Raw genomic sequence first — 56,797 nt, 5'->3', positions numbered from 1 at the left:
GGACCTGTTTGGACAGCGGCGGCCGGTCGTAGGGCCGGTGCGGTTCGTCGCCGATGAGGGTCAACGGTCCGCGGAAACCGCGCTTCCGCAGGGCCTCCGCGGCGCGGAGGCCGGCCAGCGAGGCCCCCACGATCACAATGCGGCCCTCGGCCCGGAACGCCCTGACCAGGTCCGTGACCAGCGACGCGGCGCTCACCTCGCCGGCCCCTCCCCTTCGGGGGCGGAGTTCTCCACCAGGATCGCCTGCACCGGGCACGCCGCCGCCGCCCGGAGCACACGGAGGCGCTGCGTGTCATCGGGGTTGGGGTCGTAGGACAGCGCCTCTTCACCCAGCAGTTCGAGTACCTCCGGCGCCAGCGGAACACACTGCGCGTACCCCTGGCACCGATTCAGGTCGACGACGATGCGCATGATGGAACTCTCATCCGAGCGGTGTCCCGATATGGCCCCCGACAACGCCGCGGGTGGGGAGGAGCTCGGCCGCCCGCGACGCCGACGTGAACGCCGGGTAGACGATCACGCCCGAATATCAATGCCGGATGGGCACCTCCACCGGGATCCGAACACCCGATGCCGGGGTCCGTCGCTCCGCCGGCCGGCGACCACCCGCCGTCTACAGTCTCCCACACACACCGCGGCGCGCCGCCGCGTTTCCGGCCACAGCGACCGCCCACCACTGATGACCTCTGGTCTACGGGCCGGATTCCTTCCGGGGTGGGTAGGCCGCACTCGTGGGCGAGGATGACCAGCCGTGCGCCGATCTCGGGTGTCCAGCGCCGCCGACAGCCGGCTCGAGGACTCGCTTCCGGGGAGACCGAGCCGGCACTTGACGCAACCAGTTGGTTGCAATACCGTTTATCGCAATCCAATGGTTGCTATAAAGGAGTGCGCAATGGGATTCCCCGATCAGATCGTCCGCACCATCGAACTCGCACACCCACCCGCGTCGGTCTGGGCCGCGATCACCACCGCCGAGGGGCTCCGTTCCTGGTTCGGCGACACAGCGACGATCGACCTGCGCCCCGGCGGCGCGGCGCGGATGACGTGGGAGGCCGGACATACCGCGAATATGCGGGTGGAGCGGGTGGAGGAGCCGAGCATCTTCGGCTTCACCTGGCAGATCTACGGATTGCCCGAAGACGACCCGCGACGCACCTATGTCGAGTTCACCCTCGAACCCGTCGGCGCGGGGACCCGACTCACGGTCGTGGAGACCGGTTTCGCGCAACTGCCCGAGGACGAGCACCGAGTCGCCTTCGGGGGCAATACCGACGGCTGGGCCGGCGAACTCGCCGAACTCGTCCAGTACCTCGATGCAGCCTGACCGGGAAACCGTCGCCGAACGGGTCTTCGTCGCGCTCGCCGATCCGAGCAGGCGCTCGGTCCTGGGCGCCCTCGCCGCGGGCGGCCCGGCCACCGCGACCGATCTCGCCGACCGACTGCCCATCACGCGACAGGCGATCGCCAAACACCTTGCGCTGCTCTCGGACGCGGGCCTGGTGATCGCGGAACCCGGGGAGCGACGGCGCGTCCGATACCGTCTCGATTCCGCACCCATGCGAGTGGCGCAGCAATTCCTGGCCGCGATGGCGCGGGACTGGGACGGCCCACTCGACGCATTACGCAGACACCTGGACAACGGGGACCGATGAGGCCGTGGTGACCGAGCCGGTCCGGCGGTAGCACGCGTCCGCCGTGGTGATTCTCTCGATTCGCCACGGGCCGGACCCGCGTTCCGCGAGGACGCGGGTCCGGGCGCGCACGTCGGGGATCCGGCGAATTCGCCTACGCCCGTTCCCGGCGCTCGGTGGCGACGAAGACCAGGAGCAGCGCGGCGGCGGCCGGTGTCGCCAGAGAGGCCACGACTGCGGGCCAGTGGCCGTGGGCCCACGCGAGCCCGCCGGCCGCGCCGAAGGCGGATTCACACGGCACCGCGCGACCGTGGTGAAAAGTCCGAAGGTGACGCTCGATGACCGCGGCCCCGACCGGAACATATATCCTCGAGTCACCCGACCAGCGTGCACACGAACGCTTTTCGCCGAGACGAACAGCGGGCACACGGCGGGTTTCTGCGTGTCTTCGACGGCGATGACCCGAAGACATATTCACCGATCTCGAGAGGTAGCTCTATGAATTGGGTCCGTGCGCGAACAGGTCTCGCGCGGGCGCTGACAGGTGTGGCCACGTCATGCTGCCTGATCCTTGCGGGGCAGACGTCGGCGGTCGCCGAGGAGGTGCCGGAACCACCGGCCCCCTCCGGTCTACAGCGCGGTATCGACGATGCCCTCCCCGCGCCCCCACTGCCGGCCGCACCCCCACCGCCCATCGGCGATCTGCCGCCGCAACTGGCAGCACTGTGGCACGCGGTGCAGTCCCCGCCGACGGGCGACCCGATCTTCGATACGTGGCCGGCCGGACTGGACCGGATGGCCAACGGTGCGGTGATCGAACAGCGTGACATCACCGCGATCGCCGCGCCACGGATCGCCGCGCCGATCGGTCGTGCCGTACTGCTGAAATTCCGCTCGGCGTCGGCGGCGGGGGCACCCTCCTTCGGCACGGCCACGCTGGTGGTTCCGGCGGCGGCGTGGCCGGGACCCGGCGGCCGTCCGGTCCTGGTGGACAACAAGCCGATCAACTCCCTCGGCCTGCGATGTACGCCCGGCTACGCTATGGCGCACGGACAGGACGGCACCAGCAGCAGTGCCATCGATGCCTTGACGCCGACGACCGCCTCGGCGGTGAACCGTGGGTACGCGGTGCTGATTCCCGATCACGAGGGCCCGTTCATGGCCTATGCGGAACCGAACGTCGCCGCGCACGTCATCCTCGACAGCATCCGCGCCGTGCGCTCGCTGCCCGGCTCCGAGTTCACCGCCGGCCGTTTCGCACTGACCGGATACTCGGGGGGCGCGATCGCCTCGTACGCGGCGGCCATGCTGCTCGGCGACTACGCGCCCGAACTGGCCGATGTGGTGGTGGGCGCGTCGATGGGCGGACTGGTCACCGACAACAGGGTCGTCGCCAACAGCTTCGACGGTAAGTTCGCCTCCGGGGTGCTGCTGGCGGTCGTACTCGCCTACGCCCGCGAACACCCCGAAATCCTCGGCAACATGAACCATCTCGCCCAGTGGGTGGCCACCTCGCCGCTCAACAACGTGTGCGGCGAGGCGCTCGGCCCGCTGGGTGTGGTGGGGATACCGCTCGAAATCGCCGCGAATATTCCGCACCCGCTCGACAGCGCCGTCGCCGACGAGATCTTCGCGCGCACCGATCTCAGTGATCGGACCTCGGCGGTGCCACTGTACATCTACCATGCCGCCCACGATCTCTGGATTCCGCTCGCGGGGGCACAGCAGCTGTATCGCACCCAGTGCGCCCGCGGTGTCGCCGCGGTCTTCCGCAGCGAACCGGGTGAGCACGTGAGTGGTCTGACCACCGGATTCCCCGGTGCCTTCGACTGGCTCGACGCGCGACTACGTGGCGAGCCCGCACCCGACGAGTGCTCCTAGGTAGGCGAACCACCGCGACGTCCGCGGCCCGCACACAGCCGGGTCACCGCTCCTGCGTCGTCGCGGGGGCGGGCCCGGCGCCTCGGCTGTGCGGACCGGTGCCGGCACCGGCGAAGAGTCGTGCACGACCGTGCCGGAGTGGAGCGGCGCCGATCTCGGTGTGCGGCCGCCGAGCGTGCCGGAGCCTGCGCGGCCGGCAACTCTCGCTCGAAACCCGGACGTGACGGCGGCCGCGGGCCGAGCGCGCACGCTCACGAGGTGCGCAGGTCGGTGGCGACTGGTTCGCCGGCCGGGCGTTCCCCCCCGATCCGATTCGAGTGTCCGGCGGGGGCGGTCACGCCGTGCTTCGCCTGCTCGGTCGCCGCGGACGCGTGCTGGCGAACCGTGCGGGGCGATAGTGGAGACTGCGCGTTATCTCGCCGGAGACTCGTTTCTCGGCCACCGGGACCCACAGGTCCTGATCATCGTTCCCGCCCTGACCGTGGTCCTCGTGACACAGATCCGGGATTTCCGGCTCATGGCAGCGGCGACGGTCCTCGCCTTCGCCTTCTACGCGTCCGCCCGGATCCCGTTCCGGACCGTCCGCTCCAATTGGTTCTTCGTCGGCTTCTTCGTATTGGTCTTCGCGAGTATCAACGGCATGATCGTCGGCGCCCGGAAATACGGTGACACATCGACCGAACTGTTCCAGATCCCGGTCATCGACCTCGGTATATCGACGGCATCCCTCTCGTACACGCTCAATATGGCGATGCGCTTTCTGGCGATCGCGATGACCGGTTTCCCGCTGGCCTTCGCCGTGCGGCCGGGAGACCTCTCGGTCGCTTTCGCCCGGTTGGGCGTACCCGCCCGTTTCGCCTACGCGATCGACCTGACGTTCCGCTTTCTCCCGACCACTTCCGCCAACCTGCGGGAGACAATCGCGGCGCAGCGGTTGCGCGGCTACGAACCCGCACCGACGCGCAATCCGGTCCGGCGGATCCGTCAGCTCCAGCCGTTGATCGTTCCGGTAACCGTGGGGGCGTTCGTCGACGCCGAGGACGTCGCCGACGCGCTCGAGCTCCGCGGTTTCGCCAACGGCCGGCGGACCTGGCTGCGCACCCTCCGGTTCGACACCGCCGACCGCACTGTGCTGGCACTATCCGTCGCCGTCGCGGCCGCCGCCACGGCGGCGAATATCAGCGGCGCCATGCCGGGGCTGTGGTTGTGGTGACGCCGGCCGCAACGGGTGCGGCGGAAACGACCGTACATACCGCCCCGTGGGTTCTCACCGGACGCGATCTCGCGTTCCGACACGGGGCCGTCGCGGTGGCTCATGGCGATATTGTGCAGGTGGGCCGGTTCGACGAGGTGCGCCGCGACCTGGGCGCCGGGTGCACTGTCGTCGAATGGCCCGGAGCGCTGATCCCGGGGCTCGTGAACGCCCACACCCACTTGCAGTACACCGATATGGCGGACCTGGGCACCCGGTCCTACCCCAGTTTCGAGGCCTGGTCGAAAGTTTTCGCCGCCGACTACGCGAACCGTCGTGCGTGGCGGCAGTCCGCCGAGCGGGGCCTGGACGCGGTACTGCGCGCCGGCACCACGGCGGTCAGCGATGTGGTCACCCATGTCGAAGCCCTCGATGTGCTCGCGACGGGCGGCCTGCACGGTATCGCCTTCTGGGAGGTGATCGGCATGCGCTACACCGACTGGGCCGATCGCGGCCGACAGCGCACGGTCGAGAGTCTCGACAGCGCGGTCGCGAGCGGCAACGGCGGTGTCGGACTCTCGCCGCACGCACCGTATTCGCTGGACGGCCGGGTACTCACCGAGGTGAGCGCGCTGTCGCGCGCCCGGCGACAGCGCGGCCACATCCATCTGGCCGAATCACGCGCCGAATACGAATACGTGGTCCGGGCCGCGGGGCCGCTGGCCGACTTCTGGCGCAATCGCGGATACGGCGACTTCTCGCTACTCCGGGAGGGCGGGGCCGGGACGAGTCCGGTTGCTTGGCCGATACCGCGGAGCTCTACCGGATCGCCCGACGCCAGGGCTACCACCAACGTGATCTCCATTGCCGGCTGTTCCACGCCGTGACCGCGGGTGGCGCAGAGGCCATGGGCCTGGCCGACCGGTTCGGCAGGCTGGAGCCGGGGCGGTCGGCCGATATGGCGGTGGTCGACGTCGACGCGTCACGCGCACACGACATCTGTGCCGCGATCGTCGAGGGCGGCGGGGGTATGACCGAGGCGACGATAGTGGCCGGCGAAATACGCTTCCGGCGGGCGCGGCAGCGATCCGCTCCGGCGACGGCCGGTGACCCCGGCGCGCCCGGTTCGCTGCACACGGCTGCTCATACCGATCGCGTCGGCTGACGCCGTACGCCGGTGCGACGTCCGATCGGCGCGGGCTCGAACCACGTCCCCACCGGGTTTCTCGGTCACGGGCCCCGCCACACGACCGGCGCGGTCGCTCGTCGCGGGAGAACGTGGCCGAGGCCGGTGCCCGGGGTGGGTCCTATGCGGGGACCCCGAGTCCCTCGGCGAGGAGCGGCCAGGACCGGTAGAACGCGTCACGCCAGTACCCCCAGGAATGCGTGCCCGACGGCGCGTAGTCGAAGGTGGCCGGGATCTCCAGTTGCGCGAGCCGGTCCTGGAGGTTGCGGGTGCACCAACCGGTGGCGGCCTCGATGACACCGCCGACCAAGAGCTGATTGGCCAGACCCTGGGGGCCCGGCAGCGCGTAGTCGCCGTCGACGGTGTCCCATTGCCCGGGCAGTCCGTTGCCGGTCGAGACGAACAACTTCGTACCGCGCAGTGCCTCGGCGTTCACCACCGGATCGTTGGCGACCCAGGCCGGATCGTCGTCTTCGCCGTACATATTGCGGACATCGCCGCCGCCGTAGAGTTCGACGACCAGTTTGGTGAACTGTCGCCCGACCGGGTCCGCGATCTGGGCGCATCCGCTGTACCCGGCGACGCTCCGGTAGAAGCCGGGGGCCGCCTCCGCCATCTGCAGAATCGCGGTGGCGGTCATCGAGTTCGCGGCGATGGCATTGACACCGTTGGTGCCCAGTGCTCCGTCGACCAGCGGCGGCAACTCCTCGAGGAAGAAGGTGCGCCATTTGTTGCGCCCGAGCACCGGATCGTCGCGCTTCCAGTCGGTGTAGTAGGCGAACGCGCCACCGACCGGCATCACGACATTGACATCCTTGGTGGCCAGGAAATCACCGACATCGGTATTGGCCCACCAGGTCGCCGCGTCGGTACCCCCGCCCGCCCCGTTGACGAGGTAGAGCACCGGCCGGGGTTGCGAGGCGTCGCGAGGACGCTGCACCCGGACGGTGATGTTCTCGTCCATCGCCGCGGAGTGGACCAGCATGGTCAGGCTGCGGCCGTCGATTCTGCTCGCGACGATTCGCGAGCCGTTCGGCGAGACCGGTTCGGCGAGGAGCTTCTTCGAGTCGACGACAGGGTCGCCACTGTCGGCGAAGCCGTTCCCGGCCCCGAACACCGTGACAGATGCGGCGAACAGCGCAGCGGTGACAGCGACCAGCAGTGCGGGCCTCATACGTCGGCGTATCACATCGAACCCCAGGTCTCGACTCACGACAGGCAGTGCGCCGGCCGGGAATCGAAATCTACCCGATGAGCCTGTGGGACAGGCATTCCCGGCCGGCTGTGTACGGACAGGAGCGCCCGATCCGGGGTACACGACCGGATGCCGGACTACCGGATCCGGGTGGCCCGGGCCCGCTCCCGGGCCAGCGCACGATCACGCTGTTCCTCGAACCTGGGAATCTGCACCGTTTCCAGATCGGCCAGATAGGCGGCGAGTCGTTCGCGTGCCTGTTCGCCGCGTGGACCGAACCCGCCGCGACCGAACAGGTTCCAGTGCCGCATGACGGGTTGGAGGACTTCTTCGAGATGCTGCCGCAGATCGTAGATGCCGTGTTTGGCCATCAGCACCCCGTTGCGGCGGAAGTCGGGCATTCCGGTGCCGGGCATACGGAAGTGGCGCACGATGAGATCGATTGCTGCCACGGCCTGATCCGGGACCAGATCGAGCGCGGCGCCGCACAGACCGCGGTAGAAGACCATATGCAGGTTCTCGTCGAGCGCGACGCGCTGCAGCATTCGATCGGCGACCGGATCATCACACACCGCGGCGGTATTGCGATGGCTGATCCGGGTGGCGAGTTCCTGAAAGGACACATAGGCGACCGAATACAGGAACCCGGCCCCGCCCGCCGCGTTCACGCCGTCCACCGGTGGCGCGAAGCCATTGGTCATATGGACCATGCGGGCGTTCTCCAGGGCGACGGGATCGACGCCGCGGGTGACGACGAGGTAATCCCGCAGCACGGCGCTGTGGCGTGCTTCCTCCGCGGTCCAGCGGCCGACCCAGCTGCCCCAGGCGCCGTCGCGGGAGAAGTTCTCACTGATCTCGCGGTGATAGGAGGGCAGGTTGTCCTCGGTGAGCAGGTTGGTGATCAACGCCGCCTTCGCCACCTCCGACAATCGTGAGTGTCCCGGTTCCCAGTCGGTGCCGCCGAGCATCGCGAAATTACGGCCGTCGTCCCAGGGCACGTAGTCGTGGGGATGCCATTCTTGGACCATGGACAGATGCCGGTTCAACGCCGTCTCGGCGACGGATTCGAGTTCGGTGAGGATTTCCAGTTGTGTCAGATCGCGCGCCAACGCCGCCTCCGCCTTTCTGGTTCGGAATTCCAGGAATCCGCGAAATCGACGCGGTGTGACCGGCCCGAATACGGCCGGCCGGATATCGCCAGGGGTCTACGAGGTGATGACCGCGGCGCCGTCGTCGGGTAGGACGAGCGCCAGATCGGTGTCGTAGCGCCGGTACAGCAACCTGCCGCGGCCCGTACCGGGGTCGGTGTAGAACAGGAACGGCAAGCCGTGCTCGCACAGCCTGGCCACGGCACCGGCCTCGGTCAGCGGCGGTGCCGGTCGTGGATCGACCGTGAACGGCCACGGCCCGCCCGGCGCCGGCAGCGGCGGATGGACGCTGCGGCAACGCGCCAATCGCAGGCCGCTCGGCCCCGCGCGGTAGACGAGGGCGTCCTCGCCGGTATCGGAATCGAGGAACAGGTGGGTGTCGTAGTCCATCGCGTCCATCACCGCCGCTGCCACCGACGGATGCCCGGTGACCACCTGAACCGGCTTCCGGCGGACCAGCTCCCCCCGGCCCCGGCGTATCGAGCGGGCGCCGGGTCGGATCCGGCCACGGTCGCGGCTGCCGGGTTCCTCGTAGCGCCGTGATCTGCCGTTCCAGCCGCACCACGGTCGACAGCGCGTCACCGCCCCGGCGCGTGAGCGTCTGGACACGGGCCGCGATCCCGCCGATACACAGATTCACCTGGATCACCATCGGACCGTGCGCCGCAGCGGTGATCCGGAGCCGGACGGCACCCCGCACATCCAGCCGTTCCAGCAACCGGCCGACCGCGCCGGCGAATCGTTCCCGCTCGATCGCCGGTACCCGGCCACCGGTGTACACCATCACATCGGGAAACCGAGTCGCCGACCACGCCCGCGAACCCCGCACCATCTCACCGTCCACAGCACTCCCTACGTCCGTCCACCCCGGCGATCATCAAATGTGTTCGCGGCGCGCGGACGTAGGGTCGAAAGTCCCCGCCTTCGATGACGAGTGCACTCGGGCGCCGATCGCGGGGCGGGCGCGATCCGGCGACCGATCGGTTCCGCCGGTGGCCCGGTCGGATTCCGGGTGGCACCGTCTCGGCCGCCGGAATCCCGACGAGTTCAGCCGAACACGCGGGCCCGTACCGCTGACGACCATTCGACGTACTCGACGTCGACCCCGTCGGGATGGCGAAGATAGGCGAAGCGGCCGGTCGCGCTCGTGAACGGCCCCCCGGTGAGGAGGGCCGCCGCGGCCGTCAGGCGGGCGATCGACCCGTCGAGGTCGTCGACTATCACCGGTCCGACCGTCGAACGATAGCGGTCGACGTGGTCGGGCGGGCAGGCGATGAGCAGGAAATCGCCGACCGCCGCGAGCTCGGCCTGCTCGAACCCGAAGCGCAGATCCGCCGGGGCGCCGACGATGCTCTCGTAGAGCGGCAGCGCGGTATCGAGGTCGGCGACGAACAGACGGGCGTAGGTTTTCAGGATCCGCATGGTCGAGACGCTACGGTGAAGCCACCGGCGACAGCAGTACGCACTCGAAGGTGAGCGGTGGTTCCCGATGTCCAGCGACGACGAAGCGCAGCGCGCTCGCGATATCGCGCTGCGGGTATTCGCCGCGGTGTCGACGAAATGGGGCCTCCGTGTCCTGGAGGAAATCGGGGCGGGCCACCACCGTTTCCGGGCGCTGCACCGCGCGGTCGACGGCATCAGCTACAAGATGCTGACCCGAACCCTCCGGGAACTCGAGAACCAGGGTCTGATAGCCCGCTACGACCACGGCACCGCGAATCCGCACGTCGACTACTCCCTCACCGCGGCCGGAACCCGGCTCGTGGCCACGATCCACACACTGTGCGATTGGTCGCGTACCCACCTCGACCGGCTGGCCGAGGCACCCGCGCATCGAGGGAAACCCTCCGCATGAGCCCGGCCGGCCGACGCCGCCCGGGCAGCACGCGACCGGGGGCCGCTCGGAGGGCTCGGCCACGCGGGTATCGACAGGGGGGCGGACGACCCGCCGCTCGGCACTCCGGCTGTTCGCTCCGCGGCGCCGGGCCGGCGGGAGCAGCGATACATGAGGCGTATCACAGCCTTCCGACGCCGACATCCCGGGCACGGCCTGAGATGATCGGAGGGAAACCGTATCAACCCGATTGCTTCTTCCGGACAGAACGATGATTTCCCCACCGACCAGATACCCGACCGCCACCACACGGCTGTGGAACCTGCGTCCGTGGCGCGACAGTCCACTCCTGCGCCCCGGAGACCGCCTCCTCGGCTGGCTCGTATTCGGGGCGCTGCTCATCCTCGGCGCGGCGCTCCCGATCGCGGTGGCGGTCGGGAGCGACGCCCATCGAGGACTGAGCGAAGCCGCTGCCGCAGCGGCGGCCGAACGGTCCCGCGTGCCCGCGACGCTTCTGGACACCGCGCCCACCCCCACCGAATACGACCTGTACCCCACCGTCCCGGCCACCTGGTTCGCCGCCGGCGCACAGCACACCGGCGACATATCCGCCCCGGCCGGTTACCGCCGCGGTGAGGTCGTCGAGATCTGGGTGGAGCGCAACGGCACACGCACCACGGCACCGCCGAACGATTCGTCGGTCCTGTTCGAGTCCGCCCTCGTCGGACTGTTCACCTGGAGTGCGCCGGTGCTGCTCTACTGCCTTCCGGCGGCGTTGATCGCCCATCGCATCCGCGTGCGTGGAATGGAGCAGTGGGAGAGCGACTGGGCTCGCCTCCACGCCGGATTCTGAGGGTCTCGGATCGGGCAGCTGTCGTCACAGTGCCGGATACCGGAACGCCCGACCGCGACAACTCACCGAGGTCGGGCGCACGCTGCGCGATGACCGGATAACAGTTCGGTTGCGCACGCCGGGCCGCGGATCCACGAGTCACGACCGCGAGCGGACGAAGGGGCATCATGGCTTTCGATTCACCGCGCGGGAAGTGCGACTGTTCCATTCCGTATGTCCGACCCACAACGAGGAGTCTCCGTGACAGAAGCGCGTGACACGCTGCCGGGTCCTTCTGCCGTGACGCACGCAGCGCTGGAGCCGGCCCGGTGAGGATCGGGATCCCCCGCGAGCTCAAGACGCACGAATACCGTGTCGCGATCACGCCCGCGGGCGCACACGAACTCGTTCGCCGTGGCCATACCGTCGTGATCGAGGCGGGTGCGGGCACCGGTTCCTCGTTCGCCGACGAGGATTTCACGGCCGTCGGCGCCGAGATCGCGAGCACCGCCGAGGAGGTATGGCGAACGGCCGATCTGCTCCTCAAAGTGAAAGAGCCCGTACCAGAGGAGTATTCGCTCCTGCACGCGGATCAGGTGCTTTTCACCTTCCTGCATCTCGCGGCCTCGAAATCCTGCACCGACGCGCTGCTGGCCTCGGGCACCACGGCGATCGCCTACGAGACCGTGACCGCGGGGACCGCCCTGCCGCTGCTGGCGCCGATGAGCGAGGTGGCCGGCCGGTTGTCGGCGCAGGCCGGGGCCTACCACCTGGTGAAACCGACCGGCGGCCGCGGTGTCCTGATGGGCGGGGTGCCGGGAGTCCGGCCCGCCGATGTCGTGGTGATCGGCGCCGGCGTCGCCGGAAGCAACGCGACCGCGGTGGCATTCGGTATGCGCGCGCAGGTGACCGTTCTCGATCTCTCCCTGGATCGGCTCCGGGATATCGACGCTCGCTACGGCGGGCACGTCGAGACGGTCGCCTCCAATGCCTACGCGATCGAGCAGGCGGTCCTGCGGGCCGATCTCGTCATCGGAGCGGTCCTGGTACCCGGCGCGAAGGCGCCCACGCTCGTGCCGAACAGTCTGGTGGCGCGCATGAAACCCGGATCGGTGCTGGTCGATGTCGCCATCGATCAGGGTGGCTGCTTCGAGGACTCCCGGCCCACCACCCACGCCGAGCCGACCTACCGGGTACACAACTCGCTGTTCTACTGCGTGGCGAATATGCCCGGCGCCGTCCCGAACACGTCGACGAACGCACTGACGAACGCGACCCTGCCCTACGTCGTCGCCCTGGCCGACAAGGGCTGGCAGCGCGCGGTGGCCGACGATGCCGGGCTCGCCTCGGGGCTGAGCACGGATCGTGGGCGCCTGTTCTCCGAAGAAGTGGCCGCCGCGCACGGTTACGAGTTCGTCGCGCTCTGAGTTCCGGTCCGGGCCGCGTCCGATGACTGTGCGAGACAACTGCGCCGAGCGCCGGCGGGTTTCCACTGCCCGGCCGTCACGTCTCCAACCGCACCGCGTAGCGCACCGCCGGCCGCCCGGCGCCACTGCCGACCGTGCCGACCGGTTGCGCCAGACCCGATCGTTCGAGCTGTTTCAATGTCCTTCGCGCCGAACGCTTTTCGATCCCCAGGGCGGCGGCGATATCCGCCGCGGTGACCTCGCCGCCGGGATGGGCGGCGACAGCGGCCTCGAGTTTGACCAGTGTCGCCCGGGACAGCCCGGCCCGGTGGGCGGCGACATGCAGGCTCACCGGTTCCTCGGCCCGGGCGGGATCGGACTCCGTCTCGGTGATCACGAAATCGCGCCCCGCACCCACCGAGACGATCGCGGTGAACGGTCCCGCGGTACGGCACCGTTCGACCGCCCGCCGGGCCAGCGCCTCCGCGTCGGCGGCGGACCGGCCGACACCGAGCCCGATCCGCACCCAGTGGTGCCGTTGCGCGAGTTGTTCGAGCAGCGGCATGACGGTCCAGTCGCAGGTGTGCTGGGCCAGTACCCCGCGGGTGCTGACCAGTGCGTAGCTCGCCGGGCCGACCGGGAACAGGCTGCCGGCCAGCGCGCGGATATCGGCGGCGAGGCGTTCGTCCGGTTCGGGGAGTTCGATCATGCCGAGGACGACCTGGGCATCGGAGGAGATCCGGCCCGCGAGTTCCATCGTCACCGTTTCGAGCGCGGTGCGTACCGAGGCGATCGCGGGAGCCAGGCGGATCGTGTACACGTCGTCGCGGATCAGGTCGTACACCGAGCGGACGCAGGTGATGGCGACCGCGCCCGGCCGGGTGCGGGCGTGGTCGCGGTGGAACTGCGCGAAGCGCCGCACATCGGTACCCCGGCGATACTCTGCGGTGGCGATATCGGTGGTGGCGATCCCGACGTGGGACAGGCTTTCGACCACCAGCGGGCGGGCCAGCGTATCGATGGAGATCCGCGCCGGGTCGTGCCCGGCCGACATCAGCTCCACCAGGGCGCCGTAGAGCGTCGCTCCCGTGTAGTCGATATAGGCGGCCGGTTCGGTGAGAACCCCCGCGGCGTGGGCGAGCGTGTAGGGGATGACGCCGGTGAACAGCAGGGCGTCCACGTCGGGGCCCGCCGATATGACCTCCACCGCCTGCGCCTCGTGGCGGTAGGTCAGCGGTACGACGCGATGATCGGTGAATTCCAGTGCGGCAACACGTTTGACCAGGGAGACCAGATCCGAGGGCCCGACCACACCGATCCGGTAGGCGTGCTCAGCATTCGACGACATTGACGGCGAGGCCCCCCATCGATGTTTCCTTGTACTTGGACTGCATGTCCGCTCCAGTTTCGCGCATTGTCTCGATGACAGTGTCCAGGCTGACCCGATGTGTGCCGTCACCGGCCAGGGCGATCCGCGCGGCATTGATGGCCTGGACGGCCGCGACCGCATTGCGCTCGATACACGGGATCTGGACGAACCCGCCGACCGGATCGCAGGTGAGTCCGAGATTGTGTTCCATCGCGATCTCGGCGGCGTTCTCGACCTGGGCGGGCGTACCGCCGAGCACCTCGCACAGGGCGCCGGCGGCCATCGAGCACGCCGACCCGACCTCTCCTTGACAGCCGACCTCGGCACCGGAGATCGAGGCATTGCCCTTGTACAGCGCCCCGATGGCGGCGGCGGTCAGCAGGAAGCGCCGGATGCCCGCCGCGTCGGCGCCCGGGACGAACCGGTGGTAGTAGTGCAGTACCGCGGGGACGATCCCAGCCGCGCCGTTGGTGGGAGCGGTGACGACGCACCCCCGGCGGCGTTCTCCTCGTTCACGGCCATGGCGTAGGCGTTCACCCAGTCCAGCCGGTGCAGGGGGTCGTCATCGGCTCCGGACGTGGCGAGCCGGCGGCCCAGGTCCGGAGCGCGCCGGCGCACGGCCATCGGCCCGGGTAGCCGCCCGTCGGTCCGCAGTCCCGCGGCCACACAATCGCGCATGGCCGACCAGATGCGGTCCAGGCCCGCGGCGATATCGGCGTCCGGCCGCAGCGCCTGTTCGTTGGCGAGCACGAGAGCGCTGACGGGCAGACCGGTTTCGTCCGCCCGGGCGAACAGTTCGGCACCGGACCGGAACGGGTGGGGTACGACGACCGCGTCCGGCGGCTCGGGCGGGTCCGCGGCGGCGGTGACGAATCCACCGCCGATCGAGAAGTAGGTGCGCTCGCACCGGGTGCCGTCGACCAGGTCGGCGGTGAACGTCATGGCATTGGGATGGCCCGGGTGCCGGATCGAACCATCGAGTACGAGATCCGCCTCGGTGAACGGGATCGTATGCCCCCCGGGCAGCTCGAGCAGACCGGTCGCGGCGACCGCGGCGTGCAGCCGGGCCGGTAGCTGTGGGTCGACGGATTCCGGATCGGCGCCGTGGAGGCCGGCGATCACCGCGGTATCCGAGCCGTGCCCGCGACCGGTCGCGCCGAGCGAACCACACAGCAGGACGCGGATCCGGTGGATCCGCGCGAGATCCGCGGTCGGCCCGAGTCCGGCGACGAACATGCCCGCGGCCCGCATGGGTCCCACGGTGTGCGAACTCGACGGACCGATACCGATCGAGAACAGGTCGAACACGCTCACGGTCACGGTCCGGCGGCTCCTTCCTATTGCGCTTTGTCTCACCGTCGCCCATTATTACGGTCCTGACCGAAATAGTCCATCCGAAGAAGGGCCGATTGATGTTCGCGGATGAGAAGGAGCTCGAGCGGGAGCTCGGCCGGCCGGGTGCGGGGCTGGTCGCCGAAGCCGCCACCTGGGAGGGCGACGTGATCGTCCTGGGTGCGGGCGGAAAAATAGGGACAGGTGTCGCCACCATGGCGCGTCGCGCCCTGGACGAGGCAGGGCGCAAGGACGTGCGGGTGCTGGCCGCGTCGCGCTGGACCGATGAGGGGTCCAGGGCGCGAATCAAAGCGACCGGAGTAGATACGGTCACGACCGATTTATCGGATCCGGCAGTGGTGGACGCGCTTCCGGACGCGAGCAACGTGGTCCTCCTGGTCGGCGCGAAATTCGGGACCGCCACCAACACCGACGAAGCCTGGATGACCAACACCGTGCTGCCCGCCTACGTCGCGCGCCGGTACGCACACTCCCGGATCACCGCGTTGTCGACCGGTAATGTCTATCCGCTGAGCTCCCCGATGACGGGGGGTCCGGTGGAGACCCACGACACCGGACCGGTCGGCGAGTACGCCATCACGTGCCGGGGCCGGGAACAGGTTTTCACCCACGGCGCCCGCACCCGGGGCACCCGGGTCGCGCTGGTCCGGCTCAACTACGCGTGCGAACCGCGCTACGGCGTGGTCTCCGATATCGCGCGCCGGGTGCACGCGGGCGAGCCGGTCGACCTGTCGATCGGTGCCGTGAACGTGGTGTGGCAGCGATACACCAACGAAGTCGTGCTGCGTACGCTCGGTCACGCCGACACGAGCCCCTTCCTGCTCAACCTGACCGGCCCCGAGACCGCATCGGTGCGCGGCATCGCCACCCGGCTCGGCGAAGAACTCGGCGTCACGCCGGTCTTCACCGGAGTGGAAGGAGAGACGAGCCTGCTCAGCAATGCCGCCAAATGCCACACCCTCTTCGGCTATCCCGACCGCACCCTGGGCGAACTGATCCGGATGCAGGCCGCCTGGATCGGGGCGGGTGGGCAGCTGTGGAACAAGCCCACCAAGTTCGAGCGACGCGACGGGAAGTTCTGATGCGCGGGCAGTTATCCGCGGCCGAGTACGCCCTGCTGCATCGGGGCACCGTCGTCCCGGCCCACCCGCTCGCCCTCGACAGCAGCCGTCACCTCGACGAACGTCGTCAGCGCGCGCTCACCCGCTACTACGTGGACGCGGGTGCCGGCGGGCTCGCGGTCGGCGTGCACACCACGCAGTTCGAGATCCGCCGTCCCGAGATCGGCCTGCTCCGACCGGTTCTCGAACTCGCGGCGGCCGAACTCGACGCACGGGTCGGCGACCGCCCGTTCCTGCGCATCGCCGGTGTCGCCGGGCCCACCGGCCAGGCCGTGGCCGAGGCGGAACTGGCCCGTGAACTCGGATACGGCGCGGTACTCGTCTCCCCCGGCGGCCTCGCCGACCGGGACCTCGATTATCTGCTCGACCGCTCCGCCGCCGTCGGCGAGATTCTGCCGGTGATCGGATTCTATCTCCAGGAAGCGGTCGGCGGCCGCTACCTGCCGCGGGAATACTGGCGGCGGCTGGCCGACCAGGAATCCACCGTCGCGGTGAAGGCGGCCCCGTTCGACCGCTACCGCACACTCGAGCTGGTTCAGGGCATCGTCGACTCCGGGCGCGGTGATCAGGTCGCCCTGTATACCGGAAACGACGACAATATCGTCGCCGACCTGCTGACTCCCTACGGCCTGCCCGGCCCGGACGGCCCGGTGTCCCGGCGTTTCGTCGGCGGTCTGCTCGGACACTGGGCGGTGTGGACCCGGGCCGCGGTCCGGCTACACGAACTGGTCGCGCAGGCGTGGGCGGGCGACGAGTCGGCGCGGACCCGGGCGCTGTCGCTGGCGGCGGCGGTCACCGACGCCAATGCCGCGGTATTCGATGTACGCAACAACTTCGCCGGGGTGATCGCGGGGGTACACGAAGTGCTCCGGCGCCAAGGGCTGCTCGCGGGCACCTGGTGCCTCGACCCCGGCGAAGGTCTCTCCGACGGCCAGGCCGCCGAACTCACCCGAATCTCCGACGCGTACGAATGATGTCGAGGACAGCGACGAATGGCAGCAGTCGGAGAAGGTGAAGACTCCGCTGCTGGAACTGTTCAAGGGCCGGTCCGGGCGCGACTTCCTGCAGGTGTTCGTGCTGACCACCGGTTTGTGGTTCACCAGCTATATGCTCACCACCGTCCTGCCCGGCCTGATGAAGAGCGAAGCCGAACTCAGCCCGAACGCCACCACGCTGGCGCTGGTCATCGCGAACGCGATCGTGGTGGCGGTGTACATGGGCAGCGGTCTGCTCTCGCAGAAGGTGGGCCGGCGGCCGATGCTCATCGCGGGCGGGTTGCTGTGCCTGTTCGTCGCGCCCGTGCCGTACACCTTCATCGCCTCCGGGAACGTGCACAGCTTCGGCACGGTCCTGCTGCTGCTGATCTCGGTGACGGTCCTGATCAGCGTGCCGTGGGGCTGTCTGACCACCTACCTGACCGAGCGGTTCACTCTCGGCGTCCGGGCCTCGGGATATGGACTCGGCTATTCGCTCGGGATGGTGATCCCCGCCTTCTACGCCTATATCCAGAGCGGACTGTCGGCCTTCATGCCGCTGCCGTACACGGCGGTGGCGCTGCTGTGTTTCGGTGGACTCCTGACCGTCGTGGGTGCCGTGCTCAGTCCGGAGACGCGGGACGTCGAGATGAAGTGAGGGAGATCGTATGCGCATCGGTTTCGCCGGAGTGGCCCATTCACATCCCTTCAGCGACGCGCGCAACGCGCGGACACTCGGGGTGGACGAACTGACCGTCTGGGATCCCGACGACCACTCCCGGCGCGCAGACTTCGCCCGGGAGTGGCAGGCGACCACATACGAGAGCCTGGCAGACCTGCTGGACCGGGAACCGGATGCCGTGATCGTGACACCGCGGCCATATCGGATCGCCCCGGTGGTGGCGGCGGTGCTCGACCGCGGTATCGCCTGCTTTCTCAACAAGGTCCCGGCGGCCGATATGGCCGGACTGGACGCGCTGGACGCCGCGGTCGGCGACCGGGCCGGGCGGTTCTTCACCAGTTCGGTGCTCAGATTCGCACCCGGTATCCGGGCGCTGGCCGCGGAACTCGCCGGCGCGGAACCGATCGCCGCGCATATCTCGGTGCGGCACGGCATCGATGCGTTCACCACCGCCGCCCGCCGCTGGCAGGACGACCCGGCCGACGGGGGCGGTACCGCCGTATCGATGGGATTGCACGCGTGGGAATTACTGGACTCGGTCCTGGGGCGGGAGGTGACGCCGCTGGGCGGGGTGACCGCCCGGATCCCGGACAGCGCCACGATCTCGGAGAACACCGTCGCGCTGCACGCCGTCGCGGCCGGCGGAGTCCCGGTGACCGTGGATATCGTCGGGGCGGGCACCGGGGAGTGCTACGAGGTGGTGGTGCACACCGAGGCCGGGATCCGGCGGGTATCGCTGGGGCAGGCGGACGATCTCGGCTATCTCGACTGTCTCCGGGCGGTGCTGGCCATGGCCGACGGCGCGCCACCGCCGGTGCCGTGGGCGCGCAGCCGGGCGGTGGTGCGGACCACGCTCACGGCGGCTCAGTTGGCGCGCACCGGCGACTGAACGGTCGTGAGCGCCCGGTGGACGCCCAGGACCCGCTCCCGCTCGTCGTCCGGGAGCGCCGGCGCGTAGGGATCGGTGAGCAATTCGCCGGGCAGCGATCCCTCGGCTCCGGCGATCCAGGCCATGCGCTGCACGTACCCGTCCATCGGCTCCCGGAATGTCGCGGCGGCGAGGGCATCGAGCCGCCGGGTGGCCGCCAGGAACGCGGGCAGATCGTTGCCGGTGAAGGTGTCGAGTACCGCGCGAGTGATACCCACCGCGGCCGCGGCGATCCCCACGAGTGCGGCCTCGGCACCCCAGGTGAGCGAGGCGCCGAACATCCGGTCTTCGCCGGTGACGGCGAGTTTGCCGTGCTCGCGGACCAGCGCGATCCGGTCCTGGCAGGCGATCGCGTCGGACAGCCGGGCGAGTTTCACCGCGGCCACCGCCGGATGGGTGACGACGGCGGCGAAGACATCATCGGGATACGGCGCGGTGTAGAGGTCGAAACCGATCAGCGGCAGCCCGCCCGCTTCCCACAGCCGGTCGAGGTGGCGCCGCACCGATCCGGCGTCGCCCGGTGCGGGGAACACCAGCACCGCTTCGGCACCGGCCGCCGCCGCCACTCGGACCTCCTCGGCGGTCACCGCACCGGCGACGGTCGCGGCGCCCGCCCGGCGGGCCGCGCCGATCAGTTCCATACGCACCCCGGCGGACAGATAGGGGCCGCGACCGGTGTGCGCGGCGATGGCCAGCCCGTCGGCTCCGGCATCGACGAGCGCGCGGAAATAACTTTCCGCGAATTCGGGTCGTGCCCGGCCCGCGGAATCGAACGGCGTGGCGGGTGCCGCGTACAGGCGACCACGTGCTCCGGCGGCCCAGTCGCGTGCTTGTCCGAACCACTCCATGCCGCCAACCCTATCCACACCGGACCGATCGTCCCCGAACAGGAGTGACCGATGACCGTTTCGATTGCCGATGCGATCCTGTTGCGTCGCGAGCTGCACCGCAACCCGGAGGTCGGGCTCGACCTGCCGTGGACCCAGGCGCGCATCCTGCGCGCGCTCGACGGACTCGATCTGGAGGTGTCCACCGGGACCGCCACCACCTCGGTCACGGCAGTCCTGCGTGGCGGCGCGGTCTCCGGCGGCCGGCGTCCGGTGGTCCTGATCCGGTCGGATATGGACGCGCTCCCGGTCACCGAGTCGACCGGCTTGGACTACGCCGCCGGCAACGGCGCCATGCATGCCTGCGGACACGATCTGCACATGGCCATGCTGGTGGGCGCCGCGCACCGGCTCATCGCCCGGCGCGACGAACTGGCCGGGGACGTGATCTTCGTCTTCCAGCCCGGCGAGGAGAACTGGGGTGGGGCGCTGGCGATGCTGGCCGAAGGCGTTCTGGACGCGGCGGGCCGTCCGGTCGACGCGGCACTGGGCCTCCATGTGTTCTCCTACGATCTGCCGCACGGAGTTTTCGGAATGCGCCGCGGTCCGATGATGTCGGGTTCGAACACGTTCACCGTCTCGTTCACCGGTAGCGGTGGGCACGGTTCGGCACCGCAGACCGCCCGCGATCCGATCGTCGCCGCCGCGGAGTTCGTTTCCGCGCTCCAGACGGCGATCACCCGCACCTTCGGGATGCTGACCCCCGTCGTGGCCACGGTCGGGCAGATCAGCGGTGGTCACAGCGGAAATGTCATTCCGGATATCGCGCGACTCAGCGGTACGGCCCGCGCGTTCACCGCGGCGGATTCGGCCCGGCTGCGGGCCCTGATCACCCGGGTGGCCGACGGCGTGGCCGCCACCCACGGAGTCGAGGCGGCCACCGAACTGACCGAGGTCGCAATTCCGACGGTCAGCGCGGCGGCCGAGGCCGATTTCGCGATCACCGCGGCCCGGCGGCTGTTCGGCGAGTCCGGGGTCGAGGTCATGGAGAATCCATGTACCGCCTCCGAGGATTTCTCGTGGTTCCTCGATCGGGTACCCGGCGCATTCGTCCTGCTCGGGGCGTGCCCGCCCGGCCGTGACCCCGCCACGGCACCGTCGAACCATTCACCGTTCGCAGTGTTCGACGATGCCGTGATCGAACGCGGGATCCGCTTGGAAACCGAATGGGCGATCGCCCGGCTGGACACGCTCGCCACCGGCTCGCCCGGCAGCGGCCGCGCATAACGTTCGGGGCGGGAGGCCGGTAAGCCCACCGCGGGGATCCGGCGGCGCGCATGCGCAGCGGCACAGCCCCGGTGTATCGACGCCGCCGCGCGGACAGGTCGGCGGCGAGCCCGGCGAATCGACGCTCCGCCGGGGCGGCGAGCCCGGTGAAGTAGAGCCACTCGGACTCTATTGGGCCGGTGTCACACGGATCTATGCTGCAGAAGTGGCCGTTGTCGGCGTCGTCAAGCGACTGCTGGTAGGGCCCGCGTTACGTACCGAGCGCGAGCGGGGTCAATTGCTGCCCAAATGGGTGGCCCTGCCGGTGTTCTGCTCGGATCCGATCTCATCGGTGGCCTACGCCACCGAGCAGATCCTGCTGATAGTCGGTCTCGGCGGCGTCGCCTACCTGGAACTGGCCGCACCCGTGTCGGTGGCGGTCGGGGTACTGCTGGCCGTGGTCGTACTCTCCTACCGGCAGACGTGCCATGCCTATCCCGGTGGCGGCGGGGCGTTCGTGGTCAGCATGGACAACCTCGGGGAGAAGGCCGCGCTGACCGCTGCCGCCGCCCTGCTGGTCGACTACGTGATGACCGTGACCGTGTCCGTGGTGGCCGGGGTTCTCGCCGTCACCTCACGTTTTCCGGCTCTGCAGCCGTATGCGGTCGAGCTCGCGGCCGGCGGTGTGCTCGTCCTGGCCGTGGCCAACCTCCGCGGGGTGAAGGAGAGCGGGAAGGTATTCGCCGTTCCCACCTATACATTCATCGCGCTGGTCTTCCTGCTTCTCGCCACCGCGGCCGCGCGGGACGTTCTCGGCGTCGGAATCCCGCTCGCGTCGGGGGCCGGTGAGCAGCTGATCGCGCGCGAACCGACCGGCGGATACCTGACCGTATTGTTGGCGTTGCGGGCATTCGCGTCGGGCTGCACCGCCCTGACCGGTGTCGAAGCGATCAGCAACGGCATCCCGTCCTTCCGCCCACCCCGGGCCCGCAATGCGGCCACCACCTTGACGATCATGGGTGCGCTGGCGATCGCCATGTTCACCGGACTCACCGTACTGGCTCTGAAAATGCACGCCCGGGCCTATCCCGACGGCTTCCCGTCGGTGATCAGCCAGCTCGGTGCCGGAATCTGGGGACCGAATTCGATCGCGTTCCTGGTCTTCCAGCTCTCGACCGCGGCAATACTCATCCTGGCCGCCAACACCGCATTCAACGGATTCCCGGTCCTGGCCTCGATCCTGGCCCGGAACCGGTACCTGCCGCGGCAGCTGTACCACCGCGGTGACCGGCTCGTCTATTCCAACGGCGTGCTGCTACTCGCGGGCTTCGCGGTCGTGTTGATCATCGGTTTCGACGCCAATATCGACAAACTGATCCAGCTCTACATCATCGGGGTGTTCACCTCGTTCACGCTGAGCCAGACCGGTATGGTCCGCCGCTGGCAACGCCTCCTCGCGCAAACCGCCGAACCGGCGACCCGCGCCCGCATGCGCCGGTCGCAACTGATCAACCTCACCGGCGCGGTGACCACCGGACTCGTCCTGATCATCGTGGTCCGCTACAAGTTCGCCGGCGGCGCCTACCTGGCGATCATCGCCATGGTGGTGCTGTACGCGATGATGAAGGCGATCAGCGTGCACTACCGCCGGGTCGGTGCGACGATGTCGGTGCCCGAGCACGCCGAACTCGTCCAGCCCAGCCGCAACCATGCGATCGTGCTGGTCTCCCACGTCAACCAACCGACCGTATTCGCCCTCGGCTACGCGAAGCTGACCCGTCCCGACCGGATCACCGCGCTGTCGGTCGCCATCGACGAGCCCGAGGCCCGTCGGCTCCGCGACACCTGGGAGCGGCACCACTTCGACATCCCGTTGACGATCGTCGAATCGCCCTATCGGGAGATCACTCGACCGATTCTCGGGTATATCCGCCGGCTACGCCGCGGTTACCCGCGCGATGTCGTGACCGTGGTGATCCCCGAGCACGTCGCCGGACACTGGTGGGAACAGCTACTGCACAACCAGAGCGCGTTGCGGCTCAAAACCCGGCTGCATTTCGAACCCGGGGTCGTCGTCGCCAGTGTGCCCTACCAGCTACGGCCGTCCCTCGGCCCGGGGCCGCCGACCGGCACCGAACCCGGACAGCACCGGATATCCGGGCAGCAACGCCGATGACGAGCCGCAGCCGTACCGGTATCGGTACCGGTCGGTTCGCGCACCCGGGTCCGCTGCCGACGCCCCTCCCAACGGTGCGGCCGAAGTCGATTCCGACTGCGGAACCCGGTCCCGGACCGGCCACGCGCTCCACGGCCCGGACGGCTGCTCAGTAGACGGCGACGAAGTCCGCGACGAGCCGGTTGAACTCCTCGGCGTGCTCGATCATCACCCAGTGCCCGCAGCGGTTGAGCAGTACCGCCCGGCTGTCGGGGATATGCGCCAGCAGCAAGAGCGTGTTCTCGTAGGACACCACCCGGTCGTCCTTGCCGTGGATCAGCAGTGCGGGGGGCGGCGATGCCGGCGAGTTCCGACCGGTCGACCCACACCGGGATCGGCATCCCCGCGGCGAGACCCGCCGCATAGTTGCGCAGATGCTCGGGGCGGGCGAGTGCCGCGTCGGAACGGGCCTGTACCAGTTCGGGGGTGGCGAAGCGCGCCTTGTCGAAGGTCATCACCTCCACCAGACGACGCATATTCGCCGGGGACGGATCCTGATAGGCCTGAACAAGCACCTTCAGGCCCTCGGATGGGCCGTCGCCCGCCCCGAACAAGATCGGCGCATTACCGATCGGCGGACCCATCGTGACCAGGTGGCCGACCCGCTCCGGATGGTGGATCGCCAGTCGCGGCGAGGTGTGCCCACCCATCGAATTGCCGACGAAGGCCGCCTTCTCGATGCCCACCGCGTCCAGGAACTGAACTGCCGCGCCGAGATGATCGAGCTTGCCGAGGCAGGCGACGCGTACTGCCCGGCGAGTAGCCACTCGCCGGGCAGTGCGCCGGAACGGGCCGGTCCTCGACCCGAGTGATGAATCGGGCGCGGGCCCGCTCACACTCGGCCGCGGGCCGGGTGATCTCTCATCGCCGTGCGGCCGCCACAGATGATCTCGGCCGGCGCACTCAGGAGATCTTGCGGCGGTAGGTGGTCATGGCGAAGAGATAGGCGACGACCAGGATGCCGACGCACCAGCCGAGGGCGATCCAGATATCGTTGCCGACCGGCTGCTCGGAGAACAGGGCGCGGATGGCGTCGATGATGGAGGTCACCGGCTGGTTCTCGGCGAAGGCGCGAAGCGGGCCCGGCATGGTGTCGGTGGGCACGAACGCGGAGCTGATGAACGGCAGGAAGATCAGCGGGTAGGAGAACGCGCTCGCGCCGTCCGGGGTCTTCGCGGACAGGCCCGGAATGACCGCGATCCAGGTCAGCGCCAGCGTGAACAGGACCAGGATCCCGGTCACCGACAACCACGAAAGCAGTCCGGCGCCGGAGCGGAAACCCATGAGCAGGGCGACGAGCACGACGACCACGACAGAGATCAGGTTGGCGACCAGCGAGGTCAGTACATGCGCCCACAGAACAGACGATCGTGCGATCGGCATCGACTGGAATCGCTCGAAGATGCCACTCTTCATATCGAGAAACAGCCGGAACGCGGTGTAGGAGATTCCCGATGCGATCGTGATGAGCAGGATGCCGGGAAGCAGATATTGGACATACGAATCCGATCCCGAGTCGATCGCGCCGCCGAAGACGTAGACGAACAGCAGCATGAACGCGATCGGCATGATCGTGGTCGTGATGATGGTGTCCACGCTACGCGTGATATGACGCAGGGATCGTCCCAATAGCAGAGTGGTGTCGGCGAAGAAATGCGTGGTCATCATATTTCCTTATGTGGTGCGAACCGCGCCGCGGTCATTGCCCGGAGTGCCCTTGTCGGCATCGTCTCCGACGAGAGCGAAGAAGATGTCCTCGAGGCTCGGCTGTTTCTCGATGTATTCGACTTCGGCAGGTGGGAGTAGCTGTTTGAGCTCGGCGAGAGTTCCGTCGACGATGATCCGGCCGCGGTGCAGAATCGCGATCCGGTCGGCGAGTTGTTCGGCCTCGTCCAGGTATTGCGTGGTGAGCAGCACCGTCGTGCCGTGCTCGGCGAGTTCCTTCACCGCGTCCCACACCTCGATGCGCGCCTGGGGGTCGAGCCCGGTCGTGGGCTCGTCGAGGAAGATCACCGGCGGGTTCCCGATGAGGCTCATGGCGATATCGAGGCGACGGCGCATACCACCGGAATATGTGGATACCTTCCGCGTGGCCGCGTCGGTCAGCGAGAAGCGCTCGAGCAGGTCGTCGGCGACGGTGGCCGCGTTCTTCAAGTGCCGCAATTTCGCGATCAGCACGAGATTCTCCCGGCCGCTGAGAATTTCGTCGACGGCGGCGAACTGACCGGTGAGGCTGATGGACTCCCGTACATCACCTGGTTGGATGGCGACATCGAAGCCGTTGACACCGGCCGTTCCCGCGTCGGCTCCGAGCAGGGTGGACAGGATCCGCACGATCGTGGTCTTGCCGGCCCCGTTCGAGCCGAGCAGCGCGAAGATGCTGCCCCGCTCGACGTCGAAGTCCACGCCGCGCAGCACCTCCGTCTTGCCGTAGGACTTCTCCAGGCCCCGCACACGGATCGCCGGAGCTTGCTGTGTCGTCATCGAAAGGTCCTACTTTCCTTCTGTGGCGGCGCGGTCGATGGCGGTGTTCAGCCGAGCCCGTTCCCGATTGAGCCAGGATTCCTCCTGGTAGTTCCGCGCGAAGGTCTCGATGAACCCCACCGGGTCGGCTCCGACGACCTCGCGGATCGGGATTTCATCGGCCGCGCTCTGCTCGAACAGATCGAGGAGGTCGTCGAACATGGCCACGCCGCCACCTCCCGCGCCGCCGTACATCACGTACCGCTCGAAAGCCTCGACCGCGGTGCGGTAATTCGCGGGCAGCTGCTTGGATCGCGTCTTGTACTGCCGCCACCGCTTCTTGTCGTCCAGGTCGCCGATCACTCTCGAGGCGAGATCCGATATGTCCATGGCTATTTGCCTTCCTTTACACGGAGCTGTTCGATACGTTCGGCGAGGAAGCTCCACGTCCTCCAGAACTCGTCGAGATAATCCCGTCCTGCGGCGTTCAGGGAATACACCTTGCGCGGGGGACCCTTCTCCGAGGGAACCTTTTCGACATCCACGAATCCGCGCTTTTCGATCCTGACGAGCAGGGCGTAGACGGTGCCTTCGGCGATATCGGAGAAACCCTGCTCCCGCAGCCATGCGGTGATCTCGTAGCCGTACGCGGGACGGCCGAGCAGAATCGCCAGCACGATGCCCTCCAGCGTTCCCTTGAGCATCTCCGTCTCCTGTTTGCCCATGAACACTCCTCCAGATACTCAGTGTCACTGACTACCACTAGATAGTATCACCGAGTAGTAGTGCCGCAAGCCCTCTCGACCGGCGCACGAGCAGCCGGTCGAACCGGCCGAGAGGCGGGCATGTCCGCGCCGGTCGGCGCAACCCGAGCGATCGACTCCGGCACACCAACAGGCTGATCATAAGTAGATGTATACGTACACGCCCGCAACCGAATATACGTATAGGTGCACGTATACACAAGCCCCAGGTTGCGAAGCACTCCCTTGCTCGTCCGCGGCAGATCGCGCGACGTCCCGGCTCCCGCGGCGCTGTCCGGCGCGGGGTGGCGACGCTGCCGCGCTTGTCGACACGGAGACCAGCAACGTCACCGTCGGCGCGGCCGCGGTGTCCGGTCCGCGGTCTCGATGATCGAGAACGGTCCGTCACCTGACCGCCGCGGCGATCTAGCTTTCTACTCGTGACCGGCACACGCACTTTCCCGCACCTGCTCGCCCCCGGGACGATCGGCCCGATGTCCCTACCCAACCGCGTGGTCATGCCGGCGATGGATATGAACCTCTGCGAGGACGGCGAGATAGAGCAGGGAGATATCGACCATTTCACCGCCCGGGCGGCCGGCGGGACCGGCTTGATCATCACCGGAGCCTGCGCGGTCGCCTACCCGATCGGGTGCGCGAGCACCAAGGAACCCGGTCTCTCCGAGGACCGGTTCGTCCCCGGGCTGAAAGCTCTGGCCGACGCCGTCCACGCCGCGGGCAGCAAGCTGTGCGTGCAGATGACCCACCACGGCAAGATCGCGCGGATCGACACCGTCCAGGGCCGGCCACTGCTGGTTCCGTCGGTGCCCACCGGCCCCGCCGACCTGTCCGCTCTGGCGGACAACACCCCCGAGGAGCTGCGGAAGCTGGGGGCCGTCACCGGCGGTAGGCAGGGCACGTATCACGAGGCGACGAAGGACGATATCGACTGGCTGGTGCGCTGCTTCGCCGCGGCCGCCGCGCGGGTGCGGGACGCCGGCGCGGACGCCGTCGAGATCCACGTCGCGCACGGTTATGTACTCGGCGGCTTCCTGAGCCGGGCGGACAACAGGCGCACCGACGAATACGGCGGATCCCTCGAGAACCGGGCGCGAGCGGCGGTGGAGGTAATCCGCGCGGTCGCGGCGGAGGTCGGCGATTCCCTCGCCGTCCTGGTACGCGTCGCGGGGCGCGAATTCGGCGAGGAAGGCGCGCTGACCACCGAGGAGGCCGTGGCGGCCGCGGTACTGTTCGAGGCGGCGGGTGCCGATGCCCTGCACATCACCGGGTGGGGTCGCAACCCGTTCGCCAACTTCACCGACGGTCCCCTGCCGGAGGAGATCGGCGCCTATACCGGGCCGGCGGCCGCGGTGAAGAAGGCCGTGCGGATCCCGGTGATCGCCGTCGGCCGGATGCTCCCGGAGGTCGGCGAGAAGGCGATCGCCGACGGCGCGGCGGACTTCGTGGCGATGGGCCGGCAGCTGCTCGCCGACCCGGATCTGGTGAACAAGCTGCGCGCGGGAAGCCCGCAGCGGATTCGCCCCTGCATCAATTGCTATGTGTGCGTGCAGGAGAACTTCTGGGACGACACTCCCCTCTGCGCGGTGAACCCCGCGCTGGGCGATGAATCGCTGCTTCCACTGGCGCGCGCCGACATCCGTAAGCATGTCGTCGTCGTCGGCGCGGGCCCGGGCGGACTCGAGGCCGCGCGCGTGGCCGCCGAACGTGGGCACCGGGTCACGGTGCTGGAGAAGTCGGATCGGCTCGGCGGCACCCTCTGGTTCTCCGCCCTCACCACCCCCGACAACCAGCGACTGCTGAAGTGGCTGACCGTTCAGGTCGAGCGCCCGGACATCGATATCCGCTTGAACTCCGAAGCCACCGAATCGTCGATCGCGGCGCTGCACCCGGACGCGGTGATCGTCGCCACCGGGGCGGTGCGCGGGCGTCCGGCGATTCCCGGTGGCGACCTACCGCACGTGCACACCGGCGATACCCTGCGCGCTGTGATGACCGGGTCCGGGGACGTCGCGCAGGTGCCGTGGCTGTTGCGGACCATCGCCGCACTGGGCAAACTCTCCGGCATCACCAGGAGCCCGGCCGCGATCCGCGCCGTGACCCGCAGATACCTCCCGATCGGCAAGAACGTCGTGGTGATCGGTGGATCCCTCGTCGGATTGGAACTCGCGGAGTTCCTCGCCGAACGCGGACGGAACGTGACATTGCTCGAGGAGGGCCGGCAACTCGGCGTGCCGATGGCGATGCCGCGGCGATGGACTGCCGTGCGCCACGCGGGTGAGGTGGGCGTACACCTGCATCGCGGTGCCACGGTGCTGCGGATCACCGAAACGCACGTCGAGTTCCGTCTCGGGGACCGGGTGACGACCGCACCGGCGGATATGGTGGTCGTCGCCTCCGACGTTTCGGCGCGCGCGCGGCTGGCCGAGGCACTGGTGGGGACGGTTCCCGAGATTCACGTGGTGGGGGACGCCGCGAAGGTCGATTACATTCAGGGTGCGATTCATACGGCGTGGAAAGTCGCGACGCGATTGTGAATTCCGGCGACCCGTTCGATCAGGGTGACCGCGCACCGCGGCCTTGATTCACCCCGTCCTTCGGAAAACTTCGTCATGCCTGTCGCCGGAACGAATGTATCGGCCGTTCCGCGCTCCGACGCGACAACGGCGACGGACTCGCCCTGATCGCAGCGGCTGGTCGAACTGCCCGGAGTCCACTGGCGCAGCGCGTGATTCCGTCGCCGATCACCTCCTTCGCCGCGCCGACGAGCCGCGGCGATCGCACGGCACCCGAGTCTTCGGCGGCACCGGCGCCGTCGGCCGGAAGCGTCGCCATCACCGCTGATCAACCGGTCCCCCGGCGACTCCCGCACAACGAGACCACACCCCTGCTGTGCTGTGCGTCACTCTAGCGTGTGCCGACGTGGCGGAGGCTCCCTCTGTTTCACGAAGGCTCTCTGGAGGAATTCCATGACGACATTCCCTGATCCTGTGGCCCCGGTCGATCCGGCCCCCACATCCGGACGCTTCGCCAGAAAGCGTTCCGCGGGAACGATCATCACCATTCTGGTACTGGTCGAGATCATCAGCGCATTCGAATCGTCGATGGTATTCGCCGCGATTCCGACACTCATCCGCGAATTCGACAGTGATGCCGGTACGGTCGGCTGGACGGTCACCGCGTTCCTTCTGGTCGCGGCGGCCGCGGCGGCCGTATGCGGCCGTATCGGTGATCTGTACGGGCGCGAGCGGGTTCTCGTGGTGATCCTCGCTGCCACTGTGGCCGGTTCCCTGATCAGCGCGCTCGGCGACAGTATCGGCACCATCATCCTCGGCCGCGCGGTCCAGGGTCTGGCCGGCGCCATTCTCCCCCTGTGTGTCGGGCTGGCCCGTGAACACCTGCCCAAGGCGAAGATTCCGGTCGCCGTGGCCGTGATCTCCGGAACCGCGATCGCCGCGGGCGCCGCTGCGGCCTATATAGCCGGCCTGATGATCGATTACGCCAGCTGGCATATGATCTTCGTCGTCGCGGCGGTGTACGCGGCATGCATGCTCGCACTGGTGTTGTTCGCACTGCCCTGGCGGCCGCCCACCGGGACGACGCAGAAGATCGACTATCTGGGCACCCTCGTCTTCGCACCGGCCATCGCGGCAATCCTGCTGGGTATGAACAAGATCAGCGCCTGGGGCTGGACCGACGGCAAGACCCTCGGCCTGATTCTCGGCGGGCTCGTCGCCCTGCTGCTGTGGGTGCGCTGGGAACTGCGGGTGGAGGATCCGATCGTCGATGTCCGGATGCTCACCGATCGCCATCTCGCGTTGACGATGCTCGCCACCGTGACGCTGGCGGCGGGCCCCTTCGGTATCGGCAACATGATCAACGCGCTGATCCTGCAATCCCCGCAGGACGGACCGTTCGGCATCGGGATGTCCCCCTCCGACGCCGGTTTGCTGACCTTCGCCGGTGCGATGTTCGGTTTCGCCTTCACCCCGCTCAGCGGCCGGCTCACCCGCACCGTGGGATCCCGGATATCGCTGCTGATCGGCGGCCTGAGCTATGCGGTGGGTTGCGTCCTCACCTACGTTTCCCACCACTCGATGCTCGGGATGTTCGTTGTGCTGGTATGTGTCTCGGTCGGTGCCTCGTTCGCGTACACCGCCCTGCAGAACCTCATCGTCGAAACCGTGGCGGTGGAGAACACCAGTGAGGTCGCGGGGCTCAATGCCGTCGTTCGCACCGCCGGGCAGGGCATCGGTACCTCGATCGCCGGTACGGTGCTGGCGGCGACCGCCGTCGCCGGGGTCGATACCGCAGTCGGTCTCGACGCCGTCGTGACGATCATGCTCGTCGGCACCGTACTCACGGTCGCTCTCTCGTTACTGATCCGACGCGGCACCGTCTACACCGCCTCGACCGGGACATAACCGATCCGGTGTTGCGCCCGAGGTCGCGAGGTTTCGGCCTCGCGCGCTGCCGACGCGGCGACCCGGGCCGAAAAGGCAGTGACCGTCCCACCGGCGCGGTGGGACGGTCACTGCCGATCTTCTTGGGGGTCAGCCGAGGCCGAACGGCAGGCCCCAAACGGTGACGACCTGTTTGGTGGTCTCCGTCTCCACCTCCACCTCGGTGAACGCCCTGGCCTGGGCGTAACCCGCGCAGCCGGAGAGACCGATTGTGCTGTTACGCCAGGTGACGCTGCCGCGTGTACCGGTGGTACGGCTGAACGGACGATGCGATTCGGATCCGAAGGCATCGGGGCCTTCGAGGTCGAGGAGATAGAACTTCGCCGCTCGACCGGGCCCGAGGCTCAGGTTGCCGCCGAGACTTCCGCCGACCGAGGGGTTGCGCCCGGCCCAGTCGGAGCTGTAGTTCGCACCGCTGTTGGCGCCGCCACCGGCGATATTCACCTGGCAGCCCACGATATAGCCGGGTTCGATCTTCACCGAACGGGCCGGCGCCGACAACTCGACCTCGGCGGTGGCGGAGACCCAGGCGTTGCGGTGTAGTGGCGTAGCGCCCATGGACGGGCTGATGGTGGCCGATTCACCGACGATCCGGACCCTGACCTCGGTACCGTCGCCGAGTGTTTCGGCGACCGCACCGCCCGGCAACGGAACGAAGGTATCGGCGGTGGCGATACCGGTATGCGTCAACCCGAGGGCTGCGCAGGCCACGAATGCGGTGCGGGCGATTTTCTTGTGATCGATCATTTTCGTAATACCTCTCCGGAGACGATTTCCGGCTCGACTGGGGATGGGGCGGCCGGTCCGGTTCAGCCGATACTGAACGGAGCTCCGTACAGGGTGGTCTTCGAATAGTGGTCGCCGATGATCTCGACCACCGTGTAGGACCGGGCCTGGGCATAGCCGCCGCAGCCCTGGATCTCGATTTCGAAATCCCGGTAGCCGAGGTGGTAGACACCCGGCCGGAGGATGTCTTTGAAGCCGATCTGCACGAATTCGACTTCGCCCGGACCGAGCTGTACCCCGACAGAGCCGCCCACTCCGCCGCCGTTGGTGCCGAGATTGCCGGCCAGCCCGGCGGTGATCGCCCGATCGCCGATGCTGACCTGGCAGCCGACCAGGTACCCGGTATTCACCTGGGAAGCGGCGTGGGTCGACGAGTTGTTGGTGCCCGGCCAGTCCGCAGGGGTGGAGTACGGCCCGGGACGCTCGACGGTGGGTGTGTCGGTCACCTCGGCGGTGACCGTGCCCGAAACCCACACCACCCGGCCGTCGCCGTTGGCGGCCATCGACGGTGATACGACAGCGTGTTCGCCGGTGCGGGTGACCGTCGCCCCGGGCGCGAACTCCCGTCCGTCCGGCAGCGGAACGAAGGTATCGGCATGGGCGACCCCGGTGATCAGCAGGCCGGCGACGGCCGTACATACCGCGCCGGTCCCGGTGCGGCGTACAGCGCTGCGCAGGCCGCCGGTAGGCGCCGGGTTCGGAACTGTTGATTTCATGGGTGATCCTCATCTCGATCGAACGTGGCCCGCCGGCCGGACGTCGGCCGCCCGGCCGGGCATCGCCACAGGAACGGCGGTCGCGGCGGTCCTCCGGGGGACCACCGTCTTGTTCCAGGGAGGCGGCACAGCTCGCACTCGAAGACCGGCGGACCCGAGTGGTGCGGAGAGCCGAACGCCGCCCGGGGCCGGCATTTCTGTGCCCGCCGTCACAGGGTGTACACAGTCGGCGGCGCAGTCCTGCCGCATCTCACTCATCGAGAGCAGGACCGGAGCACCGGCCGGCAACACTCGACGCCGTCGGCGACGGTGGCCGTGCACCGAGCGGTGCGACCGCCGTCACACGCGCCGTATCCGCGCTTTGCCGACGGACCGTGGTCCCGGCCATCGAGACCAGCGCGCCGGCAGGCAGTACTCGACGGCGAATATGAGCCGATCGGTCCCTGACACCGTCTACGACAGGAGCGCTGTGAAACTGCAGAACAAGGTCGCCATCGTCACCGGCGGAGCCGGCGGGATCGGCCGTGCGATCACCTCCGTGTTCGTCCGGGAAGGAGCCGATGTCCTCTTTGCCGATATCGACACCGAACGCGGTGCCGCGCTCGAGGCCGAACTCGGTGCGCGGTCACGGTTCCTGCCCATCGACATCGCGCAGCCGACCGCCGCGGCCTCGATCCGCGATGCCGCGGTCTCCGCCTTCGGTGCCGTCGACATACTGGTCAACAATGCGCACGCCTCCCGGCAAGCCCTGTTGGTGGACACCACAACCGAGATGTTCGACCTGTCGTTGCGCACCGGTTTCTTCCCGACCGTGCAGCTCATGCAGGCCTGCTACGAGGAGTTGAAGAAGTCCCGGGGTGTGGTCGTCAACTTCGCTTCCGGCTCGGGACTCGAGGGGATGCCGCGGCAGACCTCGTACGTGGCGGCCAAGGAGGCGATCCGCGGCGTGAGCCGGGTCGCGGCCAACGAATGGGCGCCCGACGGTATCCGGGTGAACGTGGTCTGCCCGTTCGCCGCCACCGAAGGGGTGAATGCCTGGGCGGCACAACATCCGGATCAGGCGGCCGCGGCCGTATCGAAGGTACCGCTGGCGCGAATCGGCGACCCCGAAACCGATATAGCCCCGATCGTGGTGTTCCTGGCCTCCGAAGAGTCCCGGTACATGACCGGACAGACCGTGATGGCCGACGGTGGCATGATCCAGCTGCGCTGACCGGGCAGCCGCATCACGCGAACAGGGTCAGACGAGGTTGTCTTCCACCGGCAGCCCGAGCGCGCCCCGGCCGTACAGGGCGAGAGCGCGTTCGGGCTCGTTGGCGACGTGCGCACTGCCGGCGTGCGCGTCCCGCCAGGCCCGCTCGATCGGGTTTCCGCGGCTCAGTGAGTTACCCCCGGCCGTCTTGAACAGGAGATCGATCGCCTCCAGGCTGCGTTCGCCGGCCCGCACCTGATCGCGGCGCGACCGTAGGCGCATCCAGGTCGGCAGCTCCGCGCCGGCCCGGGCCAGGTCCCACAGATCGCCGAGGTTGCGCTCCAGCTGGAGGGTGGCCGCGTCGACCTCCGACGCGGCCCGGGCCACTGCCACCTGGGCGAACGGGTCTTCGGCGAAACGGGCGCCGCCGAGGCTGAGCCGCACTCGTTCGCGCATCTCGCCCAGATACGATCCGTAACAGCCGGCCACGATACCCACGATCGGGACCGTGACGGCATAGGTGAAGATCGTGGCGAACGGCAACCGATAGAGCGGCCCCGTGTTGACCTTCTGCCCTGGCCCGCGCAGCTGCGCGGTCTCGTAGTTGCGCACCACCCGATGGGCGGGGACAAACGCTCTGTCCACCGTGATCCCGTTGCTCGCCGTACCGCGCATTCCGACCACGTCCCAGACGTCGTGAACGCTGTAGTCCGCCTCCGGAACCAGCGCGGTCATGAAGTCGACCGGACGGCCCTCGGCCCCGAAGAGCAGCCCGCCGAGCAGGGCCCACGAAGGGTGGTCACAACCCGACGAGAACTTCCAGTGACCGGTGAGCTCATACCCGCCGTCCACCGGCACCAGCTGCCCCGTCGGCGCGTACGCCGAGGACACCAGCACCGAGTTGTCGGCACCCCAGACCTCGTCCTGGGCACGCTGATCGAACAGCGCGAGATGCCACAGATGCACCCCCAGCACCGCCGTCAGCCACCCGGTGGAGCCGCATACTCCCGAGATCTCGCGCACGATCCGGTAGAACTCGACCGGGTCGCCCTCGGCCCCGCCGTATCGCCGGGGCTGCAGCATCGCCAGCACACCCGTACTCTGCAGTTCATCGATGCTGCGGCGGGGGACGTGTCCCGTTTCGTCGACCCGGCGCGCCCGCGCGGCGAGCACCGGCAACAGCTCGCGCACCGCGTGCCGGACATGATCGGTCATCGGGAACTCCTGAGGATTCGGCCGGTCGCGGCGATCGTAGGCGGAGGTGTTCGCCGGGATGCTCGACGAGGTCTCGTCCAGCGGGACCCGGCAGGTCCGTCCGGCCGTGTTGTCCGCGAAGTAGGCAGACCCCTAGAGCCACTGTCCGGATTGAACCGCCAGCAAACGGTCGAGCGCCTCGGCCGACCATCTGGTTTCCGGTTGTGGCGCAGTCCCGCGGTCGCGGCGCGCCATACCGGATTCGGGATACAGAAGCCGCGCGACCTCGCGGGCCGCACGGGCGACCAGCGGGGCGACCCGCTCGAGCTGCGCGGTGTGGGCGTCACCGCACAGCGAGATACCCGCCACCGGACCATCGACCCCGCGGACCGCCACACCCACACACGCGACGCCCCGCACCGATTCACCGCGTTCGAACGCCACGCCGCGGCGCTGGCGGATGCGATCGAGTTCCTGGTGCAGGGTCACCAGATCGGCGATGGTGCGTTCGGTGCACCGGTTCAACCGGCGTTGATAGAGCGCGTCGACATTCTCCGGATCCATCCATGCCAACATCGCTTTGCCACCCGCGGTCGAGTACGCCGGGCCGCGGCCACCCACCCGGGACGGGAGCGAAGCGGCGAACCGGCCGCCGACTTTGTCCAGGCAGACGGTTTCACCACCGTCGAGGACCGAAAGATGTACGACCATCGCGGTGCGCAGATGCAGCTCGTGCAGCAACGGCGCGGCGGCCGCGCGGATCTGGGCGTGCCCCCCGTCGCCACCACCGAGTCCGAGTGCCCGCCGTCCCAGCCGATAGCCGACCGAGGCGTGTTCGACCCAGTGGGAGCGGACGAGTTGATCGAGGATCCGGTGTACGGTCGAGCGCGGCAGCAGGGTCCGGGACACGACTTCCTCGAGTGGCAAGCGCGCGGCGGGACCGTCGAACGCGTCGAGGATCAGTGTCATGCGTTCCACCATCGACGGGGGCAGCTCACGCCGCGGATTCCGTATCGGAGACACCGAACCCGTATCAACGACCGCCATCGAGCCTCCAACCAACCCGGCCTCTGCGTTGAGCAGGCAACAAAACTGAAATGAATTCTAATTATAACAGTGACCCGGGTCACCGGAAAGATCGACATGACGAACCGGGGCAACGCCACCACCGCACCGCCCGGCGGGGGGCGGACACCGGCGGGCCCGAGGGCGCTCCAACTGCCTGCCGTAGGCGCCATATCCGCCGGCTCGCTTAGGGTTGGCCGATGACCGATCGTTCGATGGATGCGGTGCAGCGCGGCGAGAGCGCCTCGCCGCCCACTACCCGCGTGCTCGACGTCATGGATTTCCTGGTGCGGCATCGGGGTGCGCAGCCGGGCCTGTCCGAGGTGGCGCGGCGCTGCGCGATCAGCAAGCCGACCTGCCTGGGCATACTCACCGAACTCACCGCTCGCGGCTACCTCCGGTGCGACCCCGACACGAAGACCTATCGATTGGGTCCGGCAATGGTCACCGCGGGCCGGGCGGCGCAACGCGACTTCGCACCGGATCCGGTGGTGTCCGAGCAGTTGGAGTCGCTCAGCCGCCGGTTCGATGCCATGTGCGTCGCCTCGAGCCGAGTGGGCGACGAATTCATGGTGCTCGAGGTCGCGGCACCGCCGCGAGCGCGTCCTCTCGTCGAGGTGGGTCAGATCTTTCCGGTGGCCCTGCCGACCGCCCTGATGTACCTGCTGTGGCAGTCCGACGAAGCACTCGAACGGCAAGTGCGGGAGGAACATGCGTGGATGGCCGGGATCGATCTCGGCGATCTGCGGCGCATGGCGGTCGAATGCCGCACCGTCGGATACCTCGTCGAGCGTTTGTCGCCCACGCTCGAACGGGTCTATCGCATTCTGGGAAGCACGACCGCCCGTGACCTCTCGCCGGACCTGCGGGGCCTGATCACCGAACTCCTGGCCGGTATGGGGCGACGGCGCGTACTGCTACACGACGAATTACAGGGCGGCGGGGCGGATTCGACCCATCGCGTCGGGGTCATCGCGGCGCCCACCTTCGACAGGTCGGGCGACCAGGCCCTACTGCTGGCCATCAATCTGCAGACCGATCTCACGGCAGCCGAGATAGCCGAACGCGGGTCCGCCCTGAAGGCCGCGGCGGACACGCTCACGACCGAACTCGGTGGCCGCAACCCCCACCGGTAGACCTCGGCGCCGTATCCGTCACACCACTCCCCGGGAGACGCGGTGGCTCACCGGACGGATGCCGCCGGCGGCCGGCCGGGTTCTCGTCGCCCAGCCATCTCGCCTTCCGGACCTGGCCCGAAGGTGGGCGCCTGTCGTGAGATGCCCTGCGCGGCCGGCAATCGGCGGAGCGGGGTTGACCGGCGCGCTCGAACGGATGTACCGTGACCGACGACACAATCTACCGGATCGGTCGAATATTCGACCGATCCGCAGATCGGTGCCGGAAGGTGTGGTTGTCCGTTCGACGGTTTCACTCGTCGCCGGAGCGATTCGCCGTCCGGCAGCGGCCCGGACCACCGGCCGTCCCACGAATTCGGCGCCGCACAGGGCCCGAGACGGACAGGTCCGAATCCGCCGATCACCACTCGGTGATCCCGGTACACGACACGATCACCGATGAGCACGTCCGACAGGCCGGCGCCCATCCCATCAGGAATTCCGGTTCCGGAGGTCATACATGCTCATTCACCGCTCGGCCCGTCGCCTGTACGCGGCGGCCGTCGCAGCTGTCGGCGCGGTGCTGATCACCGTCGCCGGTGGCGGAGTAGGCGTCGCCCCGGCCGCCCCGCCGGTTCCCGGGGGAATACTTCTCGGCGCCCGGCCACTGACCACCGTCGCGGCGCTCCCCAGTGCCGGGCGAACAGATCTGATCACCTACACCTCCCACGACGCGCACGGGCGACCGATCGTCGTCTCGGGCACCGTCGCCGTCCCACGATCGGCCCCACCCGCCACGGGATGGCCGGTGATCAGCTGGGCGCACGGAACCACGGGTTACGCCGATCCCTGTGCGCCTTCACGGGACATCGATACCGGCCCGGCACACGACTATCTCGGCCCGGTGACCCAGGTTCTGGACACCTGGATCCAGCGCGGATACGCCGTGGTCCAAACCGATTACCAGGGCCTGGGCACACTCGGCGGACACCCGTACATCAACGGGCTCAGCGAAGCCAACACTGTGACCGATATCGTGCAAGCGGCTCGCGCACTCGACCATTCGATCGGCACCGACTGGGTCGCCGCCGGACACAGCCAGGGCGGCCAGGCAGCGTTGTTCACCGCCCAGTACGCCGCGTCCCGGCAGCCGGAGCTTTCGCTGAAAGGTGCCATCGCCATCGCGCCGGGCGGGATCGGCCTCAGCCGGATGGTCGAATTCGTCGACAGCGGCCAACCGGGCGCCGAAGCCGCCGCGGCATTCCTCCCGCTCATCGTGCTGGGCGCGCATGTCGTCCAACCGGCGATCGACCCCGGCACGCTGTTCACACCGGCCGCACAGCCGATGCTGCACGCGGCGCGAACCGGTTGCGTGGCGCAGATCCGCGATGTGCCGCCGATCCCGGCGACCGAGATCTTCGAACCCGACGCCGACTTCAGCGCCCTGACCCGGTACCTGGAAGAGCAAGACCCCTCCGTCACCGTGCCCGCCGTGCCGGTGATGATCGCCCAGGGCACCGCGGACACACTGGTCACCACGCCCGGTACGAATTCGCTCGTCGACGCGCTCTGCGACAAGGGGGCGACGGTCGACTACCGGATCTACGACGGTCAGGACCACCGGGCAGCCGTCCCCGGCTCACTGGCCGACGCACAGCGATTCGTGGCCGCGGCACTGTCGGGCGAACCCGCCACCGATACCTGCGCGGCCCGATGACCGACGCGACCGCCGCACTTCTCGAGCGGCGATCGGCAGAGTCGCCGATGCCTTCGAGTCCATGTGGGTGCGGGTGGCGGCAGCCCCCGTCGGCCCAGACCGTCAAAGGCACAGGAGCGTTTTCCGAGTGCGACCAACGCCGAGCGAGGACCGCGGGCATTCGAATCATGCTCGAGCCGGCGGCACGATGAACACCGGCGATTCCGCAGGCCTCCCGACCGGGGCGGCCGAGCGAGAACCGGGAATGGAGTACCCCGGGGCGGCGTCCGCGGCGAGATCGCGGAAGTTTCCGTTGCCGCCCGTGGTGCGTGAAAACACTCCCCCTCCGATCCGGAACCCCTGCGCTCCTTTACGTCACAGTGACAACATCTCCAGCGGGGCGCCCCTAGAGAAGGGCAGCGGAGAACGCGGAACAAATCGGCGACGATGCGAGAGATCCGGGCCACGACGGCCGGCGGTCTCCCGGGAGGGCCGGCCCTCCCGTCCACCGGCCCCGGCCGTCCCCACCGCCAGGGGGGAACCAGCGGATCAACGCAGCGCCGCGCTTGCCACTCGCAACTCTTCGAGGGCCGCCAGGATGTATCCGGCGAGCCCGTCCGTGGCATCACGATCGCCTTCGGACCATTCGGCGTACCCCCGCTTGAAGGCCAGGACGCCCAGTTCACCGGCGAGGGCCGCGACCGGGTCGGGCACGCCGCGGTCGATCAGGGCAGCGGTCATCGCGGCCGCGAGGCCGATGCTCTTGAGGGCATCGCGCTCTTGGAGTTCGGCGCTGGCGGCAATGGCCGCCTTCAGCCGAGGCGCGATTTCACGACTCATGGGACCCAGCGCGGTCGAGGCGCGCACGAGACCGGCGGCGACCGCCTCGAGCGGGCCGGCGGCGCCGGGGGCATCGGCGATCCCCTCGGCCAGTAATCGGCTCAGCGTCTCCTGGCCGGCCACCAGCACCTCGCGCTTATCGGGAAAGTGCCGGAAGAAGGTGCTTTTCGTTACTCCGGCACGTTCGGCGATCTGCGCGACCGTGGTGGCGTCGTACCCCTGTTCGGTGAACAGGTCGACGGCGGCCACGACGAGGCGATCACGAGCTCCTGGTTCCCACCGACCCATGGCTCCACTATAAGTGACGGGACAACTATCCCATCACTTGCTACAGTGACGAGATAAGAGTCCCATCACTGGCAGGAGAGATCCATGCGTGTTCTCGTCACCGGCGGCACCGGTCTGATCGGATCCGCCGTCGTCGCCGAACTCCTCGGCAACGGTCATACCGTCCACGCCCTCGCCCGCTCCGACGCATCGGCTCGCGCCGCCGCGGCGGCCGGCGCCGAACCGCTCCGCGGGTCTCTCACCGACCTCGATGTCCTGCGCGCCGGCGCCGCGGACGCCGACGGGGTGATCCACCTTGCGTTCGGCAACGACTTCAGCAGCCCCGAGGCATTGACGCGGGCGGTCGACGAGGAGAGCGCCGCACTCGCGGCCCTCGGTACGACACTGATCGGCAGTGACCGTCCGCTCGTCACGGTCGCGGGCACGCCCGCTGTGCCCGGCCGCGCTTCCACCGAGTCGGACCCGCTGTCGACCGACGGCCCGGTCGGCGGACGCGGTCGTACGGTCACCGAGATCCTGGGGCTGGCCGCGCGCGGGGTCCGCACCTCGGCGGTACGGATGCCCCGCACAGTGCACAACGCCGGCGAGGGCGGGTTCGCCGGGATGTTGACCGGAATCGCACGCCGGACCGGCGTATCCGGCTACCCGGGCACCGGCACGCAACGATGGCCGGCCGTGCACGCGCTCGACGCGGCCGTCCTCTTCCGACTGGCTCTGGAAAAGGCCGAAGCCGGAACATCCTGGCACGCTGTGGCCGACGAGGGCGACGAGGTCCGCGACATCGCCGCCGCCATCGGCCGGCGGCTGGGTCTGCCCGTCGAACCGGTACCGACCGACACCTACGGTCCTCTCGGCCCGATCTTCGCCACCGACCAGCCCTCGTCCAGCGTCCGCACACAACAGGTACTCGGCTGGAAGCCCGAACATCCCGGCCTCCTGGCAGATCTGGAGAACCTCCGGCCCTGACCCGATTCCGGTGCCTCCGCCGCCGATCGGGACCGCACCTGCTCGCGGCACCGTGGTCGGGCTACGCGCCGGAGCACTCTTCGCACAGCGCGTGGGATGACTTCCCTGCCAAGGGGCCGATATACCTGCGGTTTCGGCACGTTGTCGGCCTACGGTGCGGCGACGGAGCCTGCGCTGATGAACTCCATGAGATGCCGTCGAAAGGCCTCGGGCTGTTCGAGATGCGGAAAATGTCCGGCGCCGGTGATCACTGTGCTGTGTGCGGTCGCCTCGGCGGCTTCGGCCCCCACACACTGGTCGTGTTCGCCGTGCAGGTAGAGCCAGGGCTGGGTGGGGGTGGCGGCCAATGTCTGCTGCTCGGCGATGAGGCCGGGATCGTTGAGTTCGGGGTGGAAGCCGGCCCGGTACCAGCCGAGCGCGGCGGTAAGGTGCGCCGGATCGGGTAGCGCCCGCTTCGCGGCCGCGACGGCGGCTGTGTGGGCGAATCCCGGTGACCATTCCGCCCACAGTCGGTCGAGGAACACACCGTTGTCCGCGGCGAGAATCGCCTCGGCGGCGGGGTGCTGGAACAGGAATGTATACCAGGACCTGCGCAATTGGGTGTAGCTGCTCATCATCTGTGCGAGAACGGTGGCGGGTGGCACGGAGATCGTGACGATGCGTGCCCATTTCGCGGGGTCGAAAGCGGCGGCGCCGTAGGCGATCGCGGCGCCGATATCGTGGCCGATCAGCACCGCCCGGTAGTCTGCGCCCAGGGCCTGGTGGAGTCGGTCGATATCGCGTACGTAGGCGCCGCCCTGGTACAGCTCGTCGGCGGGTATCTGGGTGGGGGCATAGCCCCGCAGCCACGGTGCGACGGCCCGGTAGCCCGAGTCGCCGAGCGCGTCGAGGATGTCGCTCCACGAATCGGGGCTGTCGGGGAACCCGTGCAGGACCATCGCCAGCGGTCCGTCTGCCGGTCCGGCTTCGAGACAAGCCGTTGTCAGGCCGGGCAGGTTGATCGATTGTCTGGTGGCCATATCGTTTCCATTCGGGGTTGTGGTGGATTCGCGGAAAGACGGCCCCGCGCCGACGATGACGCGGCCGCGGAGGTCAGATGTCGAGGGTCAGGTGGCCTGTCAGGGCACGGGATACGCAGATCAGCATGCGGTTGCCAGCGTTGCGTTCGGTCGTGGACAGTACCGAGTCGCGATGGTCGGGGGTGCCGTCGAGGACCCCGGTCTCGCATGTTCCGCAGATGCCGTCGCGGCAGGAACTGTTCACCGCGATACCGGCTTGCTCGAGGGACTCCAGGATGCTGCGGTCGGGCTCGACAGTTACCTCGAGACCGGATTTCGCGCAGTGCACTGTCAATTCGGCTGCGGAGCCTGCGGGTTCCGCGGGCGGTGCCGCCCGGAATCGTTCGGTCTGGATGGCGCCCGGAGGCAGGCGGTCGGTGAGCGCGTCGAGGGCTTGCAGCAAACCCTCAGGCCCGCAGGCATAGACGAGTGTGTCCGGTGTGCTCGCCGTGAGTATTCGGTCGAGGTCGAGGATTCCGGAGGTGTCCTCCGTGATCAGGTGGACCCGGTCACCGTGGGTGGCCAGGGTTTGCGCGAAGGCCATCGCCGGCGGAGTCCGGCCTCCGTAGTGCAGTGTCCATGGCGTACCACGCTGGGCGGCCTCGCTGAGCATGGGAAGGATCGGGGTGATCCCGATACCCCCGGCGATGAACAGGTAGCGCGCCGCCGGGGCGAGGGTGAAGTTGTTGCGCGGCGGCGACACGGTGAGGGTGTCGCCGATGTGCAACCGGTCGTGGATGAACGCCGATCCGCCCCGTCCTTCGGGTTCGCGCAGGACAGCGAGATCGTAGCCACGGCGGTCGGCGGGGTCGCCGCACAGTGAGTACTGACGGACCGCACCTGTGGGCAGGTGGAGGTCGATATGCGCGCCGGGCGTCCACGGAACGAGTGAGCTGTTGCGAGCGGGTGTCAGGCGGAGGGCGACGACGTGCTCGGCGATCAGCTGTTTGTGCTGGACAACCACCGTCTGCCGCTGTGGCTCGGCGACTGTTTGTGTGGGGGGAGCTGCCTGTTTCACGGTGGGCCAGGACCGGCGGAATCCGAGAAGGCGGGATGTCGGCATAGGTGCCACTCTCCGAACTAAAGCTTGTGGTGTAAATAATTCTGCCTTATTCTACACACGAACGTGATGCCAGTCACCAAAGGAGTGGGCATGAAGGCAGCGGTACTGACGGAGGCGACCCCGTCGCTGGAGATCCGGGATATCCCCGATCCGGCGCCCGGCCCGGGGCAGGTGGTACTCCGAGTCGAGGCAGCCGGCATCTGCGGTTCCGACCTGCATCTGGCGCCGCTGCTGAAGAGCTTTCCGGGCATTGTGTTCGGTCATGAGTTCAGCGGTCGGGTCGTCGCCAGCGGCAAGAGTGTCGACTCGCGGCTGGAATCGCAGCTCGCCGTCGGTTTCCCGCTGATCGGCTGCCACGACTGCGTGGCGTGCCGGTCCGCCAACCCTGCGCGGTGCGCGGGCGCGGAACTGACCGGCGTCCAGCGACCGGGCGCCTTCGCGGAGTTCGTCGCCGTCGACACACAGGACCTGTTCGTCCTACCGGCAGGGGTCGACGCGCAGACCGGGGCCCTGGTGGAACCGCTGGCCGTCGCGCACCACGCACTCGAAAAGACCCCGCGCGAACCCGGTGCGCCGGTACTGATCCTGGGCGCGGGCCCGGTCGGGCTCGCGGTGGCCCTGTACGCGCGACTGTTCGGTGCCAGCGAAGTGTTGGTGAGCGATCCGGTGCCGGCCCGCCGGATGTTGGCCGAGGCCGTCGGCGCCCGCACCATCGACCCCACCGCGCAGGATGTCGGCGAGGTTTTCGCCGAGCTCACCGGCTCGGCACCGGCCACGGTCATCGAGTGTGTAGGAATTCCCGGGCTGATCCAGCACGCCGCCGAGGTGGCGGCCCCGGACGCGCACATCACGATCGTCGGCGCCTGCACGGTCCCGGACACCTTCACCCCGACCACCGCGATGTCGAAGGAGCTGAACTTTCAGTTCGTCCTCTACTACCGCCCTCGGGATTTCGAGATGACGATCGCCCATCTCGCCGCCGGTCGTCTCGACCCCGCCGCGCTGATCACCGATGTGATCGGCCTGGACGAGCTCCCGGCTCGATTCGAGGCACTGATGCAGCCCACGACCGAATGCAAAGTCCTCGTCACCCCGAACGGGATCTGAACCTCACCCGCCCGCCTCCTCTTATGAAAGGCCGTCCCATGTCGTTGCCGTTCACGCTCGAAATTCCCGAGCCACAGGGAACCACCCATCGTTCCGACGAGGAACTGCCCTGGGTGGATCTGACACCCGAGGTGGAGACCAAGGTCGCCCACGTCAACCTGAAAGACGGGCTGTGGGTGGTCCGCAACCGGATGCAACCGGGCACTCAGGTGCAGACGCACCGGCACACCGGACCGGTGTTCGCGTTCACCATGGCCGGGTCGTGGCACTACCTCGAATCGGCCGAGGAGGTGAACCGGCCCGGTTCGTACCTGTTCGAGCCCGCCGGCTCGACCCACACCCTGAAGGTTCCCGAGGACAGTGACGGACCCGCCGATGTGTGGTTCGCGATCTACGGCGCCAACCTCAATCTCGATGCCGACGGGAATATCGAAAGCGTCCTCGACGCCGGGGTGATGCTCGCGGTCTACCGGGCCCTGTGCCAGCAGCAGGGCCGCCGCGAACCCAACGTCTACGTCGAACAGTGACCTACCCGCACTCGCGGACTCATCGGAAAGGAATTCCCTTGCCGGAAGCAGTAATCGTCGCCACCGGGCGCAGCCCCATCGGACGTGCCCAGAAGGGGTCGCTGGTCGATCTGCGGCCCGACGACCTCGCGGCTCACATCATCGGGTCGGTGGTCGACAGCATCGGCCTCGCGCCGGAAACGATCGACGACGTCATCCTCGGCTGTGGGCTGCCCGGCGGCGAACAGGGCTTCAACCTCGCCCGGGTCGTCAACGTGCTGCTCGGCTGGAACAGCACGCCGGGGACCACGGTGAACCGGTTCTGCGCCTCCTCGCTGCAGGCGATCCGGATGGCCGCCCACGCCGTGAAAGCCGGGGAAGGTGAGGTACTCGTCGCCGGTGGTGTCGAAGCTGTCAGCCGTTACGTCCACGGCTCCGCCGACGCCTTCCGCCCGGCCACCGACAACCCGAAATTCGACGAAGCCAAGGCCCGCACCGCCGAAATCAAGTCCACGGGCGGCTGGACACCGGCCACCGACGGCCTGCCCGATCTCTACATCGATATGGGCGACACCGCAGAAAACGTTGCTGACCTGTGCAATGTATCGCGTCAGGTGATGGACGAGTTCGCCGTCCAGAGTCATCAGCGGGCCATCGCTGCGCGCGAGTCCGGGTTCTGGGCCGAGGAGATCATCCCGGTTATCACGCCCTCCGGTGCCGTGGTGGATTCCGATGACGGCCCGCGCCCGGGCACCACGGTGGAGAAACTGGCGGCGTTGCCGGCTCGGTTCCGGGAGAACGGCAGGGTCACCGCCGGTAATGCCTGCCCGCTCAACGACGGCGCGGCCGCGGTCGTGGTGATGAGCGCGGACAAGGCGAAGGCCCTCGGGCTGACCCCGCTCGCGCGCATCGTCGCGTCGGCGGTCTCGGGCCTGGACCCGGAGATCATGGGACTCGGTCCGGTCGAAGCGTGCCGGCGAGCGATGAAATCCGCGGGCCTGGCCGCCTCCGATATCGATCTGCTCGAAATCAACGAAGCCTTCGCCGCGCAGGTGATCCCGTCGGCCGAACAACTCGGGATCGGCTGGGAACGGCTCAATGTCAATGGCGGCGGTATCGCGCTCGGGCATCCCTTCGGGATGACCGGCGCGCGGATCATGACCACCCTGGTGCACTCATTGATCCAGCGCGACAAGACCTTCGGTATGGAATCGATGTGCATCGGCGGCGGGCAGGGCATGGCCATGATCGTCGAACGCCTCTCATGACCGGCAGCATCGCTGGAACCGCCGGCGGAAAGAAATCATCATGACCGAACACCCCGTATCTCTGGGCTGTCGTATCCGCGAGCTGGCACAGCACGACCCGGACCGGATCGCACTGAGATTCTTTCCCGTCACCGGCCCGCACCAGGACCTGACCACCGCCGAACTCGACCGACGCTCCGATCAGGTCGCCGCCCTGCTGGCCGATTTCGGTGTGCGGGCGGGTCAGCGGGTAGCCATCGGTTTGCGCAATTCCCCCGAGCACGTGGTCGCCGCGCTCGGGGCGTGGAAGATCGGAGCCGGAATCGTCACCATGCGCTGGGATGTCCCGGCGTGGGAACGCGACCGGCTGCTCGACGTCACCGAGCCGGCCGCGATCGTGTCCGACCACGACGAGGTCACCACTGCCGGAATCCCCATCATCGACGTGGCCCACGCCGCGCAACTCACTCAGCGGCCGGTCGAAATCGCCACCCCCACCCAGGCGATGGCGATCCCGACCGGCGGATCCACCGGCGCTTCGAAGGCCGTCGTCCTGCCGGTACCGGGCGCGATGGTCCCGGGAACGGTGTTCGCCGCCACCTACGCGATGTTCGGGATGGCCCCGATCGACCGGCATCTGATCATGGGTCCGATGTACCACGGCAACCCGCTGATGATGGTGCACGGCGGCCTGTTCGAGGGCCAGCAGATCCTGCTGATGGAAAAGTTCGACGGACCGGCCTTTCTGCGGATCATCGCTGAGCATCGTCCGCAGTTCATGACGCTGGTCCCGACGATGATGCGCCGCCTGCTCGACACCCCCGGTATCGACTCGGTCGACTGGTCCTGCTTCCATACGATCCTGCACGGCACCGCGCCCTGCCCGGGATGGCTCAAACGCCGGTGGGTCGAGCTGGTCGGCCCGGAGTTGCTGTGGGAAATCTTCGCCTCCAGTGAGCTCGTCGGGTCGATCATCGTGCGCGGCGACGAATGGCTCACCCGGCCCGGGACCATCGGGCGACCCGCACCGGGCACCGAACTGCGCATCCTCGACGACGAACTACGGCATGTACCCACAGGTGAGGTCGGCGAGATCTATATGCGGTCGGCGGGAGTCGAGGCGCCCCTGTTCGACTACCTCGGCAAGGACCGCCCCAAAGTGATCGACGGCGGTTATGTCTCCGTCGGTGACCTGGGCCGGGTCGACGAGGACGGCTTCGTCTACTCCGCCGACCGTAAGGGCGACCTCATCATCACCGGTGGCGCGAACGTGGTGCCGGCCGAGGTGGAAGCCGCGCTCGGCGAGCACCCCGATATCGCCGACGTTGTCGTCATCGGCATTCCCGACGACGACTGGGGCCACCGCGTCCACGCTCTCGTGGAAGTCGAACGCGGGCATACCCGCCCGGCGGTCGACGAGCTCAGGGCCTTCGCAAAAGCCCGTCTCACCTCCTACAAGGTTCCCAAGACCTTCGAGTTCGTCGATCGGATACCGCGCAGCGAAATGTTCAAGATCCGCCGCTCGGCCTTGGCTGCCGACCGCAGCTGACCCGCCCTGGGCCCCGACCACGCACTGCCCCTCCACCCCGTCTGAGGAGTCCGCCATGGACAGCATCAGTGTCCGCAAGATGACCTTCGATTTCCCGGAAGACATGGAACTCGTCTTCCTCGACAACGATCCCGACCTCTCCATCTACTTCCTCGGCGCCTGGATGTCGCTGCCGTACCTGGAGCCCTACCTGATCAAGAACGTCCGCCGCGCCGCCGACGAGATCACCGATACCGCACTCGCCGAACGGATCAAACTCTTCTGCGCCCAAGAAGGCGTGCACTTCCGCGAACACGCCAAAGCCAACGACGTCATCCGCGCCGCACACCCCCAATTCGCGGTCATGAAGGAACTCGAAGAAGAATTGCGCGCCGAATACGAGCGGTTCACCGAAACCAAATCACTGCGCTGGAACCTCGCCTACGCCGAAGCCTTCGAATCGTTCACCACCGCCGGCGCCATCACCCAGTTCGAGATGCGGATCTTCGACCATATGGTCGCCCCCCTCGGCGACCTGTTCGCCTGGCACGTCATGGAGGAACTCGAACACCGCACCGTCGCCTACGAAGCACTCGAAGCAGTCGAACCCAGCTACTGGTACCGGGTCCTCGTCGGCACCCGCTGCCTGATGCACTACCTGCGCTGGTCGTTCAAACTGTCGGCCGCGATGGCCGAGGCGGCACCCGAGATCATGAAACAGCCGATCGGCAAAGCCGAGAAAAAGCGCCGGAACAAGCTGCGCCGCACCCTGCTGCTGCGCACCTTCCCGCGCACCCTGCGGGTCTTCTCCCCGCGCTACCACCCCCGCCACCTCGCCCTGCCCGACAGCTTCTACGAGGTCCAGAGCAAATACGACGAAATCGTCGCCGGTTCCTGATCCACTCGACAACCCGCAAGGAGAAAACCTGTGTCCCACCTCTGTGAAGGCCGCGTAGCCCTGGTCACCGGCGCCGGCCGCGGAATCGGCCGCGAACACGCTATCTCGCTCGCCCGCCATGGCGCTGCTGTCGTGGTCAACGACCTCGGGGGCGCCGTCACCGGCGACGGCAGCGATACCAGTCCGGCGCAATCGGTGGTCGACGAAATCACCGCGCTCGGTGGCCGGGCTGTCGTGGACGCCGGCAATGTCGCCGATTGGGACAACGCCCGGGCGATGGTCGAGCGCGCCATCGACGCATTCGGCAGGCTCGATATCGTCGTCAACAACGCCGGAATCCTGCGCGACCGGATGCTCGTCAACATGTCCCCCGACGAATGGGACGCGGTCATCGCCGTCCACCTGCGCGGTACCTTCAACGTCACCCGGCATGCCGCCGAATACTGGCGCGAACAGCATAAAGCCGGCGCAACGGTCGACGCTCGCATTATCAACACCAGCTCACCGTCGGGCCTTTACGGCAATATCGGGCAAGCCAACTACGGCGCCGCCAAGGCAGGGATCGCCGCCTTCACCACGATCGTCGCCGAGGAGCTGTACCGCTACAACGTCACCGCCAATGCCATCGCCCCGGCTGCCCTGACCCGGATGACCGAGAACCTGGTCAACGTCGACGCCGAAACCGCCGCGCAGCTCGACCCCTGCTGGATCGCGCCGCTGGTCACCTGGCTCGCCTCACATGAATCACGCAACCTCACCGGCCGCGTTTTCGATGTCTCCGGCCAGGCACTGTCGATTTCCGAAGGCTGGCACCGGGGTCCCACCACGAGCGCGGTCGCCGAGGCCGAGGACATAGGATCGGCGGTCGCCGACCTGATGGCCGAAGCCCGGCCGAACGCCGATATGACCGGTGTGGACGCCGAAGGACCCGGCCGGCCGACACGTACGCCGTAACCGTGCACGCCGGGCGGCGCATCAGGGGCTCGATGAGGGCCAACTGTAACCGGCAGTCCCTTCTTCTACACTCGATAGATCATCCGGACTGCCGACACAGTGGGAGCACGAACATGATCAGCACGACGGAGACCTTCCAGCTCCCGGCCCGGCCGCTGGCACGCGTTCCGCACTTCTCTGCCCGGCAGGACCAGATACTCGACGGACTGCAACACATCATCCTCGCCCACGGGTTCCGCTCCCTGCGCCTCACCAACGTCACCAAGGAACTGAGTACATCCTATGCGACCCTGTATCAACTCGCGCCCAGCAAGGACGAGCTCGTCGCCCTCGTGATCGAACGGTGGTACCAGCGCGCGATAGACACCGCCGTCGCGCGCCTGCATTCGGCACATGACCCGGTCACCCGCATGCAGGTGTGGACCGATTTCGGCGTCGAAGGTGTAGGCCGGACCTCGCGCGTGTTCTGGCTCGATGTCGACGCACACAACGCTATTCGCGGCCTCGTCGCCACCTACTCCCACTACTACGTCGAGGTCCTGCGCACCATTCTCGATCACGGTATCGCGCTCGGAACCTTCCGCCCCGTCAACACCGAACTGCTCGCCGCGGTCTGGGAAACAGCGGCGGCCAAACTGGCCGACCCCGACCTCCAGCGCGACGACACCCGCGACCTGCGCCAGCTCTCCGCCGACTGGGTCGACCTCGTACTCAACGGAATACTCAGGACTTGATTTGCCTCTCAACGCTTCCGCCGTCGGACTGACTCTGAAACCGTGGACCACCACGATCGACACCCGTCGGCTGATGGCCTATGCCGCCGGCCTCGGCCACACCGACGACCTCTACTTCGACACCACCCGCCCCACCGGCATCATCAACCACCCTCTGTTCCCGCTGTCACCGGAATGGGACCTGCTCACCGACCCCGACTCCGGAATGGCAGCGCTCGGACTCACCGGCGCCGAAACTCACCGCGGGGTGCACGCCGGCCACGACCTGCATCTGCACCGCACCATTCCCGCCGGTGCCACCGTGACGGTCTCCGCTGAAGTCACCGGCATCCGGCGCACCTCCGCCGGCGCCCTGATCACCATGCGACTGGACGGCACCGACGGCGACGGCCCCCTGTGGACAACCTGGATGGACTCGTTGTACCGGGGCGTCGACGTCGACGGCGCCGACCAGGTGGCCGGCGCTGCCCCCGAACGGCCCACGTGGCAGCCACCCACAACAGAATCGTGCAGCGGTGCGGTCCGGATCGACACCTGGGCGCCACACGTCTACGGCGAATGCGGCCGGCTGTGGAACCCCATCCATACCGACCTCGCCGTCGCCCGTGCCGCGGGACTGCCCGGCGTGATCCTGCACGGATCGGCCACGTTGGCGCACGGGGTCGATTGGGTGCTCGACACGCTCGGCCGCAGCCCCCAGCAGGTCCGCCGGGTCGGCGCATCCTTCCGCGCCGTCGTAGCGGTCCCGTCCGAGATCCGGCCCACGCTCACCGCCGTGGATACGCGGCCCGACGGCACGATCACGGCGCACTTCGACGTCCTGAATGCCGAGGGGCAGCAGGCGGTCCGCGACGCGTTTCTCGTTTCGACGCTCTGAGCCGAGCGGAGATCACCGGCGAGACGCCGGACCCGGCACCGAGGCGTCGGCGATCCCGCCGACGCTTCGCCCTGCTCGACGACGGATCGATATGATCGAACCGGCTCCGGCGGATGCCGCTGTCGCTTCCACGCCCGGAACCCGTACCTCGGAACCGCGACACCCGCAGGAAGCGCATTCCGGGGGATCCCCTACGCACAACCACTTACGGGCCTGCGCAGGTGGCTGCCACCGCAACAGCGGGAACCAGTGGCAGAGATCAATGTTCGTGATGCCGGATCGTCCTGTCACCAGGGTCGGCTGGAGATGGGTGAGCTGACACCGCTGTGGCGAGGTATCGGCCCCGAAGGCGACGACTGCCTGAGCCTGAACGTCGTCACCCCCGACGTGCCCCCGGCCCGGACGCTACCGGTGCTGTGGTTCCACGGCGGCGGATTACTGCTCGGGGACGCTGCCGACCCGGTGTACGACGGTGCCGGGCCGACCCGGCACGGCATCGTCGTCGTCACCGCCGACATCCGAACTCGACGATCCTTCACGTCGCCACTGCGGACGCTGCCCGGCTCGACGACAGCTCTCGGATACGACCGAGCCCGGCCGATCATTGCCGACCACCTCCGCGCGGTGACTGCCGATACCACCACGCTCGATCACATACCCGCCACAATGACGTTCGACCGAGTGGCGTCGCGCGGCATGCCTCCCGATAAAGGAACCGGCCCACGTCTTCTTGTTCGACAGTGCGACACCGGAACCGTTCACCTCCGGCCGTACCGCGGCGCCGTCGCAGATGATCCGTGAGGCGGGTGGCAGCAATATCTTCGACGACCTGAACGATTCGTGGACGACGGCCTCCTGGGAGGCGGCCGCTCAGCGGGATCCGCAGGCGATCGTCATCGTCGACTACGGCGCGGGGCCCGAGAACTCGGTACAGGCGAAGATCGATCAGTTGCGCGCCCGGCCACTGATGGCCGGGACGATCGCGGTCCGCGAGAACCACATCATCGCCCTGCCCTACGCCGCGCTGGTCGAAGGTCCGCGCAACCCCCAGGCCGTCGTCACGATAGCCGACTTCCTCCGCTCCGAGGGGTACTGAGAACACCGACAGCGCCGACATCGACCGCCGAAATCCGTCGCGACAGCGTGACCAGCTGACACCACCCGCCGCAAGGGATGGTGCCGGCTCACTGCGGTATGAGCGGCGGATATCCCGTCACCGGCGCCTCGCCGACGGTCAGCGGTCCTTCGGTGTCCGCGCATCACCACACGGTGTGCTCGCGCGGTATCGGCACGACCGTGGAGGCCGTCCGCGTACGTCCCGACCAGACTGCGCAGCGCCTCCGCCCGGCCACGAACAGCGGGCGGAGCCGATTGGGAGACCGCGATCGAGCAACGGCGTGACCGTCACGACGGCGACGTGGGCGAGGAAATGGTGGTCGCGGACTTCCTGCGCCATCTCCCCGATGATCGCCGCGACGCATTCGTGCTCACCCAGATCATCGGATTGACCTACGCCGAGGCCGCCCGAGCCGCCGATTGCCCGGTCGGGACCATCCGCTCCCGGGTGGCCCGCGCCCGGGAGACATTGGTCGGGCTGTGGCGAGAAATCGATGCGGATTCCCCTGTGGCTCAGGCCTTCCCCCGGGACCCCGGGGCTCACACCCGCCTGTCCGGCCGAGCGGCCACCGCCGCCCTCCCGAATGCCACGCCGGCGCCGGCCCGCCTCGCCGTGCTCACGGTCCGCCACGGCCCGACGACAGAACACGATCGAAGTCAGGAGAGTTCTTCGTGAGAAAACAGAAGAGAACCCGAGAGTCGCTACCCTCGGTACACAGCGCCGATCGCACCCGCCGGATCCTCGTCCAGGTAGCGGTGGCCGCGGTCCTCATCGGCCTCATCGCCGCCAGCGGAATCGATGTGGCGTCGAAGAAGGCCGAACGCGACGATCCGGGTCCCATTCCCGTCATCGCCGCGGACGCCGGCTCGAACCCCGCCGGTATCGCCACAAGCCTCACCGAAGGCGGCGCGATAAGGATCGGGAAACCCTCCGCGCCCAGGACTATTCGAGTCGTGGCCGACCTCCAATGCCCGGCCTGTCAGCGCTTCGATGCGACCTACGGTCAGCTGTTGACCGACGCGGTGAACGCGGGAACCGTGGCAGTCGAGTACGACATCATCGCCTTCCTCGATCATGCCTCGTCCACCGAGTACTCGAGCCGCGCCGCCAACGCCTCGTGGTGCGCCGCCGAATCCGACCCGGCCGCCTACCGGAACTGGCTGGAAACGATGTTCGAGCAGCAACCCGCGGAAGGCGGCGACGGACTACCCGACACCGCCATCGTCGACATCGCCGCGGGCGCCGGCTACACCGATCCCGACTTCACCCGATGCGTAACCGAGAGGACCTACAGCACATTCGTCCGGGCACGCACCCTCGAGATCCTCGACAGCGGAATACAGTCCACACCGTCGATCTTCCTCGACGGCAACCCGATCGACCCGGCCCGGCTGGCGAGCGCGATCGGCTCCTGACCAGGTGCGGGCCACACACCGCCGAACTCGTAGGGCCGACAGGTCCAGTGCCCGAATTCCCGACCAGGCCTGCTAGTGTGAACATATGTTCGAATACGGCCGGGGCTTCCCCGCGCCGGGGCCGCCCGAGGACCCGGTGGACACCGCGCCGTCCCCACAGGCCACCCGGCGGCCGCGGATCGCCGCCCGGGATCACGCGTCGATCCTGCACGCGGACCTGGATTCCTTCTATGCCTCGGTGGAGCAGCGGGACCGGCCGCAGCTGCGCGGCACACCGGTTCTGGTCGGTAGCGGGGTCGTGCTGGCCGCCAGTTACGAGGCGAAGGCCGTGGGCGTCCGGACGCCGATGAACATCGGCAAGGCATTGAGTTTGTGCCCGGACGCGACGGTGGTCCCGCCACGGATGTCGGTCTATGCCGAGGCGAGCCGGGCGGTGTTCGAGATCTTCGCCGATACCACCCCGATCGTGGAGGGGATATCGATCGACGAGGCGTTCCTCGACGTCGCGGGGCTGCGCCGGATCGCGGGGGAGCCGCGGGCCATCGCCGCCGAGCTGCGGGCCCGGGTGCGACGGGAGGTCGGGCTGCCGATCTCGGTCGGTATCGCGGGGACGAAATTCCTGGCCAAGGTGGCCAGCGCGGTCGCGAAACCGGACGGGTTGCTGCGGGTGGAACCGGCCGACGAGCTCGGGTTCCTGCATCCGCTGCCGGTACACCGGCTGTGGGGCGTGGGCCCGGTGACCGAACGCGCCCTGCGCGCGCACGGTATCGAGCGGATCGGGCAGTTGGCCGAGCTGGGCGAAGCGCGTCTGCGGCCGATCGTCGGCGCGGCCGCGGCGCGGCATCTGTACGCACTGTCCTGGGCGCGCGATCCACGCCGAGTGGAAACGGGGCAGCGGCGACGATCCCTGGGCGTCCAGCGCGCACTGGGTCGCCGGCCGCATTCGCCCGCGCAGATCGAGGCCTACCTGCACGGCCTCACCGACCGACTCGGCCGCCGGCTACGAGCCGCCCACCGGAGCTGCCGCACCGTGGTACTGCGAATGCGCTTCGACGATTTCACCCGCGCCACCCGGTCGCACACCCTGCCCGCGGCCACCGACCACACCGAGACGATCCTGCGGGCCGCCCGGGGCCTGCTGGCCGAGGCGATGCCGATGATCACCGCACGCGGTCTCACTCTGATCGGGTTGGCGTTGACGAATCTGGAAAACGCCGACCCCAGGCAACTCACCCTGCCGTTCGGTCAGGGGCCCACCCCGGCCCTGGACACCACGCTGGACGCGCTGCGCACCCGGTTCGGCTCCGGAGCGGTCACCCGCGCGGCACTTCCGCGGCACGGCGAAGGTCTGTCGGTGCCGTTGCTCCCGGACTGACAGATCATCACTCGGCCCGACGCGATGCCGCCGGCGTTCAGGCCGGATGGCTACCACCGCCGCTCGAACTCCACGAGACCGCTACGCGCCGAGAGCATCGGGCGCGGGGCGCATTCGCGGCCGTGACCGGCCGGGGCCACATCTGGACGTTTGTTCAACAGTGTGGTTCGCTGCCAGTCGAGCAGGAAGGACATCTCGATGGTGGCAACCTCCGAAACACCGTCCGCGGCGCGTTCCACGGATTCCGGCCAGGCGACGCTCTCCCGCCGCACGGTGCTGGCGGGAGCGGCGGCCGGGACGGTCGCGCTGGGCGCGCTCACCACGACCGCGCCGGGCCTCGGCGAGCGGCTCGCCGCCACCGCGCAGGCCGCACCCGGTGGCTATCTCGTGGGTCTGGGAATCTCCGATATCACCGGTCCCGCCGCGGAATGCGGCATGATGGGCTACTCCCAGCAGGATCAGACCACCGCGGGTATCCATCTGCGTCCTCGCGCCCGCGCGTTCGTCTTCGCCTCCGGGGCCGAACGGGTCGTCTTCGCCGTCGCCGAGAACGCGATGATCTTCCAATCGGTGCAACGCGGTGTGCTCGCCGAACTGGGACGCCGATTCGGTGATCTGTACACCGAACGCAATGTCCTGCTCACCTCGACACATTCGCACGCCGTCTGCGGCGGGGCCGCCCACGACTACGCCTACAACCTGTCGATTCTCGGGTTCCAGCAGCAGGTGTACGACGCCGAGGTGAACGGTCTCGCCGAAGCGATCGCGGCGGCGCACGCCGATCTCTCCCCCGGCACACTCGCCCTCGGCCGTGCCGAACTCCACAACGCCAGCGTCAACCGGTCCCGGGTCGCCTTCGACCGCAATCCCGCCGCGGACCGGGCGCACTTCCCGGAGGCCATCGATCCGGCGGTCACCACGATATCGATCGGCAAGGACGGCGAAGAGGTCGGCGCGATCACCTGGTTCGCCACCCACAACACCTCGATGACGAACAAGAACCGGCTGATCAGCTCGGACAACAAGGGCTACGCGGCATTCGCCGGGGAGCACACCGACCACGGCGTGCGTTATCTCGACGGCGCACCGGGCTACCTCGCCGCGTTCGCCCAGACCAATGCCGGTGATATGTCGCCCAATTTGGACCTGCGGCCCGGCTCGGGCCCGACCGGTAACGAATTCGACAACACCCGCATCCTCGGCGAGCGCCAACACGATGCCTCCCGCACGGCGATCGCGGCCGCGAGCCCGATGAACGGTCCTGTGGGGTCGGTGTTCTGCTACATCGACCTCTCCGATATCGAGGTCGACGGACGGTTCACTCCGGACGGCGCCGCCCGTCGCACCGCACCGCCCGCCGCGGGTATTTCACTGCTCGCCGGGAGTATCGAAGACGGTCCGGGTCTGCCCGGTGGCCCGATCCCGGAGGGCGTCCGCAATCCGTTCCTCGACTTCCTCGGCGATCCGCACCAGCCGGCTCCCGGCTGGCTCGCCGACGCGCAGGCCCCCAAGGCCATCGCGGTACCGTTCGATCTGCTACCGCCGGCACCATGGGTTCCCAGTGTGGTGCCCATCCAGATCGTCCGCATCGGCGAGTTGTATCTGGCGGCCGCCGGCGGCGAGTTCACCATCGTGTCCGGCCTGCGGGTGCGCCGGGCGGTGGCGGCCGCGCTGGGAGTCGGGCTCGATCAGGTACTGCTCCAGGGGTACGCCAACGCCTATCACGAATACGTCACCACCCCGGAGGAATACGACGCGCAACAGTACGAGGGCGCGTCCACCCTGTTCGGCCGGTACACGCTGCCCGCCTATCAGCAGGAATTCACGCGGCTGGCCACCGCCCTCGCCACCGGCGCGGCCGTCGACCGGGGGCCGGCGCCGCGCGACCTCTCGCATCTGCAGCCGAACTTCGTCCCCGCCCCGGGGCCCGATACCGCCCTGCCGGGACACGATTTCGGTACGGCGCTCACCCAGCCGGCCGCGTACTACACCCGCGGCACCCGGGCCGAGGTGGAATTCCTCTCCGCCCACCCGAAGCACAATCCCCGCCGCAACGGCACCTTCCTCGAGGTGCAGCGACTGGCGGACGGAACGTGGGCGCGGATCGCGAACGAGGGTGAATGGGCCGTGCGCTTCCACTGGAGCACGCGCGGCCCGGGCACCTCGGTGGCGTCCTTCACCTGGGACATTCCCGCCGACGCCGCGCCGGGACGACATCGTTTCGTGCACTTCGCCGATCGGCTCACCCCCGACGGCCGCCTGGAGCCGATCGTAGGGACCAGCGCCGAGTTCGAGATCGCCTGATCCCGCTCGACCGCCGTGACACGGCGGTC

Annotated in this window: 53 protein-coding genes and 4 pseudogenes (1 of these 57 cut by a window edge); 35 read left to right on the top strand and 22 right to left on the bottom strand. The window is 68.3% G+C overall.

The features are described from left to right. Both ABZV91_RS10720 and ABZV91_RS10715 read right to left on the bottom strand, forming a co-directional pair. Positions 1–196: the 5' portion of an FAD-dependent oxidoreductase gene (locus ABZV91_RS10720; protein WP_355238645.1), read on the bottom strand. It extends 1,196 nt beyond the left edge of the window; the window shows 196 of its 1,392 coding nt (coding positions 1–196); it begins with the start codon at positions 194–196; its stop codon lies beyond the left edge, outside the window. Then, positions 193–411, bottom strand: coding sequence for a ferredoxin (locus ABZV91_RS10715; protein ID WP_355238643.1), 219 nt, complete (start codon positions 409–411; stop codon positions 193–195). Before ABZV91_RS10715 ends, ABZV91_RS10720 begins: the two co-directional genes overlap by 4 nt. A 481-nt stretch (positions 412–892) precedes the next feature. Between ABZV91_RS10715 and ABZV91_RS10710 the strand changes: the two genes are divergently transcribed. Next, complete coding sequence (locus ABZV91_RS10710) at positions 893–1,324, top strand: SRPBCC domain-containing protein (RefSeq protein ID WP_355238640.1); 432 nt, start codon at positions 893–895, stop codon at positions 1,322–1,324. Continuing rightward, positions 1,314–1,652, top strand: a complete 339-nt coding sequence (locus ABZV91_RS10705; RefSeq protein ID WP_355238637.1) for a metalloregulator ArsR/SmtB family transcription factor — start codon at positions 1,314–1,316, stop codon at positions 1,650–1,652. The genes ABZV91_RS10710 and ABZV91_RS10705 overlap by 11 nt, the downstream gene beginning before the upstream one ends. A 133-nt stretch (positions 1,653–1,785) precedes the next feature. On the opposite strand, the gene ABZV91_RS10700 is transcribed toward ABZV91_RS10705, so the two are convergent. Further along, positions 1,786–1,932 (bottom strand): hypothetical protein, encoded by a 147-nt coding sequence (locus tag ABZV91_RS10700; RefSeq protein ID WP_355238634.1) that lies wholly within the window; start codon positions 1,930–1,932, stop codon positions 1,786–1,788. Between the two features lie 197 nt (positions 1,933–2,129). Here ABZV91_RS10700 and ABZV91_RS10695 point away from each other — a divergent pair, with 197 nt between their 5' ends. The 4 genes from ABZV91_RS10695 to ABZV91_RS10680 all read left to right on the top strand — a co-directional run bounded on the left by ABZV91_RS10695 (position 2,130) and on the right by ABZV91_RS10680 (position 5,869). Beyond that, positions 2,130–3,512, top strand: coding sequence for a lipase family protein (locus ABZV91_RS10695; RefSeq protein WP_355238631.1), 1,383 nt, complete (start codon positions 2,130–2,132; stop codon positions 3,510–3,512). 397 nt (positions 3,513–3,909) lie between these two features. After that, positions 3,910–4,725, top strand: coding sequence for an energy-coupling factor transporter transmembrane component T (locus ABZV91_RS10690; RefSeq protein ID WP_355238628.1), 816 nt, complete (start codon positions 3,910–3,912; stop codon positions 4,723–4,725). A gap of 119 nt (positions 4,726–4,844) precedes the next feature. Further along, a complete protein-coding gene (locus ABZV91_RS10685; RefSeq protein ID WP_355238625.1) occupies positions 4,845–5,591 on the top strand; it encodes an amidohydrolase family protein in 747 nt (248 codons plus the stop codon). Continuing rightward, positions 5,588–5,869, top strand: a complete 282-nt coding sequence (locus tag ABZV91_RS10680) for an amidohydrolase family protein (protein WP_355238622.1) — start codon at positions 5,588–5,590, stop codon at positions 5,867–5,869. Before ABZV91_RS10685 ends, ABZV91_RS10680 begins: the two co-directional genes overlap by 4 nt. A 142-nt stretch (positions 5,870–6,011) precedes the next feature. On the opposite strand, the gene ABZV91_RS10675 is transcribed toward ABZV91_RS10680, so the two are convergent. The 4 genes from ABZV91_RS10675 to ABZV91_RS10660 form a co-directional block, all read right to left on the bottom strand. Further along, positions 6,012–7,064: an alpha/beta hydrolase family protein gene (locus ABZV91_RS10675; RefSeq protein ID WP_355238619.1), complete on the bottom strand. Its 1,053-nt coding sequence runs from the start codon at positions 7,062–7,064 to the stop codon at positions 6,012–6,014. A 158-nt stretch (positions 7,065–7,222) separates the two neighbouring features. Continuing rightward, positions 7,223–8,194, bottom strand: a complete 972-nt coding sequence (locus ABZV91_RS10670; protein ID WP_355238616.1) for an acyl-ACP desaturase — start codon at positions 8,192–8,194, stop codon at positions 7,223–7,225. Positions 8,195–8,290: 96 nt separating this feature from the next. Continuing rightward, a complete protein-coding gene (locus ABZV91_RS10665; protein ID WP_355238613.1) occupies positions 8,291–8,668 on the bottom strand; it encodes a hypothetical protein in 378 nt (125 codons plus the stop codon). A 612-nt stretch (positions 8,669–9,280) separates the two neighbouring features. Further along, positions 9,281–9,655, bottom strand: coding sequence for a VOC family protein (locus tag ABZV91_RS10660; protein ID WP_355238611.1), 375 nt, complete (start codon positions 9,653–9,655; stop codon positions 9,281–9,283). 67 nt (positions 9,656–9,722) lie between these two features. Here ABZV91_RS10660 and ABZV91_RS10655 point away from each other — a divergent pair, with 67 nt between their 5' ends. The 3 genes from ABZV91_RS10655 to ald all read left to right on the top strand — a co-directional run bounded on the left by ABZV91_RS10655 (position 9,723) and on the right by ald (position 12,326). Next, the gene (locus ABZV91_RS10655; RefSeq protein ID WP_355238608.1) at positions 9,723–10,088 is read left to right on the top strand and encodes a helix-turn-helix domain-containing protein; all 366 of its coding nucleotides are present in this window, start codon (positions 9,723–9,725) and stop codon (positions 10,086–10,088) included. Positions 10,089–10,338: 250 nt separating this feature from the next. Further along, positions 10,339–10,920 carry a hypothetical protein gene (locus tag ABZV91_RS10650; protein WP_355238606.1) on the top strand — a complete coding sequence of 194 codons (582 nt, stop codon included), beginning with the start codon at positions 10,339–10,341 and terminating at the stop codon, positions 10,918–10,920. 308 nt (positions 10,921–11,228) lie between these two features. Continuing rightward, entirely contained in the window at positions 11,229–12,326 is a 1,098-nt protein-coding gene (ald, locus tag ABZV91_RS10645; RefSeq protein ID WP_355238603.1) for an alanine dehydrogenase, read from the top strand. Positions 12,327–12,402: 76 nt separating this feature from the next. Here ald and ABZV91_RS10640 read toward each other — a convergent pair whose 3' ends face one another. Beyond that, complete coding sequence (locus ABZV91_RS10640) at positions 12,403–13,653, bottom strand: MarR family transcriptional regulator (RefSeq protein ID WP_355238600.1); 1,251 nt, start codon at positions 13,651–13,653, stop codon at positions 12,403–12,405. Further along, positions 13,637–14,994, bottom strand: a pseudogene (locus ABZV91_RS10635) (L-serine ammonia-lyase). Before ABZV91_RS10635 ends, ABZV91_RS10640 begins: the two are co-directional and overlap by 17 nt. Positions 14,995–15,083: 89 nt before the next feature. On the opposite strand from ABZV91_RS10635, the gene ABZV91_RS10630 reads away from it, so the two are divergent. The 4 genes and pseudogenes from ABZV91_RS10630 (at position 15,084) to ABZV91_RS10615 (ending at position 18,693) form a co-directional block, all read left to right on the top strand. Then, a complete protein-coding gene (locus ABZV91_RS10630; RefSeq protein ID WP_355238597.1) occupies positions 15,084–16,109 on the top strand; it encodes a hypothetical protein in 1,026 nt (341 codons plus the stop codon). Continuing rightward, entirely contained in the window at positions 16,109–17,122 is a 1,014-nt protein-coding gene (locus ABZV91_RS10625) for a hypothetical protein (RefSeq protein ID WP_355238594.1), read from the top strand. The genes ABZV91_RS10630 and ABZV91_RS10625 overlap by 1 nt, the downstream gene beginning before the upstream one ends. 28 nt (positions 17,123–17,150) lie before the next feature. Continuing rightward, positions 17,151–17,780: pseudogene (locus ABZV91_RS10620) on the top strand (MFS transporter); the annotation flags it as partial. Between the two features lie 10 nt (positions 17,781–17,790). Further along, positions 17,791–18,693, top strand: a complete 903-nt coding sequence (locus ABZV91_RS10615) for a Gfo/Idh/MocA family oxidoreductase (RefSeq protein WP_355238591.1) — start codon at positions 17,791–17,793, stop codon at positions 18,691–18,693. Here the strand turns inward: ABZV91_RS10615 and ABZV91_RS10610 are convergent. Beyond that, the gene (locus tag ABZV91_RS10610; protein ID WP_355238588.1) at positions 18,669–19,580 is read right to left on the bottom strand and encodes a dihydrodipicolinate synthase family protein; all 912 of its coding nucleotides are present in this window, start codon (positions 19,578–19,580) and stop codon (positions 18,669–18,671) included. The two genes, ABZV91_RS10615 and ABZV91_RS10610, sit on opposite strands and share 25 nt — an antisense overlap. Before the next feature lie 51 nt (positions 19,581–19,631). Here ABZV91_RS10610 and ABZV91_RS10605 point away from each other — a divergent pair, with 51 nt between their 5' ends. Both ABZV91_RS10605 and ABZV91_RS10600 read left to right on the top strand, forming a co-directional pair. Next, entirely contained in the window at positions 19,632–20,846 is a 1,215-nt protein-coding gene (locus ABZV91_RS10605; protein ID WP_355238585.1) for a M20 family metallopeptidase, read from the top strand. 205 nt (positions 20,847–21,051) lie between these two features. After that, positions 21,052–23,001 (top strand): APC family permease, encoded by a 1,950-nt coding sequence (locus tag ABZV91_RS10600; protein WP_355238583.1) that lies wholly within the window; start codon positions 21,052–21,054, stop codon positions 22,999–23,001. 148 nt (positions 23,002–23,149) lie between these two features. On the opposite strand, the gene ABZV91_RS10595 is transcribed toward ABZV91_RS10600, so the two are convergent. The 5 genes from ABZV91_RS10595 to ABZV91_RS10575 form a co-directional block, all read right to left on the bottom strand. Then, complete coding sequence (locus tag ABZV91_RS10595; RefSeq protein ID WP_355238703.1) at positions 23,150–23,416, bottom strand: alpha/beta hydrolase; 267 nt, start codon at positions 23,414–23,416, stop codon at positions 23,150–23,152. 527 nt (positions 23,417–23,943) lie between these two features. Next, positions 23,944–24,705, bottom strand: coding sequence for an ABC transporter permease (locus ABZV91_RS10590; RefSeq protein ID WP_355238701.1), 762 nt, complete (start codon positions 24,703–24,705; stop codon positions 23,944–23,946). A gap of 9 nt (positions 24,706–24,714) precedes the next feature. Beyond that, positions 24,715–25,524: an ATP-binding cassette domain-containing protein gene (locus ABZV91_RS10585; RefSeq protein WP_355238580.1), complete on the bottom strand. Its 810-nt coding sequence runs from the start codon at positions 25,522–25,524 to the stop codon at positions 24,715–24,717. A gap of 9 nt (positions 25,525–25,533) precedes the next feature. After that, a complete protein-coding gene (locus ABZV91_RS10580) occupies positions 25,534–25,893 on the bottom strand; it encodes a DUF1048 domain-containing protein (protein WP_355238577.1) in 360 nt (119 codons plus the stop codon). Positions 25,894–25,895: 2 nt separating this feature from the next. Beyond that, the gene (locus ABZV91_RS10575) at positions 25,896–26,228 is read right to left on the bottom strand and encodes a PadR family transcriptional regulator (protein ID WP_355238574.1); all 333 of its coding nucleotides are present in this window, start codon (positions 26,226–26,228) and stop codon (positions 25,896–25,898) included. Between the two features lie 458 nt (positions 26,229–26,686). Between ABZV91_RS10575 and ABZV91_RS10570 the strand changes: the two genes are divergently transcribed. Next, on the top strand, positions 26,687–28,801 hold the full coding sequence (locus tag ABZV91_RS10570) for an FAD-dependent oxidoreductase (protein WP_355238571.1): 2,115 nt from the start codon (positions 26,687–26,689) through the stop codon (positions 28,799–28,801). A 432-nt stretch (positions 28,802–29,233) separates the two neighbouring features. Continuing rightward, on the top strand, positions 29,234–30,688 hold the full coding sequence (locus ABZV91_RS10565; protein ID WP_355238567.1) for an MFS transporter: 1,455 nt from the start codon (positions 29,234–29,236) through the stop codon (positions 30,686–30,688). A gap of 129 nt (positions 30,689–30,817) precedes the next feature. On the opposite strand, the gene ABZV91_RS10560 is transcribed toward ABZV91_RS10565, so the two are convergent. Beyond that, complete coding sequence (locus ABZV91_RS10560) at positions 30,818–31,474, bottom strand: MspA family porin (protein ID WP_355238564.1); 657 nt, start codon at positions 31,472–31,474, stop codon at positions 30,818–30,820. A gap of 62 nt (positions 31,475–31,536) precedes the next feature. Beyond that, positions 31,537–32,229: an MspA family porin gene (locus tag ABZV91_RS10555; RefSeq protein ID WP_355238561.1), complete on the bottom strand. Its 693-nt coding sequence runs from the start codon at positions 32,227–32,229 to the stop codon at positions 31,537–31,539. A 469-nt stretch (positions 32,230–32,698) separates the two neighbouring features. Here ABZV91_RS10555 and ABZV91_RS10550 point away from each other — a divergent pair, with 469 nt between their 5' ends. Further along, on the top strand, positions 32,699–33,442 hold the full coding sequence (locus ABZV91_RS10550; protein WP_355238559.1) for an SDR family oxidoreductase: 744 nt from the start codon (positions 32,699–32,701) through the stop codon (positions 33,440–33,442). Positions 33,443–33,469: 27 nt separating this feature from the next. Here ABZV91_RS10550 and hsaA read toward each other — a convergent pair whose 3' ends face one another. Together hsaA and ABZV91_RS10540 are read right to left on the bottom strand one after the other, a co-directional pair. Then, on the bottom strand, positions 33,470–34,636 hold the full coding sequence (hsaA, locus tag ABZV91_RS10545; RefSeq protein ID WP_355238557.1) for a 3-hydroxy-9,10-secoandrosta-1,3,5(10)-triene-9,17-dione monooxygenase oxygenase subunit: 1,167 nt from the start codon (positions 34,634–34,636) through the stop codon (positions 33,470–33,472). A gap of 132 nt (positions 34,637–34,768) precedes the next feature. Then, positions 34,769–35,662, bottom strand: coding sequence for an IclR family transcriptional regulator (locus tag ABZV91_RS10540; protein ID WP_355238554.1), 894 nt, complete (start codon positions 35,660–35,662; stop codon positions 34,769–34,771). A 218-nt stretch (positions 35,663–35,880) separates the two neighbouring features. Here ABZV91_RS10540 and ABZV91_RS10535 point away from each other — a divergent pair, with 218 nt between their 5' ends. Both ABZV91_RS10535 and ABZV91_RS10530 read left to right on the top strand, forming a co-directional pair. Then, on the top strand, positions 35,881–36,816 hold the full coding sequence (locus ABZV91_RS10535) for a helix-turn-helix domain-containing protein (RefSeq protein ID WP_355238551.1): 936 nt from the start codon (positions 35,881–35,883) through the stop codon (positions 36,814–36,816). Positions 36,817–37,315: 499 nt separating this feature from the next. After that, positions 37,316–38,512: a lipase family protein gene (locus ABZV91_RS10530; RefSeq protein WP_355238548.1), complete on the top strand. Its 1,197-nt coding sequence runs from the start codon at positions 37,316–37,318 to the stop codon at positions 38,510–38,512. 528 nt (positions 38,513–39,040) lie between these two features. Here the strand turns inward: ABZV91_RS10530 and ABZV91_RS10525 are convergent. Then, positions 39,041–39,619: a helix-turn-helix domain-containing protein gene (locus ABZV91_RS10525; RefSeq protein WP_355238545.1), complete on the bottom strand. Its 579-nt coding sequence runs from the start codon at positions 39,617–39,619 to the stop codon at positions 39,041–39,043. Between the two features lie 84 nt (positions 39,620–39,703). Here ABZV91_RS10525 and ABZV91_RS10520 point away from each other — a divergent pair, with 84 nt between their 5' ends. Further along, positions 39,704–40,585, top strand: a complete 882-nt coding sequence (locus ABZV91_RS10520) for an SDR family oxidoreductase (protein ID WP_355238542.1) — start codon at positions 39,704–39,706, stop codon at positions 40,583–40,585. Between the two features lie 149 nt (positions 40,586–40,734). Here the strand turns inward: ABZV91_RS10520 and ABZV91_RS10515 are convergent, their stop codons facing one another. Further along, a complete protein-coding gene (locus ABZV91_RS10515) occupies positions 40,735–41,604 on the bottom strand; it encodes an alpha/beta hydrolase (protein ID WP_355238539.1) in 870 nt (289 codons plus the stop codon). A gap of 73 nt (positions 41,605–41,677) precedes the next feature. Then, positions 41,678–42,607, bottom strand: a complete 930-nt coding sequence (locus ABZV91_RS10510; RefSeq protein ID WP_355238536.1) for a PDR/VanB family oxidoreductase — start codon at positions 42,605–42,607, stop codon at positions 41,678–41,680. A gap of 189 nt (positions 42,608–42,796) precedes the next feature. Between ABZV91_RS10510 and ABZV91_RS10505 the strand changes: the two genes are divergently transcribed. The 14 genes and pseudogenes from ABZV91_RS10505 (at position 42,797) to ABZV91_RS10440 (ending at position 56,768) form a co-directional block, all read left to right on the top strand. After that, positions 42,797–43,813, top strand: coding sequence for an alcohol dehydrogenase catalytic domain-containing protein (locus ABZV91_RS10505; RefSeq protein ID WP_355238533.1), 1,017 nt, complete (start codon positions 42,797–42,799; stop codon positions 43,811–43,813). 38 nt (positions 43,814–43,851) lie between these two features. Then, complete coding sequence (locus ABZV91_RS10500) at positions 43,852–44,340, top strand: 2,4'-dihydroxyacetophenone dioxygenase family protein (protein ID WP_355238530.1); 489 nt, start codon at positions 43,852–43,854, stop codon at positions 44,338–44,340. A 38-nt stretch (positions 44,341–44,378) separates the two neighbouring features. Then, the gene (locus tag ABZV91_RS10495) at positions 44,379–45,587 is read left to right on the top strand and encodes an acetyl-CoA C-acetyltransferase (RefSeq protein ID WP_355238528.1); all 1,209 of its coding nucleotides are present in this window, start codon (positions 44,379–44,381) and stop codon (positions 45,585–45,587) included. 40 nt (positions 45,588–45,627) lie between these two features. Next, positions 45,628–47,115, top strand: a complete 1,488-nt coding sequence (locus ABZV91_RS10490) for an AMP-binding protein (RefSeq protein WP_355238525.1) — start codon at positions 45,628–45,630, stop codon at positions 47,113–47,115. Between the two features lie 55 nt (positions 47,116–47,170). Next, a complete protein-coding gene (locus ABZV91_RS10485) occupies positions 47,171–47,992 on the top strand; it encodes a metal-dependent hydrolase (protein ID WP_355238522.1) in 822 nt (273 codons plus the stop codon). Positions 47,993–48,022: 30 nt separating this feature from the next. Further along, positions 48,023–48,946 carry an SDR family oxidoreductase gene (locus ABZV91_RS10480; protein WP_355238519.1) on the top strand — a complete coding sequence of 308 codons (924 nt, stop codon included), beginning with the start codon at positions 48,023–48,025 and terminating at the stop codon, positions 48,944–48,946. Between the two features lie 113 nt (positions 48,947–49,059). After that, positions 49,060–49,680 carry a TetR/AcrR family transcriptional regulator gene (locus ABZV91_RS10475; protein WP_355238516.1) on the top strand — a complete coding sequence of 207 codons (621 nt, stop codon included), beginning with the start codon at positions 49,060–49,062 and terminating at the stop codon, positions 49,678–49,680. A gap of 1 nt (position 49,681) precedes the next feature. Beyond that, a complete protein-coding gene (locus ABZV91_RS10470; RefSeq protein ID WP_355238513.1) occupies positions 49,682–50,557 on the top strand; it encodes a MaoC/PaaZ C-terminal domain-containing protein in 876 nt (291 codons plus the stop codon). Positions 50,558–50,740: 183 nt separating this feature from the next. After that, positions 50,741–51,067: pseudogene (locus ABZV91_RS10465) on the top strand (carboxylesterase family protein); the annotation flags it as partial. A gap of 193 nt (positions 51,068–51,260) precedes the next feature. Continuing rightward, a pseudogene (locus ABZV91_RS10460) lies at positions 51,261–51,653 on the top strand (ABC transporter substrate-binding protein); the annotation flags it as partial. Positions 51,654–51,974: 321 nt separating this feature from the next. After that, entirely contained in the window at positions 51,975–52,349 is a 375-nt protein-coding gene (locus ABZV91_RS10455) for a sigma factor-like helix-turn-helix DNA-binding protein (RefSeq protein WP_355238510.1), read from the top strand. Beyond that, on the top strand, positions 52,346–53,089 hold the full coding sequence (locus ABZV91_RS10450) for a thioredoxin domain-containing protein (RefSeq protein WP_355238507.1): 744 nt from the start codon (positions 52,346–52,348) through the stop codon (positions 53,087–53,089). The genes ABZV91_RS10455 and ABZV91_RS10450 overlap by 4 nt, the downstream gene beginning before the upstream one ends. 85 nt (positions 53,090–53,174) lie before the next feature. After that, positions 53,175–54,464 carry a DNA polymerase IV gene (dinB, locus tag ABZV91_RS10445; RefSeq protein ID WP_355238504.1) on the top strand — a complete coding sequence of 430 codons (1,290 nt, stop codon included), beginning with the start codon at positions 53,175–53,177 and terminating at the stop codon, positions 54,462–54,464. Between the two features lie 198 nt (positions 54,465–54,662). Next, positions 54,663–56,768, top strand: coding sequence for a neutral/alkaline non-lysosomal ceramidase N-terminal domain-containing protein (locus ABZV91_RS10440; RefSeq protein ID WP_355238501.1), 2,106 nt, complete (start codon positions 54,663–54,665; stop codon positions 56,766–56,768). Positions 56,769–56,797: the final 29 nt, after the last annotated feature.

The sequence above is a fragment of the Nocardia sp. NPDC004568 genome (genome assembly GCF_040609955.1).
Lineage (GTDB): Bacteria > Actinomycetota > Actinomycetes > Mycobacteriales > Mycobacteriaceae > Nocardia.
This window is presented reverse-complemented; position numbering and strand designations above follow the sequence as displayed.

What these genes read in the sequence shown, in the direction of transcription:
- ABZV91_RS10615 (WP_355238591.1), top strand. Translation starts at nt 17,791, where the DNA reads ATGCGCATCGGTTTCGCCGGAGTGGCCCATTCACATCCCTTCAGCGAC.
- ABZV91_RS10585 (WP_355238580.1), bottom strand. Translation starts at nt 25,524, where the DNA reads ATGACGACACAGCAAGCTCCGGCGATCCGTGTGCGGGGCCTGGAGAAG.
- ABZV91_RS10505 (WP_355238533.1), top strand. Translation starts at nt 42,797, where the DNA reads ATGAAGGCAGCGGTACTGACGGAGGCGACCCCGTCGCTGGAGATCCGG.
- ABZV91_RS10625 (WP_355238594.1), top strand. Translation starts at nt 16,109, where the DNA reads ATGCGCGGGCAGTTATCCGCGGCCGAGTACGCCCTGCTGCATCGGGGC.
- ABZV91_RS10525 (WP_355238545.1), bottom strand. Translation starts at nt 39,619, where the DNA reads ATGGGTCGGTGGGAACCAGGAGCTCGTGATCGCCTCGTCGTGGCCGCC.
- ABZV91_RS10610 (WP_355238588.1), bottom strand. Translation starts at nt 19,580, where the DNA reads ATGGAGTGGTTCGGACAAGCACGCGACTGGGCCGCCGGAGCACGTGGT.
- ABZV91_RS10530 (WP_355238548.1), top strand. Translation starts at nt 37,316, where the DNA reads ATGCTCATTCACCGCTCGGCCCGTCGCCTGTACGCGGCGGCCGTCGCA.
- ABZV91_RS10675 (WP_355238619.1), bottom strand. Translation starts at nt 7,064, where the DNA reads ATGAGGCCCGCACTGCTGGTCGCTGTCACCGCTGCGCTGTTCGCCGCA.
- ABZV91_RS10575 (WP_355238574.1), bottom strand. Translation starts at nt 26,228, where the DNA reads ATGGGCAAACAGGAGACGGAGATGCTCAAGGGAACGCTGGAGGGCATC.
- dinB (WP_355238504.1), top strand. Translation starts at nt 53,175, where the DNA reads ATGTTCGAATACGGCCGGGGCTTCCCCGCGCCGGGGCCGCCCGAGGAC.
- ABZV91_RS10535 (WP_355238551.1), top strand. Translation starts at nt 35,881, where the DNA reads ATGACCGATCGTTCGATGGATGCGGTGCAGCGCGGCGAGAGCGCCTCG.
- ABZV91_RS10590 (WP_355238701.1), bottom strand. Translation starts at nt 24,705, where the DNA reads ATGACCACGCATTTCTTCGCCGACACCACTCTGCTATTGGGACGATCC.
- ABZV91_RS10715 (WP_355238643.1), bottom strand. Translation starts at nt 411, where the DNA reads ATGCGCATCGTCGTCGACCTGAATCGGTGCCAGGGGTACGCGCAGTGT.
- ABZV91_RS10475 (WP_355238516.1), top strand. Translation starts at nt 49,060, where the DNA reads ATGATCAGCACGACGGAGACCTTCCAGCTCCCGGCCCGGCCGCTGGCA.
- ABZV91_RS10695 (WP_355238631.1), top strand. Translation starts at nt 2,130, where the DNA reads ATGAATTGGGTCCGTGCGCGAACAGGTCTCGCGCGGGCGCTGACAGGT.
- ABZV91_RS10490 (WP_355238525.1), top strand. Translation starts at nt 45,628, where the DNA reads ATGACCGAACACCCCGTATCTCTGGGCTGTCGTATCCGCGAGCTGGCA.
- hsaA (WP_355238557.1), bottom strand. Translation starts at nt 34,636, where the DNA reads ATGACCGATCATGTCCGGCACGCGGTGCGCGAGCTGTTGCCGGTGCTC.
- ABZV91_RS10660 (WP_355238611.1), bottom strand. Translation starts at nt 9,655, where the DNA reads ATGCGGATCCTGAAAACCTACGCCCGTCTGTTCGTCGCCGACCTCGAT.
- ABZV91_RS10580 (WP_355238577.1), bottom strand. Translation starts at nt 25,893, where the DNA reads ATGGACATATCGGATCTCGCCTCGAGAGTGATCGGCGACCTGGACGAC.
- ABZV91_RS10515 (WP_355238539.1), bottom strand. Translation starts at nt 41,604, where the DNA reads ATGGCCACCAGACAATCGATCAACCTGCCCGGCCTGACAACGGCTTGT.
- ABZV91_RS10650 (WP_355238606.1), top strand. Translation starts at nt 10,339, where the DNA reads ATGATTTCCCCACCGACCAGATACCCGACCGCCACCACACGGCTGTGG.
- ABZV91_RS10705 (WP_355238637.1), top strand. Translation starts at nt 1,314, where the DNA reads ATGCAGCCTGACCGGGAAACCGTCGCCGAACGGGTCTTCGTCGCGCTC.
- ABZV91_RS10520 (WP_355238542.1), top strand. Translation starts at nt 39,704, where the DNA reads ATGCGTGTTCTCGTCACCGGCGGCACCGGTCTGATCGGATCCGCCGTC.
- ABZV91_RS10710 (WP_355238640.1), top strand. Translation starts at nt 893, where the DNA reads ATGGGATTCCCCGATCAGATCGTCCGCACCATCGAACTCGCACACCCA.
- ABZV91_RS10440 (WP_355238501.1), top strand. Translation starts at nt 54,663, where the DNA reads ATGGTGGCAACCTCCGAAACACCGTCCGCGGCGCGTTCCACGGATTCC.
- ABZV91_RS10565 (WP_355238567.1), top strand. Translation starts at nt 29,234, where the DNA reads ATGACGACATTCCCTGATCCTGTGGCCCCGGTCGATCCGGCCCCCACA.
- ABZV91_RS10540 (WP_355238554.1), bottom strand. Translation starts at nt 35,662, where the DNA reads ATGGCGGTCGTTGATACGGGTTCGGTGTCTCCGATACGGAATCCGCGG.
- ABZV91_RS10655 (WP_355238608.1), top strand. Translation starts at nt 9,723, where the DNA reads ATGTCCAGCGACGACGAAGCGCAGCGCGCTCGCGATATCGCGCTGCGG.
- ABZV91_RS10640 (WP_355238600.1), bottom strand. Translation starts at nt 13,653, where the DNA reads ATGTCGTCGAATGCTGAGCACGCCTACCGGATCGGTGTGGTCGGGCCC.
- ABZV91_RS10500 (WP_355238530.1), top strand. Translation starts at nt 43,852, where the DNA reads ATGTCGTTGCCGTTCACGCTCGAAATTCCCGAGCCACAGGGAACCACC.
- ABZV91_RS10485 (WP_355238522.1), top strand. Translation starts at nt 47,171, where the DNA reads ATGGACAGCATCAGTGTCCGCAAGATGACCTTCGATTTCCCGGAAGAC.
- ABZV91_RS10560 (WP_355238564.1), bottom strand. Translation starts at nt 31,474, where the DNA reads ATGATCGATCACAAGAAAATCGCCCGCACCGCATTCGTGGCCTGCGCA.
- ABZV91_RS10605 (WP_355238585.1), top strand. Translation starts at nt 19,632, where the DNA reads ATGACCGTTTCGATTGCCGATGCGATCCTGTTGCGTCGCGAGCTGCAC.
- ABZV91_RS10555 (WP_355238561.1), bottom strand. Translation starts at nt 32,229, where the DNA reads ATGAAATCAACAGTTCCGAACCCGGCGCCTACCGGCGGCCTGCGCAGC.